This is a genomic window from Steroidobacter sp. (assembly GCF_036402275.1).
In the GTDB taxonomy this organism is placed as follows: Bacteria; Pseudomonadota; Gammaproteobacteria; order Steroidobacterales; family Steroidobacteraceae; genus Steroidobacter.
The window spans coordinates 1-47,020 of sequence record NZ_DASWTF010000031.1 but is presented as its reverse complement, the minus strand read 5'-3'; the positions used below and the strand labels follow the sequence as shown (position 1 = coordinate 47,020).

At 62.8% G+C, this 47,020-nt stretch carries 29 protein-coding genes, 1 tRNA gene and 1 pseudogene; 22 read left to right on the top strand and 9 right to left on the bottom strand.

The window, feature by feature from the left end; translation table 11 throughout:
- The 8 genes and pseudogenes from VGD45_RS15325 to VGD45_RS15290 form a co-directional block, all read left to right on the top strand.
- Window positions 1-192: pseudogene (locus VGD45_RS15325) on the top strand (hypothetical protein); the annotation flags it as partial.
- Window positions 193-217: 25 nt separating this feature from the next.
- Window positions 218-940, top strand: a complete 723-nt coding sequence (locus tag VGD45_RS15320) for a response regulator transcription factor (RefSeq protein ID WP_331156195.1) — start codon at window positions 218-220, stop codon at window positions 938-940.
- A gap of 24 nt (window positions 941-964) precedes the next feature.
- Window positions 965-3,364, top strand: coding sequence for a hybrid sensor histidine kinase/response regulator (locus VGD45_RS15315; protein ID WP_331156194.1), 2,400 nt, complete (start codon window positions 965-967; stop codon window positions 3,362-3,364).
- Window positions 3,354-4,529, top strand: coding sequence for an EAL domain-containing response regulator (locus VGD45_RS15310; RefSeq protein ID WP_331156193.1), 1,176 nt, complete (start codon window positions 3,354-3,356; stop codon window positions 4,527-4,529). The genes VGD45_RS15315 and VGD45_RS15310 overlap by 11 nt, the downstream gene beginning before the upstream one ends.
- Window positions 4,530-4,747: 218 nt before the next feature.
- Window positions 4,748-5,347 (top strand): RNA polymerase sigma factor, encoded by a 600-nt coding sequence (locus VGD45_RS15305; protein ID WP_331156192.1) that lies wholly within the window; start codon window positions 4,748-4,750, stop codon window positions 5,345-5,347.
- Window positions 5,340-5,963, top strand: coding sequence for a hypothetical protein (locus tag VGD45_RS15300; protein ID WP_331156191.1), 624 nt, complete (start codon window positions 5,340-5,342; stop codon window positions 5,961-5,963). The genes VGD45_RS15305 and VGD45_RS15300 overlap by 8 nt, the downstream gene beginning before the upstream one ends.
- Entirely contained in the window at window positions 5,960-6,859 is a 900-nt protein-coding gene (locus VGD45_RS15295) for a DUF4097 family beta strand repeat-containing protein (protein WP_331156190.1), read from the top strand. Before VGD45_RS15300 ends, VGD45_RS15295 begins: the two co-directional genes overlap by 4 nt.
- Before the next feature lie 220 nt (window positions 6,860-7,079).
- Complete coding sequence (locus VGD45_RS15290) at window positions 7,080-8,036, top strand: diguanylate cyclase (RefSeq protein ID WP_331156189.1); 957 nt, start codon at window positions 7,080-7,082, stop codon at window positions 8,034-8,036.
- A gap of 4 nt (window positions 8,037-8,040) precedes the next feature.
- On the opposite strand, the gene VGD45_RS15285 is transcribed toward VGD45_RS15290, so the two are convergent.
- Window positions 8,041-11,310: a hybrid sensor histidine kinase/response regulator gene (locus tag VGD45_RS15285; RefSeq protein WP_331156188.1), complete on the bottom strand. Its 3,270-nt coding sequence runs from the start codon at window positions 11,308-11,310 to the stop codon at window positions 8,041-8,043.
- A 248-nt stretch (window positions 11,311-11,558) separates the two neighbouring features.
- Here VGD45_RS15285 and VGD45_RS15280 point away from each other — a divergent pair, with 248 nt between their 5' ends.
- From VGD45_RS15280 to VGD45_RS15265, 4 genes are all read left to right on the top strand, one after another.
- Window positions 11,559-13,745 (top strand): AsmA family protein, encoded by a 2,187-nt coding sequence (locus tag VGD45_RS15280; protein WP_331156187.1) that lies wholly within the window; start codon window positions 11,559-11,561, stop codon window positions 13,743-13,745.
- An 89-nt stretch (window positions 13,746-13,834) separates the two neighbouring features.
- Window positions 13,835-14,407: a hypothetical protein gene (locus tag VGD45_RS15275; protein ID WP_331156186.1), complete on the top strand. Its 573-nt coding sequence runs from the start codon at window positions 13,835-13,837 to the stop codon at window positions 14,405-14,407.
- A gap of 52 nt (window positions 14,408-14,459) precedes the next feature.
- Window positions 14,460-15,596 (top strand): A/G-specific adenine glycosylase, encoded by a 1,137-nt coding sequence (gene mutY, locus VGD45_RS15270; protein WP_331156185.1) that lies wholly within the window; start codon window positions 14,460-14,462, stop codon window positions 15,594-15,596.
- Window positions 15,597-15,612: 16 nt separating this feature from the next.
- A complete protein-coding gene (locus tag VGD45_RS15265) occupies window positions 15,613-15,888 on the top strand; it encodes an oxidative damage protection protein (RefSeq protein WP_331156184.1) in 276 nt (91 codons plus the stop codon).
- Window positions 15,889-15,899: 11 nt separating this feature from the next.
- Here the strand turns inward: VGD45_RS15265 and VGD45_RS15260 are convergent, their stop codons facing one another.
- Window positions 15,900-19,709 carry a PAS domain-containing hybrid sensor histidine kinase/response regulator gene (locus tag VGD45_RS15260; RefSeq protein WP_331156183.1) on the bottom strand — a complete coding sequence of 1,270 codons (3,810 nt, stop codon included), beginning with the start codon at window positions 19,707-19,709 and terminating at the stop codon, window positions 15,900-15,902.
- A 417-nt stretch (window positions 19,710-20,126) separates the two neighbouring features.
- The gene (locus VGD45_RS15255; protein WP_331156182.1) at window positions 20,127-21,446 is read right to left on the bottom strand and encodes an amidohydrolase; all 1,320 of its coding nucleotides are present in this window, start codon (window positions 21,444-21,446) and stop codon (window positions 20,127-20,129) included.
- A gap of 63 nt (window positions 21,447-21,509) precedes the next feature.
- Here VGD45_RS15255 and VGD45_RS15250 point away from each other — a divergent pair, with 63 nt between their 5' ends.
- The gene (locus VGD45_RS15250) at window positions 21,510-22,631 is read left to right on the top strand and encodes an acetate/propionate family kinase (RefSeq protein WP_331156181.1); all 1,122 of its coding nucleotides are present in this window, start codon (window positions 21,510-21,512) and stop codon (window positions 22,629-22,631) included.
- A gap of 56 nt (window positions 22,632-22,687) precedes the next feature.
- On the opposite strand, the gene VGD45_RS15245 is transcribed toward VGD45_RS15250, so the two are convergent.
- The 4 genes from VGD45_RS15245 to egtB are packed head-to-tail and all read right to left on the bottom strand — an operon-like array spanning window position 22,688 to window position 26,907.
- Entirely contained in the window at window positions 22,688-23,827 is a 1,140-nt protein-coding gene (locus VGD45_RS15245) for a carboxylate-amine ligase (RefSeq protein WP_331156180.1), read from the bottom strand.
- Window positions 23,828-23,829: 2 nt separating this feature from the next.
- The gene (otsB, locus tag VGD45_RS15240) at window positions 23,830-24,588 is read right to left on the bottom strand and encodes a trehalose-phosphatase (RefSeq protein WP_331156179.1); all 759 of its coding nucleotides are present in this window, start codon (window positions 24,586-24,588) and stop codon (window positions 23,830-23,832) included.
- A gap of 48 nt (window positions 24,589-24,636) precedes the next feature.
- Window positions 24,637-25,608 carry an L-histidine N(alpha)-methyltransferase gene (gene egtD, locus VGD45_RS15235; protein ID WP_331156178.1) on the bottom strand — a complete coding sequence of 324 codons (972 nt, stop codon included), beginning with the start codon at window positions 25,606-25,608 and terminating at the stop codon, window positions 24,637-24,639.
- A gap of 15 nt (window positions 25,609-25,623) precedes the next feature.
- A complete protein-coding gene (gene egtB, locus VGD45_RS15230) occupies window positions 25,624-26,907 on the bottom strand; it encodes an ergothioneine biosynthesis protein EgtB (protein WP_331156177.1) in 1,284 nt (427 codons plus the stop codon).
- Between the two features lie 384 nt (window positions 26,908-27,291).
- Between egtB and VGD45_RS15225 the strand changes: the two genes are divergently transcribed.
- Window positions 27,292-27,367 (top strand) — tRNA-Phe (locus VGD45_RS15225).
- Between the two features lie 38 nt (window positions 27,368-27,405).
- On the opposite strand, the gene VGD45_RS15220 is transcribed toward VGD45_RS15225, so the two are convergent.
- Window positions 27,406-28,320, bottom strand: a complete 915-nt coding sequence (locus tag VGD45_RS15220; RefSeq protein ID WP_331156176.1) for a delta(1)-pyrroline-2-carboxylate reductase family protein — start codon at window positions 28,318-28,320, stop codon at window positions 27,406-27,408.
- 23 nt (window positions 28,321-28,343) lie between these two features.
- A complete protein-coding gene (locus tag VGD45_RS15215; protein WP_331156175.1) occupies window positions 28,344-29,588 on the bottom strand; it encodes an FAD-dependent oxidoreductase in 1,245 nt (414 codons plus the stop codon).
- Between the two features lie 299 nt (window positions 29,589-29,887).
- On the opposite strand from VGD45_RS15215, the gene VGD45_RS15210 reads away from it, so the two are divergent.
- From VGD45_RS15210 to VGD45_RS15175, 8 genes are all read left to right on the top strand, one after another.
- On the top strand, window positions 29,888-32,134 hold the full coding sequence (locus VGD45_RS15210; RefSeq protein ID WP_331156174.1) for a TonB-dependent receptor: 2,247 nt from the start codon (window positions 29,888-29,890) through the stop codon (window positions 32,132-32,134).
- Between the two features lie 27 nt (window positions 32,135-32,161).
- On the top strand, window positions 32,162-33,817 hold the full coding sequence (locus tag VGD45_RS15205; RefSeq protein ID WP_331156173.1) for a serine hydrolase domain-containing protein: 1,656 nt from the start codon (window positions 32,162-32,164) through the stop codon (window positions 33,815-33,817).
- Window positions 33,814-34,821, top strand: a complete 1,008-nt coding sequence (locus VGD45_RS15200) for a membrane dipeptidase (RefSeq protein ID WP_331156172.1) — start codon at window positions 33,814-33,816, stop codon at window positions 34,819-34,821. The genes VGD45_RS15205 and VGD45_RS15200 overlap by 4 nt, the downstream gene beginning before the upstream one ends.
- Before the next feature lies 1 nt (window position 34,822).
- On the top strand, window positions 34,823-36,127 hold the full coding sequence (locus tag VGD45_RS15195; protein ID WP_331156171.1) for an MFS transporter: 1,305 nt from the start codon (window positions 34,823-34,825) through the stop codon (window positions 36,125-36,127).
- Between the two features lie 5 nt (window positions 36,128-36,132).
- On the top strand, window positions 36,133-38,139 hold the full coding sequence (locus VGD45_RS15190; RefSeq protein WP_331156197.1) for a S9 family peptidase: 2,007 nt from the start codon (window positions 36,133-36,135) through the stop codon (window positions 38,137-38,139).
- On the top strand, window positions 38,136-40,124 hold the full coding sequence (locus VGD45_RS15185; RefSeq protein WP_331156170.1) for a S9 family peptidase: 1,989 nt from the start codon (window positions 38,136-38,138) through the stop codon (window positions 40,122-40,124). Before VGD45_RS15190 ends, VGD45_RS15185 begins: the two co-directional genes overlap by 4 nt.
- Window positions 40,125-40,415: 291 nt before the next feature.
- Window positions 40,416-45,530, top strand: a complete 5,115-nt coding sequence (locus VGD45_RS15180; protein ID WP_331156169.1) for an amino acid adenylation domain-containing protein — start codon at window positions 40,416-40,418, stop codon at window positions 45,528-45,530.
- Window positions 45,527-47,020: condensation domain-containing protein (locus VGD45_RS15175; RefSeq protein ID WP_331156168.1), on the top strand; the 1,494-nt coding region annotated here is incomplete at its 3' end. The genes VGD45_RS15180 and VGD45_RS15175, both read left to right, overlap by 4 nt.

Sequence of the window (47,020 nt, the reverse complement as noted above, 5' to 3'; positions counted from 1 at the left end):
GCACCGGGCCTGGGTTTGAAGATCATGCGCTACCGGGCGCGTATCCTCGGCGGCGAAGTTCGATTCGAGCGCGGCGCGCCGGAGCACCCGGCGGCAGAGGCCCGGCCCGGCACGCGTATCGTTTGTGAATGTCCGCTCGAACCCGCGGCCGACGTCGCCAAGGCGCGTCGCCCGCGCCGTCGTGCGAGCTGAAAAGTCTATTTGAGGAGTTGATGCAATGAGCGTTGGGCCTTCTTTGTTCAAGCCGGCACACAAGCCCGCGGGTGTGTCCAAGGACCAGAAGCGCCGCGTGCTGATCGTTGACGACCACCCCATCGTCCGACAGGGATTGCGGCGGCTGATCGAAGCGGAGTCGGATCTGGAAGTGTGCGGCGAGGCCGAAACGGCGCGCGAAGCCAAATCCATGATCCGCGAACAGGAACCGGATGCGGTCATCGTCGACGTATCGCTCAAGCAGGGTGACGGCCTGGAGCTGGTGAAAGACGCGCGCGCTCATTATCCGGCGCTGCCGCTGCTGGTGCTGTCGATGCACGACGAAGCGATCTACGCCGAGCGCATGCTGTCGGCGGGCGCAAACGGTTACATCATGAAACAGGCGGCGTCGGATCAGTTCCTGATCGCGCTCCGTCGCGTGCTCGACGGCGGCATCTACGTGAGCGAAGCGGTCGGCAACAGCATGATCGAGAAATTCGCTTCGGGTGGGGCGTATATCTCCTCCAACCCGGTCGACAGTCTCACCAATCGCGAGCTGCAGGTGTTGCACATGATCGGTAAAGGCCTGTCGACGCGGCAGACCGCCGAGGCGCTCAACTTGAGCGTCAAGACTGTCGAATCCCATCGCCAACGCATCAAGCGCAAGCTGTCGCTGCGCACTTCCGCGCAGCTGATGCAGTACGCGGTCAACTGGTATGCAGGGAGGGAGCCGGGCGCGAAGCCGTAACGCGGCCTCGACGCCACGCAGGCTATGAACTCACTGCAAGGACTGCTCAGCGGGAATCTCGTCACCCTGGCCGTGGGCTTCGCCCTCGGCCTGGTGCCGGCCATTCTTTCGCTGGTCCTGTTACAACAGCTGCGCAGCCGGTTGCGACGCCGGCACGCTCAGCTCACCGCCGCCAATCGACGCAATCAATCCATCGTCGAAGGCTCGGGTGAGGGCGTGCTCGAGCTCGACAACGTCGGCCACGTTCGCTACGCCAATCCAGCGGCGGCGAAGATGCTCGGCTACGAGACCGAAGAGCTCGCCGGGCTCGACTATCGAGTGCTCATCAATACGCAGGAAGACGGCGACTCGCGCACCGATCCGGTCCGTCGCGTGCGTTACACCACTGACATCATGCGCGGCGTCGGCGCGTTGCTCCGGAAAAAGAACGGCACGTTCCGCCCCGTCGAATACAAGATCCTGCCGGTCACCGAAGAAGGCGCCTCGGTCGGCACCGTGCTGGTGTTTCGTGATATCGGCGAGCGCGTGCGGCTCGACAACCTGCTCAAGGACATGCAGGCCACCGCCAAGATCGGCGGCTGGGAATACGACGTCAACAGCAAACAATTGCATTGGACCGAAGCGCTGTACGCGATTCACGATCTGCCGGTCGGTCATCTCATCGACATGGCGAGGCATCACGCCTTCTTCGATCCCGAAGATCGGGTGAAGCTGCAAGGCGCGGAACGCATGGCGCTGGAAGCGGGCCTGCCGTCCGATCTGCTGTTACGCATGACCAGCGCGCGCGGTCGGCAGCTCTGGGTAAGAAACATGATCAAGGCCGAGCGGCGCGGTGGGAATACCGTGCGTCTGCACGGCACGATTCAGGACGTGACGGATCTGGTCAGCGCGGAACGCAAGCTGCGCGAGACGCGCGACTTCTTCGAGCTGACGTTGAACGCCGTGCCGACGCCGGTGACCTACGTGAACTCCAACATGATCGTCACGTATGTGAACCGGGCGCTGGAGGAGTGGTATGCGCTGCCTGCCGACGCGGTGCTCGGACGGCCGCTTCGCGACAGCATCGGCAGCGAACGATTCGACGAGCTCGAGCCGCTCATCAAACGTGTCATGGGCGGCGAGTTCGTGCGCGTCACCCACAACGGTGTCCGCAACGGGCGGCCGCGTGAGTGGCAGAATCACTTCGTGCCGCAGCTCGGCCCGAACGGCGAAGTGCTGGGCTTCTTCTCCATTGTCTACGACCTCACCGAGCAGAAGCGCCTCGAAGCGCGCCTCATGCAGGCGCAGAAGATGGAAGCCATCGGCCAGCTCACCGGCGGCATCGCGCACGACTTCAACAATTTGCTCGGCGTGGTGATCGGCAACTTGCAGCTGCTCGATCGCAGCGTGGCCGAGACTCCGACGCTGGCAAGGAAAGTTCACACCGCCATGCGCGCCGCCGCGCGCGGCGCCGATCTGACGCGTCGTCTGCTCGCGTTCGCGCGTCGGCAGATCCTGGCGCCGGCAGTGCTCGACTTGAATCGTCAGCTGTCCGGCCTGAGCGAACTGGTCCAGCGTACGATCGGTGAGTCCATCGAAGTGCGTATGATCCAGGCGCATGATCTGTGGCACACCAGCGCCGATCCGGGCCAGTTCGAGAACGCGATCTTGAATCTCGCCATCAACGCGCGCGACGCCATGCCGCAGGGTGGCCGCCTCACGGTGCGCACTCAGAACGTCACACTCGACGCCAAGTTCTGCAACGACTATCCATCGATCGAGCCCGGCGATTTCGTCGCCATCAGCGTCAACGACAACGGCGTCGGCATGGACGCGGAAGTGTTGAAGCGCGTGTTCGAGCCGTTCTTCACCACCAAGGAATCCGGCAAGGGCAGCGGCCTGGGCCTGGCCATGGTGCACAGCTTCGCCGAGCAGGCGGGCGGCATTGCCACCATCGACAGCACGGTAGGCGCGGGCACGACGGTGACCATCTACCTGCCGCGTTCCAAAGAGGAACAATCGGAGCGCGAAGACACGATCGTCACGCGCGTCGCTCCGGGCGGCACCGAGACCATTCTGGTGGTCGAGGACGACGCGGATCTGCGCGACACCGTCGTGACTGCACTGAGCCAGCTTGGCTATCGCGCGCTGGCCGCCGCCAATGGCGCGGCAGCGGTGCGCATCCTTTCCGGACCGGAGCGCATCGATCTGCTGTTCACCGACGTGATGATGCCTGGCGGCATGCTCGGCCCGGCGCTGGCCAAGCGCGCGCGCGAATTGCGTCCGGACATCGATGTGCTCTTTACTACCGGCTATGCCGACAACGCCGTGCTCGCCGGCACCGCCGGACTCACGGCATCCGATGTAATCCATAAACCCTATCGCAACGAAGATCTGGCTATGCGTATCCGCCATGTCCTCGATAGGGAGGCCCGTGTCGCCTGAGCATTCCAACAAGCTGCTGGTCATCGACGATCAGCCCGACCTCTGCGAGTTCATCTCGGAGGCCGCCGCCGGTTTGGGTTTCGAGTCCAAGGGAGTGACCGATCCGGAGGCGTTCCGGCGCGCCGTGCAGGAATTTCAGCCCACGGTGGTGGTGCTCGATTTGCAGATGCCGGGCGCGGACGGCATCGAGCTGCTGCGGTACCTGGGCGAGCGCGGCAGCAAGGCGCAGATTCTGGTCGCGAGCGGCATGGATCAGCGCGTGCTGGCCACTGCTCAACAGATCGGCAAGGCGCATGGCTTGCAGATGCTCGGCGCGCTTCAGAAGCCGATCCTCCTCGCGGATCTCGAAGCGACGTTGCGCCAGACGTTGCGCAGTGACACGCCGATCAGCGCCGCGGCGCTGACGGCCGCGCTCGATAAGCGCGAGATCATCGTTCATTACCAGCCCAAGGCGACGCGGCTCGCGCCCAATCGATGGATCGTCGAAGGCGTGGAAGCGCTGGCCCGCTGGAATCATCCGACCTTGGGCTTTGTCTCGCCGGTGCGCTTCATTCCGCTGGCGGAGAAGAATGGGCTGATTCGTCGTTTGACGGAGCAGGTGCTGGAGACGGCGCTCTCCCAGTGCCGGGCGTGGGACGCCGTTGGCCTGCAACTGTCGGTGGCGATCAATCTTTCGCCGCAACTGTTGAACGATCTGGCGTTCCCCGACCAGGTTGCCCGCATGGCCGCGCAGGTCGGCGCGGATGCCCGTCGCATCATTTTCGAAGTGACCGAAAGCGCGGCCATGTTCGATCCGGGCACGACCATGGACGTGCTGACCCGCATGCGGGTGAAGAACTTCGGCCTGTCCATCGACGACTTCGGCACCGGCTACTCGTCCCTCAAGCAGCTGTACCTGATGCCTTTCAGCGAGTTGAAGATCGACACCTCGTTCGTGCGCGACGTGTTCGCTCACGAAGACGCCCGTACGATGGTGGAAACCATGGTGCTGCTCGCCCACAAGCTGCGCCTCACCGCCTGCGCCGAAGGCGTGGAGTCTCAGGAAGTTCTCGATTTCCTCGACTCGGTCGGCTGCGATCGAGCCCAGGGCTACTTCATCGGCCGCCCCATGGCCGGCACGGCTCTGGAGATCGCCGTGCGTGAGTGGAATAGTAAGCAGAAGTAAATTACGAAGACCCTCGGCTGGACCCGTTCAGGTCAACTGCCATCCTTAAACGTCCCTGCCCCACGCCGCTTCCTACATTCTGACAAAAATCTATTACTGTTAAGCCCTTATCGGGTCATCATTGACCCGCCCCCGGCTTTAAACCTTCTCCCGGGGGCCCGCATCGAACTCCACAAAGGCGGACGTAACAACGCGAACGGAGCGGAAGAGGGGCGAACTTGCAATACGGCGCTGGCGCCAATGACCCGGTCCCGGTAGCGGACCCTCTGCTCTCCGACGCGAGCCTGGTAACGGCTGCCCGGGGTGGCGATATGCGCGCGTTCGAGCGCCTGTATCGCACCCACAGCGGCAAGGTGATGGGCCTGTGCCTGCGGATGACGCGGCGGCGGGACGTGGCGGAGGATTGCGTGCAACAGACATTCATCAGAGCGTGGCGGAACCTGCAGGCCTTCGAGGGCCGCAGCGCCTTCGGCACCTGGCTGCATCGAATCGCAGTCAACGAGGTGCTGAGCCATGGTCGCAATCACGGCACGCGTTCCGAATCGAACGACGACGCCATCGAGAATGCTCTGGCCGAGCCTGGCGAGAGCAGCAAAGAACACGACGCCGGCGAAGTGATGGACGTGGAGCGTGCGCTCGCGACCTTGCCGGAGGGCGCACGTCACGTCGTGGTCCTGCAGGCCGTGTACGGTTACAGCCACGAAGAATGCGCCGAGATGCTCGGCATCGCAGTCGGAACCTGCAAGGCTCAACTGCATCGCGGACGACGTTTGCTCCGCGAACGCATGGGCCTCGAGGCGGAGGCGGACGATGAGTGACCAACGCCACAAAGACGATCCATTGAGCCAGATGCTGGCCTCGCTACCGCGCGAAGTGCCGCCGGAGCGCGATCTTTGGCAGGGCATTCAGGCCGAAATCACCAAGACCCCGATCGTCACCGACGCCGCGCCGGTCGTGCATTTCGCATCGACGCGCTGGTTTCAGATCGCCGCGGGGTTGCTTCTCGTGCTCGCGACATCTTTCACCACGTTTGTGGTTACGCGGCAGTCGATGGAAAAAGACGCCGCCATGCAAATGGCTCAACAGCAGCAGCAACAACAGCAGCAGGTGCCGATGGCGGCCCCGCCGTTGAATGCGATGCCGGCGAGCTTCGGGCCCGAAGCATTGGGCGCCGATTACATGAAGGCCCGTTCGGATCTGAATCAGCGCTTTCAGGAGCGCGTGAAAACGCTGCCGCCGTCGACCCGCGCCAAGCTGGAACGCAATCTCGCCGATCTGCGCCATGCCGCGGACGAGATTTCCAAGACGCTGTCCGAGAATCCTTCCGATCCGCTGCTGCAGGATCTGTTGATGTCCACTTATCAGCGAGAGCTGCAGCTGCTCGCCGACGTTAGCGAAATGCCGTTGAGCAATCCCGTGAGGACCGACCTATGAAAGCTCCTGTGTCAGCGGCCGTGCAGGCGGTCCTGTCGATGGCCGTGCTGATGACCACACAGCACGCCGGGGCCGAACAGATTTCCAAGACCCAGCCGGCGGATGCGCGCGGCGAAGTGGAAATCGTGAATGTCGCAGGCTCGGTCGAGGTCTCGACCTGGGACCGATCCGAAGTGCAGATCGACGCCGATCTCGGCAGCAACGTCGAGCGCCTCGATTTCCGCAAGGACGGCTCGCGAACGTACATCAAAGTTGTGCTGCCTCGAATGAGCTCAGGCGGCGGCGCCGCCGACCTGGTCGTGAAGATCCCACGCGACAGCGGTTTGATCGTCAACACGGTGAGCGCCGAGCAAATCATCAAGGGCGTGCGCGGCGCACAGCGGCTGCAGGCCGTGAGCGGCGGCATCGAAACCGAGTTCGGCCCCGGCGATCTCGAGTTGAAAACCGTCAGCGGCAGCGTCATCGCCCGTGGCCTGGACGGCAAGGGCCTGGTGCGCGCCACCACGGTCAGCGGCGATCTGGAAATCACCAAGGCTGGCCCCGAGCTGGATTTGAACACCGTGACCGGCGACATGAACGTGACGCTCGACCGGCTCGATCGAGGCCGCATCAAAACTACGAATGGCGATCTGGATCTGACCACCGCGCTCGGCGACGACGCGCGGCTGGAAGCCGAGGCCATCAACGGCGACCTGCGTTTTCATCTGCGGGGCGAGATCGACGCCGAGTTCGATATTGAAACTTTCAATGGCGACATCGACAACTGCTTCGGTCCCGAGCCCCGCCGCAGCCGCGAATACGGTCCGGGCAACGAGCTGCGTTTCTCGCAAGGCAAGGGCGGCGCGCGCGTTCATATCAAGACGCTCAATGGCACGGTGATGGTGTGTAAGCGTTAATCCTGCAACGCCCACGATGGCCCTCGATGGATTGTGACGCTGTTCGCACTGCCTCCGAGGCCGTTTCGGGCGCGATGATTCGGCAACAGTGATCGCGGTCTCGAATCGAAAGTAACAACGCGAACCCTCGTACATATCCGCTCGGGGGTCACCGCAAATGTGATTGAGTGCCGGCCTTGCGCTTTGCGGCTGAACCCCGCAGCGGGTACGATCCGACGCGATGTCCCCGACCCCTCCCGTCAACTCGCCCGCACAAGCCGCCTGGCGAATTTTGCTCGTGGACGATGAGCCCACGCAGCGGCTGATCATGGCGCGGCTGCTCAAGCGGGGCGGTTACGAGGTGGAGATGGCGGCCAACGGCCGCGAAGCGCTCGCCAAGCTCGAGCAGGGCGATTTCCCGCTGATGATCACCGATTGGGAAATGCCCGAAATGGACGGCGTGGCGCTGTGCCGGGCGCTGCGCCAGAAGGAGCAAGGGTACACCTACACCATCCTGCTCACATCGCGCGACGCCATCGAGCATCTGGTGGCCGGCCTGCAGTCGGGTGCCGACGATTACCTGATCAAACCGGTGGTCGAGCCCGAGCTGATCGCCCGGCTCAACACGGGCCGCCGCATCGTCACGCTGGAGCGCTCGCTGCGCGCCGCGAACGAAGAGAATCGCCGGCTGTCGATCACCGATCCGCTCACGGGCGTCCACAACCGACGCTATCTCATGGAACAGCTGCCACGCGAGATCGATCGCGCGGCCCGCTACGGGCGGCAGCTGGCGGCCATCATGTGCGACGTCGACTTCTTCAAGAAGATCAACGATACGCATGGGCACCTGACCGGCGACGAAGTGCTCAAATGGTTTGCCCAGGCGCTCAAGAGCGGCGTGCGCACCAGCGACTGGATCGCGCGCTATGGCGGCGAAGAATTTGTGATCGTGCTGCCGGAGACCAATGTCGGCAACGCCGCCACCGCAGCCGAACATTTACGCAGGCACATCATCGAGCAGCCGTTCAAGGCGGGCGACCAGGAGTTCAGGGTATCGGCCAGCTTCGGCGTTTCCGGATGGCGGGACAAAGTGCCGCAGGGGGCGACGCTCGACAGCCTGATGGCGCGCTGTGATTCCGGCGTCTACGCCAGTAAAGCCGGCGGCCGCAATCGCATCACCACCGAAAGCCTGGACTGATCGCTCAGCCGGCCTTCGCCGTCAGCGGCGGCGCGTACCGATTCAAGAAATCCTTCGCGCGTTCCAGCTCCATGGCCAGCTGCTCCACCATCTCGACGAGGCGGGGCTGATCCAGGCTCGACGCCTGCGCTTCCAACGAATGTGACAAATCGCGCAACGGCTCGGCGTGAATATTCGCGCTCGCGCCTTTCAGCTTGTGCGCGATCCGGCTCAGGCGGATGCGATCCAGCCCGTCCAGCGCGGCGCGTGCTTCCGCCATCACTTCTTCGCCGCTGGCGATGAAAGTCTCCACTAGCTCGCGGGTGAATTCCGGATCGCCCTCGGTGAGCTCGTTGAGCCGGGACAGATTCACCGGCACATTGTTCCCTTGACTCGAATGGATCATTTCTCCCTCTTCGGCGCGAATCCGCAGGCCGAACTTGGTCAGAATTTCGTGCAGCCGCGGAATCTCCAGCGGCTTGGTCAGAAATGCATCCATGCCCGCTTCCATGCAACGCTCCAGCTGGCTCGCCATCGCGTTCGCCGTCAGCGCGACGATGGGCACGTTGGCCCGGCCGTCGCCGGTTTCCCGCTCGCGAATGCGCAGCGCCGCCGTGAGGCCGTCCATCACCGGCATCTGCAGGTCCATCAACACCAGATCGAACGCTGTTTCTTCGCAGGCGCGCACCGCTTCGACGCCGTTGTCGGCGACGCGCACCGTGCAGCCCATGCGTTCCAGGAAGCGCACCGCGACCTTTTGATTGACGGGATTGTCCTCGACCAGCAGCACCGTGCCGCGATACGCCTTCGACAACTGCGTCGCGAGCGTGTTGCGAGTGACGATGGGCTGGCTTTGCATGTGCCACTGCTTCGAATCGTGAGCCAGAATGCAGTCCAGGCATTCGAGCAGCTCGCGCGCCCGAATTGGCTTTGTGAGATACGCCGCGAAGCCCAGCGACGCGAAACGATGAATGTCGCCGTGACCGTCCACCGAGGTGAGCATCACCAGGCGCGCTTGTGACAATTGCGGATCGGCGTTGACGCGTTCGCCCAAGGTCGCGCCGTCCATGTCGTGCATGCGATGGTCCGCGAGGACCACCTCAAAGGGATGCGCGTCGACCGCCGCCGTATGGAGCAGGCTCATCGCTTCGATGCCGCCGGAAGCCAGGCTGACTTCGAAACCGGCATGCATGAGCTGGCCCGCCAGGACGCGACGATTGGTTTCGTTGTCATCCACCACCAGCACGCGCCGGCCCACTCGATCGAGCTTTAGCGACGCAGCCGGTGTCGCGGCCTGCGCTGCCGCCGCGAGCGGCAAGGTGAACCAGAAGACCGAGCCCTTGTTGATCTCGCTCTGCGCGCCAACATCGCCACCCATCATCTGCACCAACCGGCGCACGATGGACAACCCAAGACCCGTGCCGCCGAAGTGACGTGTGGTCGAGGAATCCGCCTGCACGAAAGGTTGGAACAGGTTCTGCAGCGTACCGGGCGCGATGCCGATGCCGGTGTCGCGGATTTCAAAGCGCGAGCGCTGCGTGCCGTCGCGCAGGTTGGCGCTGCTGACTTCGATGACGATCTCGCCTTCCCGAGTGAACTTGATGGCGTTGCTCACCAGGTTGATCAGGCACTGGCGGATCCGCTGCGGGTCGCCTACGACGCGATCCGGCACGTCCGGATGGATGTGCACCACCAGCTCCAGATTCTTCGCGGCGGCCTGGAACGCCAGCATCACCGCGACTTCTTCCACGATGTTGCGCAGGTCCAGCTCGAGCGCTTCGATATCCAGCTTGCCGGCCTCGATCTTGGAAAAATCCAGGATGTCGTTGATCACGATCAGCAGCGAGTCGGCGCTGGAACGGATGGTTTCGGCGTAGTCGCGCTGGGTGCGGTTGAGCGGGCTTTCCATCAGCAGGCCCGTCATGCCGATGATGCCGTTCATCGGCGTGCGGATCTCGTGACTGACGTTGGCGAGAAACTCGCTCTTGGCGCGATTGGCGCTTTCCGCCGCTTCGGTGGCGCGCAACAGCGCTTCGCGCGCCGAGCGAGCTTCCGTGACATCTTGCAACGATCCGGACAAGCGCAACGGCCGACCTTGCGCATCGCGCTCCGCCGTCGCGCGGGCGCGATACCAACGATATTCGCCGGTGCGCGTGCGCAAACGAATTTCAACGTCGTACGGCAAACGTTCCTGGAAGTGCACACGCGTGGCCGCGGCCACCGCGCCGGCGTCGTCGGGATGCAGAAACTCCTTCAGGAAATTGCAGCCCGGCGGCAACTCGTCGTGCCGATAGCCCAACAGCTCCGCGACGCGCGGCGAGTGCCAGGATGCGCCATCGGCATCCATTTCCCACAGACCATCCTGGGTGCCGTGAATGGCGCGCTCCAGGCGCTGCTGAGTTAGTCTCAAGGCATCTTCGGCGAGCTTCTGTTCGTGCGCATCCTGAATGGAGCCCGCGACCGAGACCGCACGACCCTGCTCGTCGCGCTCGGCCATGCCGCGATGGCGGAACCAGCGATACTCGCCGCTCTTCATTCTGAGCCGGATCACGGTATCGAACGGCGTGTTCTCGTCGATGTGACGTTGTAACTTCTCGCGCGCCGCGACCAGGTCGTCCGGGTGCACGCGCTCGCCGCCAGAGCCTGGCCCCGTGGGCAGTTCGCCATCCTCATAGTCGAGCAGCGCGTGATAGCTCGACGAGTACCACATGCGCTCGGTCAGCAGGTCCTTTTCCCAATGACCTTCGGAGCTGGACAGCGAAGCGCGTTCCAGTCGCCGTTCCACATCGCGCAACATCTGCGCCTGCTGCTGTAAGCGCTCGGCCGCTTCGATCTCCTTGGTGATATCCCAGGAGACGCCGAGCAGGTGCACGTTGCCGTTCGCGCTTCGGAGCAGGCGTGCGTGGGTCTGCATGGTCAGCAGCCGACCGCTGACCCCTTGAATGCGATAGCGATAGGAGATGCGTTCCTCACCAGTCGCTCGCGCCTGATCGAAACGCGCCTGGATCATGGCGCGGTCGTCTGGCTGTAACTTTTCCAAATAGCTGGCGAGGGACGGGTTCGGTGTGTCGCCGAAGATCTCGCGATACGGATTGTCGATCCACACAAAGCGGCCCGCCTGCGTGTCGATTTCCCAGCAGCTGATGCCGGCAGCTTCGGTGGCAATGTTCAGAGCGCGCTCGAGCTCGCCTGGAGCCCGCGAGGAGCGGCGCGAACGCTCATAGGCCCACAACGCTCCGGCGCCCGAGAGGGCGCCAAGCGCGATGCTGGCCAGATGCGTCACGAGCTCAACCATCGATTACGCGCGTCCGATTGCCGTCCACACGAGCAGCAGAACATCACCTGTATCGGCAGGCGACAAGGAAGACTGCCTATCCCATCGGATTTTCAGGGATGGCCTTAAGAGCGGCGCGGCGTGGGCCGCCGCCACTGTGAACTGGTTCTCGTACTGCATGCGCCGGCCGTTTGGACTCGTTTCACGGTGCGGCTGTTAGAATCCGCGGCACGTGTGAAATCGCTCACAGTGCGAATCGAGGACCAGACATGCGGGCACTGAAAATCGCCGGGATCGTCGTAGGCAGCATCGTTGCGCTGATCGTGTTGGCGCTGCTGGCGGTGCTGTTGTTCGTCGACCCGAACGACTATCGCGACGACATCGAGCGCATCGTGGAGAGCAAGACCGGCCGGCAGCTGACGCTGAGCGGCGATTTGAATCTGACCGTGTTCCCGTGGCTGGCGCTCGAGGCGGGCCCGGCCAGCCTGGGCGAGGCGCCTGGCTTCGGCGACGAACCGTTCGTTTCCATTCAGGAAGCGCGGGTCGGGGTGCGCCTGTTGCCGTTGATCCGTGGCAAGGTCGAGGTTGGCGATGTTCGGCTGGCCGGCGCGCGCATTCGGCTCATCACCGATGAGTCCGGCCGTAACAATTGGGCCGATCTCGGCGAGCAGAAGGAAGAGACGCAGCCCGCGCCCGCGGACGAGAAGTCCATGGAAGTGCCCACCGTCGCCGGCCTGGAAATCGAAGATGCCGCGGTGACGATCGAGAATCGCCAGGAAAAGAGCCGGCAGGTGGTGCGTGACTTCAACCTGAAGACCGGCCGGTTGGCTTCCGGCGAGCCCTTCGAGTTGACCACCGACTTCGTGCTCGATCAGGAGCCGTCGCTGTCCGCGAAAGTGCGCCTTGCCACCACGGTCACTGCGGATCTCGAAGCCAATGCCCACCAGCTCGCCAAGCCCGAGATCGATATCACGCTGACCGGCCAGGGTTATCCGCAGGAAGGCATCCCCGTGGCGATCCGCGCCAACATGTTGACCGCCGATGTGGGCAAGGAGCTGTACCGGCTCGAAGCGTTGAATGTGAAGACCACGTGGAAGGGCGAAGGATTCCCGGCCGCCGGCGTGCCCGTGACGCTGCAAGCAAAAGACTTCAACGCCAATCTGGCTGCGCAGACCATGGAGCTGTCGGGCCTCGACATGGATCTGGCCGGCGGCCATCTCACTGGCGCGCTCACCGGCAAAGAGATCCTGGATGCGCCGGCGCTGACTGGTCCGCTGAAGCTCGATCAAGTGTCCCTGCGCGAGTGGGCGCCCAAGCTCGGCGTGGCCTTGCCTGCGACCACCGATCCGAAAGTGTTCGAGAAGCTCAGCTTCGCCGGCACCGTCGCCATGACCAAGACCTCCGCCGAGGTTGGCAACATCGTTCTGGTGTTCGATGACACGACGGCCAAGGGCATGCTCGGCGTGGCCGACTTCGACGCCAAGGCGCTGCGTTTCGATTTGAGCGTCGATCGCATCAACGCGGATCGTTATCTGCCCCCGCCGAGCGAGCAGCCGGCGGCTAAGCCCGCAGCCGACGAACCGCCGACACCGATTCCGGTGGAAACGTTGCGTAACTTGAATGCTCGCGGTCAGTTGCAGGTCGGTGAAGCGATCTTCGCCGGCATCAAGTTCACGAAGCTGCGCCTGGGCGTGAACGCCCGCGACGGCAAAGTGCGCTTCAATCCTTCGGAAGCGTCGATGTACGGCGGCAACTACAGCGGCGATATCGGCATCGACGCCACGACCGACGTGGCTCGCGTGACGCTCGACGAGCACATCAGCGGCGTCGACTTCGCGCCGCTGTTCAAGGACTTTTTCGAGACCGACCGCGTGTCCGGCAAGGGCAACGCCAACATCAAGCTGGCCGGCTCGGGCAAGAACACCGACGACATCGTGAAGACGCTCACCGGCAACATCGATTTCAAGGTGGCTGACGGTGCGTTGGAAGGCACCGACCTCTGGTATGAAATCCGCCGCGCCCGCGCTGTCTTGAAACAGCAGGCCGTGCCTGAGCGCAGCGTTCCTGTGCGCACGCCGTTCACCGCGTTGACCGGCACCGGTGTGATGAAGAACGGGGTGCTGTCGAACAACGACCTGAACGTGGCCATGCAATACCTGAAGGTCACCGGGCAGGGTACGGTCGATGTGCCGGCCAGCACGCTGGACTATAAGCTGCTGGCCACGGTGATGAAGATTCCGCGCGAGGGCGCCGACGCCGCCCAGGTGCAGGATCTGGTCGACGCCGAGATCCCGGTGAAGATCACCGGGGCGCTGACCGACCCGAAGGTGCGCCCGGACCTGGAGGGCTATCTGAAGAACGAGGTCAAGCAGCGCGTCGACAAGGAAAAGGACAAGCTGGAGGAGAAGGTCAAGGAGAAGCTCGGCGACAAGCTCAAGGATTTATTCAATCGCTGAGCGGGCAACGAAACCAAAGCCATCCGGCGGGCGACTAAGGAGTAGTGGATCCCTTGTCCCTCTTCATGCGCCGCCGGATGCCAGTTCCGATGTTCCATCAGCATGTCGTGCTCGCCGTGGCGGCGCTGTTATCGGCGCCGGCCGCGGGCGCCTTCACCATCGAGCACAGCGAAGCCCGCTATGCTGACAAGCACTTTCGTTACGAACTGGTGGTGACGCTCGACGCGCCCATCGATCGCGTCGACGAGGTGCTGCGCAATTACGCCGATTACCCCTCGCTCAACAGCCGCATTCTGAGCGCCAAAGTTCTGGAGCGGCCGGAGCCGGATGTCGTGACGCTGGAGACCACGGTCGAAGTTTGTTTCGGCTGGTTCTGCCGCGACGTGACCCGGGTCGAGCGGGTACAGGAGTCGAAGTACACGCTGCTGGCGGTCGCCGATCCCGAGCGCAGCGATGTGAGATTCAGCGAAACGCGCAGCGAGCTGAGCCCGGCGCACCACGGCGCCACCCGGGTGAAGTACGTGACCAACGTCGTGCCGGGTTTCTGGGTGCCGGCCGTCGGCGGCAGGCGCATGATGCTGAAGATGCTGGAGACCGAGACCAGCGATCTGTTCATGAGCGTGGAAGAGAAGGCGCAGCAGCCGAAGCCGACGCCGCCCTGATGCGGGGAAATCGCGTCCGGCGCTGTTTCCGCGGCCGTGGCATCATGTCGCCGTGGCGGCATCGATTACCAACCAATTAACTCTCACTGCGGCGGATGCCGCGCGTCCCGGCACTGGCACGTCTGCGTTCGCTGGCGAAAAGTTCGCCACCGCGCTGCTGGCCTGGTTCGATACTCACGGCCGCAAACATCTCCCTTGGCAGCAGCAGATCACGCCGTATCGGGTGTGGATCTCGGAAATCATGCTGCAACAGACGCAGGTGGCCACGGTCATTCCGTACTACGAGCGCTTCATGCAGCAGTTCCAAGATGTGCGCGCACTGGCCGCGGCCGAAGATGACGAAGTCCTGCATCTATGGACCGGCCTGGGTTATTACGCCCGTGCACGCAATCTGCTCAAAGCGGCGCGGCTCATTGTGTCCGAACACGGCGGAGAGTTTCCGGACAATATCGACGCCGTGCAGGAGCTGCCCGGCATCGGGCGCTCGACCGCGGGCGCCATCCTCGCCATCTCGAAGGCGCAGCGTCATCCCATTCTCGATGGCAACGTCAAACGGGTACTCACGCGATGTTTCGGTATCCAGGGCTTTCCTGGCGAGACGGCGATCGAGCGCGAGTTGTGGGCACTCGCGGACACATGCACGCCGGCGCAACGCGTCGCGCACTACACGCAAGCCATCATGGATTTAGGCGCGACGGTCTGCGTTCGATCGCGGCCGTTATGCGTGGTTTGTCCCATGCACGAGCATTGCGTCGCTCGACGCGAAGGCATGCAGGCCGTGCTGCCGACTCCCAAGCCGCGCAAGGACCGTCCGGAACGCACGGCTTACGCAGCGATCCTTCGACGAGCGGACGGCGCGGTGTTACTGGAGCGCCGACCGCCTGTGGGCATCTGGGGCGGACTGTGGACCTTTCCTCAGTTCGATGCCCATGACGATGCGCTGGCCTGGATGGAACAACACACGGGTGAGGCATCGCTGACAACCCAGCCGTTGCCGCCCTACTTACATTCGTTCACTCACTTCGATCTCACTCTGCAACCCATCCTGGTCCACAATGCGCACGACCGGTCGGCCATCGCGGACACCGACCGCTATTACTGGTACGACGTGAAGCAGCCGGCGAAGATCGGGTTGGCCAAGCCTGCCGTGGATCTGATCCGCAGCTTGGCCGATACTGCCTCGGATTGATTCAGTCGGAGTCCATATGGCGAGAATGGTGAAGTGCGTGTTGCTGGGAGTCGAAGCCGAAGGGCTCGACTACGCACCCTATCCCGGCGAGCTGGGGCAGCGCATTTACGAGAATGTTTCCAAGGAGGCGTGGCAGCGCTGGCTGAAACACCAGACCATGCTGCTCAACGAATATCGCCTCACACCCATCGAGCCCAAGGCGCGCAAGTTCCTGGTCGCCGAGATGGAAAAGTTCTTTTTCGGCGGCGGCTCGGACAAGCCGGCGGAGTTCGTGCCTGAAGAGCAGAAATGACCGGCTGCCGTTCAGCCCGCCTTGCGTTGCCACTGCGAGTCCAGCAACGCGCGCAAATGTTCCGACACGCGTTCGTACTCGGCCGAGATCATCTTCAGCTCTTCGCTCCAGTCGTTGCGGCCGCCGCCCCGGGCGCGGGTTTCCACGTCCGCCGACAGCAGCCCCAGCCGATCCACGTGCATGTTGTTCGCTGCGCCTTTGAGCTTGTGCGCGGCTCGGGCCAGTTGATCCAGATCGTGTCGGTGCGCGGCGGCGCGCATTTCCAGAATCGCTTCTTCCGCGCCCATGATGAATGCGCCCACCAGCTCGGCGGCGAACTCGGTGTCGTCGCCAGCAATGTCACGTAGCCGCGCCTTGACCGCGTTGTCCAGATCGCGGCCCATGGGCGCGACGACTGTCGGCTCCATGTCCGACGAGACGGCGCCCATGAATCGATCGAGCACATCCTGGAGTCGCGAGATGTCGAGCGGCTTGGTGAGATAGTCGTCCATGCCCGCTTCGAGGCAGCGCTCCAGCGTGCCCATCATGGCGTTGGCCGTCAGCGCGACGATGGGCGTGCGACGGCCTTCGCCTTCGATCTGGCGGATGCGCTGCGTGGCTTCCAGGCCGTCCATGACCGGCATCTGCATGTCCATGAGAATGAAGCCATAGCTGTTGCGCTCGTACGTTTCGACCGCCTGCTTGCCGTCGCCAACGACGTGCACTTCGCAGCCCAGGCGCTCCAGGAAACGACGGGCCACGCGCTGGTTGATGGCGTTGTCCTCCACCAGCAGCACCCGGCCCGAATAGATGCGTTTCACTTCGTTCGCGACCAGCGTGCCGCGCGTGATGATGGGCTGGCTGTGCATGTGCCAGTCCTCCGCCTCGCGTGACAGAGCGCGATTCAAACAATCGAGCAGCTCGCGGGTTCTCACTGGCTTGGTGAGATACGCAGAGAAACCGATGTCCGCGAAGCGCTGCATGTCGCCGGAGCGATCCAGCGAGGTGAGCAACATCAAGCGGGTCGGCGGAATGTCGCGCGCCTTCATGATCTGCTCGCCGAGCATGGCGCCGTCCATGTCGGGCATTTGATAGTCCAGCACGACTGCATCGAACGCGCCGCGGCCTGATCGCAGAACTCCGAGCGCTTCGTGCGCGTGGGACGCTGTCACCACTTCGTAGCCCGCGTGCACCATCTGGCTCGACAACACGCGACGATTCGTGTCGTTGTCGTCGACCAGCAGAATGCGACGGCCTTCGTGAGCAGCGTGCCGCCGCGGCTCGAAATCCAGCATGCCCGCCGGTTCTTCCACCGGCAGAGTGAACCAGAAGGTCGAGCCCTTGCCGACTTCGCTCTGCGCGCCGGTCTGGCCGCCCATCATTTCAACGAGCTTACGTACGATGGACAGGCCGAGGCCGGTGCCGCCGAAGCGACGCGTGGTCGAGGAGTCCGCCTGAATGAACGGCTGAAACAACTTGTCCAGCGATTCGCGTGGAATGCCGATGCCGGTGTCCCGCACTTCGAAGTGCAGCAGCGCGCGGCCGCTCTGGCGTCCGAGCAAACAAACTTCCAGCACGACTTCGCCGCTCTGAGTGAACTTGATCGCGTTGCCCACCAGGTTGAGCAGACATTGGCGGATGCGCTGCGGATCGCCGAGCACGCGCTCCGGCACTTCGGGTCTGACGTTGACCACCAGCTCCAGGCTCTTGGCTGCGGCCTGGAACGCCATGATGGAGCCCACGTCGTCGACGTTGGTGCGCAGGTCGAGCTCGATGTCCTCAATGTCCAGCTTGCCGGCTTCGATCTTGGAGAAGTCGAGGATGTCGTTGAGGATCGTCAGCAGGGAATCGGCGCTGGCGCGGATGGTTTCGGCGTAGTCCCGCTGCACGCGATCGAGACCAGTGTCCAGCAACAGGCCCGTCATGCCGATGATGCCGTTCATCGGCGTGCGGATTTCGTGGCTCATCGTGGCCAGGAACGTGCTCTTCGCGCGGCTCGCTTCTTCGGCTTCCGCCGTCGCGCGTTCCATCGCCACTCGCGCGGCGCGCTCCTGCGTGATGTCGTGAATCGAGCCAGCCAACCAGAGCGGACGATCGTCCTCGTCGCGCTCTGCCGTGGCGCGCGACCGCACCCATAACCAATCACCGTCCTTCTTGCGCAGGCGATACTCGATGTCGTACGGCACGCGCTTTTGCAAATGATCGCTCATCGCCTTGCCGACGATGGCGCCGTCGTCGGGATGCACGAAGGCCTCCGGGCGGCCCTCTTCGTTGCTCTCGGTGCCGTCGTAGCCGAGCATCAGGCGGAACTGCGGCGAATGCCAGATCTCGCCGGTCATCAGGTTGAATTCGAACAGCGCGTCCTGCGTGCCGGACACGGCGCGCTGGAAACGTTCCTGCCCTTCTTTGATCTCGGTGGCCTGGCGGGAAATTTCTTCCTTGGAGTGCTCTTCCTTGGTCACGTCCCAGTCGATGCCGAGCACGCTGATCGCGTATCCCTGTTGGTTGCGCAGAATGCTGGCGTGGAACTGGATGTGGCGGGTGTGGCCCTCGGCGTCGATCAAGCGATAGCGGTGCGCGAGTGAATTCTTGTCGCCGCGAATCGCCGCGCGAAACATTTCGTGCCAGGCGGCTTGCTCGTCCGGATGCACGAACTTGCGGGCGAACTCCGTGCCCTTGAGGATGCGTACGCCGCCGCAACGCCTGATCATTGGGCAGCCTTCGTCGATGACCAGCGAGTCTTCCGTGATGTTCCATTCCCACACCGACAGGCCGGCGGACTCGTTCGCCATGCGCATGCGGTCGATCATCCGACGATTGTTACTTTCAGCGGCTTCGGCGCGTTCCAGTGCGGTGCGCAGCTCGGCCGTCTCGTTGCGAGAGCGCATTGCTTCGGCGAGCGCCAATGTTTCAGCCTGAGATTTACGCAGGTTGGCCGCGCCGAAGAACGCGGTGACGAAGATTGCAAACACCGCGACTGCGTGGCTCTCGAGGTAAGCCCACCAGCCGCCGTGATAGGGCGAGATGATCGGCGACACGAGCAGGCACACCGCACTCACGAAACCGATGACGCTGACATGCCAGTGACGGCTCGAAGAGAGCGCCAGCATCACGGCCAGCACGTAGCCGATGCCGATGGCGGAATCCATTACATTGGCCAGGTCGGCCGCGAATACCACGGCGCAGATCGCGAACAGCCAGGGCAACCGATTGCGACGAGGCGGCGCGCCGTCGAGGCCCTTCATCAGGATGCGCCGGCGCTGATCTTCGGGTAGCGCGATCAGATTACGCAGGTAGAAGCGCAGACCGAACACGCCCAACAGCAACAACCCGACCAGGATGTAACCGAGAGCGCTGGACGACAGATACGACTGACCGAAGAAACGTTGAATGGTCGCCTGCTCGCGCTCCATGGTCAGATCGATCAACAGCGCGCCGCCGGCTCGATCCGGCACGCCGTAGAACAGATGCGGCGTTCCGGCCAGGTCCTGGAAATGAAGATACGGCTGCGCGGCGTTCTTGCGCAGGGCTGCGATTGCGTCAGCCGCAACAGCGTCGGCTGGTGCGGCCTGGCCCTTGCTCAATGCGCCAGGAAAATGACGGGCGTTGAACGCCGGGTTGAACGTATCCAGCGTCTGTCCCGGCGCGCGATGGGCCAGCAGGGCCTCGGTGAGCGCATAAGCCTTGGTGACGGCCACCTCGGCGCCAATGTTCTTCGCCACCACCTGCTTCTGCTGCAGGAACGGGGCGCCCGCGATCGACAGCACCAATACCAGCACCAGTATGGCGACGACCGAGCTCTGTCCTGCAATGACGGCGAGTAGGTTTCTCGATTGTTTCATCGCCACTCCAGGCGATCTTCCTCCCAAGGCGCGCAGTACATGCAGTGGGAACAATTGCGGCAAGTACGAACGTCGCGTTATGACCGACAGTCACATCCAGGATGTGGATTTGTGACGCGACTCGCACTCCACGCTGCCTCCGGCGAGACCCTTTCGGGCCAGAAGACCCACCCCCTAACCCCCTCCCGTGGCCGGGAGGGGGAACCAGATTTTTAATATTTGTGCTCGCCTGCGGCGAGCCGGCCGGGATATGCCACTCACGTTGATGCGTCGTTCGAGGTCACCTCGGACGGCGCGAACCACCGACGCGTCTTCCTCTGAAGCTCGCCGCAGGCGAAAAAAATAAAATTTGAAGTTCCCCTCCCGTGCACGGGAGGGGGTAGGGGGTGGGTCTTCAGGCCAAAACGGAGAGTCCGGTTACTTCGCCAGGAAATCCGTCGTGAGAGACAGCATGGCGCGAATGCCGGTCAGCATTCCTGACTCGTCCAGATAGAACAGCGGCGAGTGGTTGAAAGGCACGGCGGACGGGTCTTTGTCGGGCGGCGTGATGCCCACCCAGAAATACAGCGACGGCATCTGCGTGCCGAAAAACGAGAAATCGTCCGCCACCGTTTGCAGCCCGATCAATTTCACCTTCTCTTTACCCACCAGCTGCTCGAACAACGGCAGAGCGCGATTGGTGAGATCGGCATCGTTGATGACCGGCGGCAACGACACTTCCGGTCGCATCTTCAATTCGGCTTTCGCGCCGCTCGCTTCGGCGATGTTGCTGGCGGTGGTCTGCATGCGTTTGACGATGTCCTCTCGCATGCCGCGATCGAACGTGCGGATGGTGCCGATCATTTCCACCGAGTCTGGAATGATGTTGAAACGGATGCCGCCTTTGATCGCGCCCACGGTGATCACCGCTGGCACCTGAGTGATATCGATCTGACGCGAGACGATGGTCTGCAGTCCAGTGATGATCTGGCCCGACACCGTGATGGGATCGATGCCCGCCCACGGCCGCGAGCCGTGAGTTTGCGAGCCGGTGACGACGATCGAGAACGCGTCGGAGCCGGCCATCAGCGGACCGGGTTTGTAACCGATGACGCCGCTGTTCAACGAGGCCATGACGTGCAGGCCGATCATCGCGTCCGGCTTGGCGATATTGAACAGGCCTTGTTCCATCATCAGCAGTGCGCCGCCGCGCTCGCCGTCCGGCGGGCCTTCCTCGGCTGGTTGGAACACGAACAGCACCTGGCCGGCCAACGAGTCCTTCATCTTCACCAGCGCCTCGGCCACGCCCAGCAGAATCGCGACGTGCGCGTCATGGCCGCACGCGTGCATGACGCCGACTTTCTCGCCCCGGAACTCGGTGGTGACCTTGGACTTGAACGGCACATCGGTCTGCTCGGTGACCGGCAGCGCGTCCATGTCGGCGCGCAGCGCGAGGGTGCGGCCGGGCTTGCCGCCCTTCAGTAGTGCAGCGACGCCGGTGATACCGATGCCGGTCTTCACTTCCAGGCCCATCGCTTTCAATCGTTTCGCGATGAACTCCGCCGTTTTGGTTTCGCGATTGCTGAGCTCGGGATTGGCGTGGAGGTGGCGGCGCCATTCGATCACATGCGGCTCGACCGCCTTGGCCGCGGCGTCCACCGACGCCACGTCGGCATCGGCCAGCACGGGCATCGAGAGCGCCAGCGCGCCGCCGGCGAGAATGGATCGGATTTTTTTATTGCGGTCGGAACGATGCATGCGGACCTCCGTTGAGCTCGGAGCAGTGTACAAGCCCGGCCAGGAGGGTGGTATTTTTCCGGCATGCGCGTCCTTGCCCTCAATTGTGGCAGCTCTTCGGTCAAAAGCGCCCTGCTCGATACGTCGAGCGGCCGGCGCCTGCAAGAAGTGCACGCCGAGAATGTCGGGTCGGATCTAGATTCCGCGGTCGATCTTTTGCTCGCGCCCTACCGAGCGGATCAGGGTGCGATAGAAGCCGTCGCGCATCGCATCGTTCACGGTGGCGAGAAGTTCGTCGAGCCGGTGCGCCTGGACGATGCCGTGCTCGCCGAGATCGAGCAGCTGAGTCACCTGGCTCCTCTGCACAATCCACCCGCGCTGGCGGCCATTCAGCATGCACGGGCGGCGCTGCCGGGTCTTCCTCACTTCGCGGTGTTCGATACCGCCTTTCATTCGACGCTTCCGGATCATGCGCGCGAGTACGCACTGCCAGCCGACGTGCGGCGGCGTTATGGAATCCGGCGCTTCGGCTTTCATGGCATCAATCACAGCCACGTCGCTCGCAGTGTCGCGGCGCATCTGGAGATCGACCCGCAGAAGCTTCGCATCATCTCGTGCCATCTCGGCAATGGCGCGAGCGTGACGGCGATAGAGCAGGGCCGCAGCGTCGACACCAGCATGGGCATGACGCCGCTCGAAGGCTTGGTGATGGGCACGCGCGCCGGCGACGTCGATCCGGGCGTGCTCCTGCAGCTCCAGCGCTCCGATGATCTCGACGCTGATGAGCTGGACGATCTTCTTAACAAGCGTTCGGGTTTGAAGGGCCTGACGGGAACGAACGACATGCGCGAGATCGAGCAGCGCGCGAACGCGGGCGATCAGGATTGCGTGCTCGCCATCGACATGTATGTCCATCGCGTCCGGAAATACATCGGCGCGTACGCCGTCGCGATGGGCGGCGTCGACGTAATCGCATTCACGGCCGGCGTCGGCGAGCATAGCGCGCTGATACGCCGGCGTTGTCTGGAGCGACTCGAATTCATCTGCGCCGTGCTCGATCCGACACGCAACGATAGTGCGAAGCTCAGCACCGAACATCCGATAGCGAATCTCGGCGCACCCAGCTCGCGAGTTCACCTACTCGCCGTGCGCGCCGACGAAGAATTGGCAATGGCGCGCGCCGCTGCGAGCGCGCTCGGCAAATAATCAATTTCCTAACACGGCGCTCGCGTTGACGACGGCTTTTACGAGCTGCTGACTCGTTACGATGTGGCAGCTTCGCCCAGCGTCGTCGCCTTCAGCCAATCGATCACTCTGAGCAGCGCCTGCAAGCTCTCTTCGCCGGCGGCGCGGCTGTCGTTATAAATCTTCAGCTGCTGATGCGCGCTCGTGCCCTCGCTCAGGATCTTATCGATAGGCGCCAGCGCTTCGGCGCAATCGAACCGATCGATCTGCTCGGCGCAAGTGTTCATCAAATCGCGCACCACCTTCGCGACCGGCACGACTTCGTTCGTTGTTTCCAAAATGAACTCGGCCTTGACGCCATCGCGCTTCGCCCGCCAGCGGTTCTCGTCGATGAGCCGGCGCGTATGAGTGCTGCGCGCCTTGCCCATCTCTGGATTGGCCACTAACTTCGCCACCAAACAGCGATACAACGCCGCGATTGCAAGCGCATCCTCGAGCCGCGTGCACATATCGGCGATGCGCATTTCCAGTGTCGGAAAGCGCAGCGCCGGACGAATCGCCCACCACAGCTGACTGGAATCTCCAATCGCGCCGGCCGCCTGCATCCGATCCACGAAAGCCTGATAGTCCGCCTCATCGTGAAAGAAATCCGGAATACCGCTGCGTGGCCACTCGTCATAGAGCGCCTGGCGATAACTCAGCAGTCCGGTGACGCGGTGATTCCAGAACGGCGACGACGTGCTCAGCGCAAGAAACACGGGCAGCCAGTGCATCGCGCGGTTCATGACGTCAATGCGATCGATGGTTTCCGGAACGGCGACGTGAATGTGCAGCCCGCACACCAGATTGCGCTGAGTGACGATGCGAAAGTCCGCGATCAATCGGTCATATCGCCGCTTCTCCGTGATGAGCTGCTCCTGCCAGACACCCAGTGGGTGCGTGCTCGCGGCGACAAGCTGCAAGCCATGCCCAGCGACCACCTCGCTCAAAGAACGACGCGTGCGGGACATGATCTCGCGCGCTTCGTCATGGCTGCGCAGAATGGGTGACGCGATCTCGATCTGCGATTGCAGCAGCTCCGTAGTGACAACGTCGCCCAGCTTGCCGCGGGCGTCCTGCAGGAGCCGATCCAGCGCCGGCGAGCCGAGCGCTCCGGTAGTGGCATCGATCAGAAAGAATTCTTCTTCGATGCCGAACGAATGTTCGAACGAAGCCATGGCTACTGCGCAGGTAAGGGCGGGACCACGGGCGGCACGGTCTGCAGCCACCGTAGCACTTCGCTGACGCCGCCGAGTCGATGCTTCGCGCGAGTGGCGACCGCCTGCCCGACCCGAATCGACACGCCGCCCATGTCATTCACGACGGCGAACGCGTCTTCGTCGGTCACGTCGTCGCCGATGAACACCGGCTTGCGCCCGATGAAGGGCGGTTCCACCATGAACGACTCGATCGAGCTGCCCTTGGTCCACGCGCCAGGCCGCAGCTCGAGCACGCTCTTGCCGGCTTGCAGGGCGAAGGTGGGGCCGAGCTGTCTCAGCACGTCGTTCATGACGCGATAGACCTCGTCCTTCATTTCCGGTGCGCGTCGGAAGTGCATGGCGACCGCATAGTGCTTGTCTTCCAGCAGCAGGCCCTCGTGCCCGCGAACGAACTCGGCCAGCTGATTACGCACACGCGAGATGGTCGCCGCATCCACTTCGGGCCGCAGCACGTGGCCATCGGCGGTGCGACGCTCGCAGCCGTGAACGCCCGACGCTATGAACTGCAGCGGCGAGAACAGCTGATCGAGATTGGCCAGGCTACGGCCACTGACGAGCGCCAGCGCCCCATCGAGGCGCCAGCGGACATCTTCGAGTAATTGCTTGAGGGCGGGGGACACGTGCACTCCCTGCGGCGTCTCGGCAAGTTCCAGCAGCGTGCCGTCGACATCCAGGAATAGCGCCCACCCGTCCCTGCTGTGAAGGGCGGAATCCGGCATGAGTGGACCTTACGTGGCTTTGCCTTTCGGCTCAACTCGTCGCAAGTTTCACTGCAGGCGGGCGGGCTCCAGCAACTGCACGCTGAACTGCTTGTTCGGATCCATCCACACGCGCTTCACGGCCAGGCCGGCGGTCGCGGCCAGCTCGCTGAAGCTTTCCAGCGTGTACTTGTGGCAATACTCGGTGCGCAGATGCTCGCCCTGCCCGAAGCGCACCTTCTCGCCGCCCAGATGCACCACTTGATCGCGCTTGCTGACCAGGTGCATTTCGATGCGGCTCTGGTCCTCGACCCAGACCGCCAGATGATCGAAGGCGTCGAGATCGAAGTCCGCGCCCAACTCGCGATTCACGTGCCGGAGCGCGTTGAGATTGAACTCGGCGGTGACGCCCGCTGAATCGTCATAAGCCCGCTCCAGGATGCTCGGATCCTTACGCAGGTCGATGCCGATCAGGATCGCGCCGTTGGCGCCGACGAGCTCGCGCATGCGAGCCAGCAGTTCGCGTGCTTGCGGACGAGCGAAATTACCCAGCGTCGAGCCCGGGAAATAAACGATGCGACGCTGTGCCGCTCGGATGAATTGCGGCAGCTCGAAACTCTGAGTGAAGTCCGCGCACACCGGCACGATGTGCAGATTCGGATAGTCCTTCGCGAGCGCGCCGGCCGCCGTAAACAAGTGTTCGCGCGAAATATCTACCGGCACGTACGCGAGCGGACTCTCCAGGCGATCCAGCAGCAACCGTGTCTTGAGGCTGGTGCCGCTGCCGAATTCGATCACCGCCGCCTCCGGCCCGATGTGATGCGCCATCTCGACCGCGTGACCGTGCATGATCTGCAGCTCGGTGCGCGTGATGTAGTACTCCGGCAGCTCGCAGATGTTGTCGAACAGGAACGAGCCGAGCTCGTCGTAGAACCAGACCGGCGACAGTTCCTTGGGCTCTTTCTTCAGACCTTCCAGCACATCGTTGGTCAGCGTGTCTTCAGTGGATTTGGCGGGAGCCGTACTCGGATGCTTTGCCATCGTTCTTCCTTCAAATTACAGGTCACGCGCCAGGCGCACGCCCATGAACTGCCAACGCGCCTGGGGATAAAAGAAATTGCGGTACGTGGCGCGCACGTGATCCGCCGGCGTGACGCATGAGCCGCCGCGCAGGACCAGCTGATTGCACATGAACTTGCCGTTGTACTCGCCCAGCGCACCTGATACGGGGCGATAGCCCGGATAGGCGGCGTAGGGCGACGCTGTCCATTCCCAGACGTCACCAAACATTTGTTTCAATCCGTGCGTGTCGCCGGCGGGCAACGGCCTGAGCATCTCGCTCTTCAGCAGATTGCCGCGCACTGGCAGCGATTCGGCCGCCAGCTCCCACTCCGCTTCGGTCGGCAGGCGTGCATGCGCCCAGCGCGCGAACGCGTCCGCTTCGTAGTAACTCAAGTGACAGACCGGCGCGTCTTTGTCCAAAGATTGCAGCCCTCGCAGGGTGAACTCCGCGTCCAGCGTGGGCGTCCAGTAGAACGGCCGCGCCCAGCCTTCCTGATTCACCGTGCTCCAACCGTCCGACAGCCAGAACTCGGCGCGGCGATAGCCGCCGTCGCGGACGAATTCGAGAAACTCGCCATTCGTCACCAGGCGGTCGCCGAGCGCGTACGGTTCCACCAGAGTGCGATGACGTGGGGTCTCGTTGTCAAAACAAAAGTGCTTGCCGGTCGCGCCGATCTCCCGCACGCCGCCTTCGAACGTCAGGAACTGCATGGGCCCGGAGGTGCGCACCTCCGTCGCCGGCTGCGGCTTGCGGGTGTAGGCGGGCAGCAGCGGGTTGCGGGAGAGCAGGTGCTTGATGTCGGTGAACATCAACTCCTGATGCTGCTGCTCGTGGTTCATGCCCAGTTTCACCAGCGGGGCGAGTTGCTCGTCATCGTCGCTGCGCGCGTCGAGCAGCTTCAGCATGTGCTCGTCGACATGCCGGCGGTACGCGAACACTTCCTGGACCGTCGGCCGGGTCAGCAAGCCGCGCTCGGGCCGCTGATGCATGGGGCCGACGCTCTGGTAATACGAGTTGAACAGGTACTCGAAGCCGGCCTGGAACGGCTGATAGCCGGGCAACAGAGGCCGCAACAGGAACTGCTCGAAGAACCAACTGGTGTGCGCCAGGTGCCACTTGGCCGGGCTTGCGTCCGGCATGCTCTGGACCACGTAGTCCTCGACCTCGAGCGGACTGCAAATCGCCAGCGACGCCTCGCGGATGCGGGTGTAGCGACAGGCCAGGGGCTCGGGCGATCGATCGTTGACGGGAGTGGCTGCCGGGTATACCGCTGCCATGAGAACGGACTCCTTGATAGCTGTGGCCTAAGGTCGCGCGCCATCCTTGTCCCAAGGAGTCGCCCCAGGTAACGCCCGGCCGCACCGAAAAGTTGCAAACCCAAGCAAACCGTGGGGTTAGCCGCGCGTCAGGCAAGGACCCGGGAGTATAAGACCGCAAACCTGACAGGGCGCGCCGGCATTTTCGTGCGATTTTGTGGCCGTCGCGGCGCCGGGTTGTTCGGCCCCGGTTGGGATACAGGGGCCGCTCTCGCGACCCCCTTTCCCTTAAGCACCGGTTTTTCTTGACGCCTTGCCGACGCCCCGCTCTAATACGCGCCCGCTCCGGTGCATCCCGCCGGCGCACTTCTAAAGGCCCCGACCTCGTCCGGGCCACCCCTGCCTGGCCAGGTAGCTCAGTTGGTAGAGCAGCGGACTGAAAATCCGCGTGTCGATGGTTCGATTCCGTCCCTGGCCACCATTTCTTCCAAGCACTTACAGCTCGTACGCCGACCTGCTCTACAGGTGACGTAACGCGACTCTCGCCGCCGCGAGGTCCCAACTTGCGTGACCCACAGATTTGAACGCATACGAGCCTGACTGCGGAGCGACCTCACGCTCCAGCAGCTGCGACAGTTCAGTGACCTGGCTCCAATCAACGCCCGCCTGCAGCAGATCGCCTGCCTCGTGTTCAGCGCCTTTCAGATGATCGACCACGATGCGTCGCGTTCTCAGCAGTTCCTCTGGCAGCTCTGCCATCTCAGGTCGAAATGCTCCGACGCCGATTGCCAGCGTGCAGGCAGGCAGGTGCGGCGGGATCACGGGAGTTCGCGACGTCGTGAGCGCAATAACGACATCTGAGCCCACGCCCGTCGGGTCGAGGCTCGAGACCGCGACGGGAGTTGTCTCAACGTCGGGATGAGTGGCGCGCAGCTTCTCGCAAAAGCGGACGGCGGACATCAGTTCTCGACCTGCCACACAGAACGAGCGAATCTGGAAATATTCAAACAGCGCCTCGAGATGAGCCTCGGCCTGAACCCCGGTGCCGATGAGCAGAGCATTCCGCGGTGGCCGGGCTGCGAGTCGCTCGATTGCGAGCAGCGTGACCGCGGCGGTTCGTCGGGCCGTCACTGTGGGACCGTCGAGCATCATGAGTCGGCGGCCTGTGGCCACGTCGAACACGATTACTTCGCCTTGTATTCCCGGCAACCCAGCCCTGGCGTTCTGTTGATGTACCGTGATGATTTTGGTGATGCCGATGTCAGGAGCCACGGCGGGCATGCAAAGAAGCGAAGCGTTATTGCCAAGTGGCACCACGAGTCGCTCCGGCGCGCTCACGGCGCCTGATGCGGATTGACGCGCTACCCTCGCGATCTCGGCGACGAGCTCGGAGTACGGTAGTTTGCGTGCGGTTTCTGCGGCATCCAGTCTCATGAAAGTCTCGCTTCCATACAGGATCAGCGGAACCGGGCGGGCGACAATGCCGCCAGCTCGCCCTGGTGGCGATCATCGACGATGAGATCCGACACGACGCGCGCGGTCTCGGCCGCGAGCGTCACGCCGAGATGACCGTGCCCAAATGCGTAGATGACATTGCGAGCGCGCGGCGAGCGTCCGATCACCGGCAGTGAGTCAGGCAGCGATGGCCGAAATCCCAGCCAGTGCGATCGTGCCTCCGGCAAGCCAGCGAACAGGCGACGGGTCGATTGTTCGATCAGTCTCAGGCGGCGCGGGTTCGCCGCCCGGTGAATCCGCGACAATTCTACCGTACCGGCGGCTCGCAGACGACCGGCCATGGGAGTGAGATAGAACCCGAGGTCGACGGGACACACCGGACGCGTCAGCAACGGTTTGCTCATCGGGAACTCGACGTGATAACCGCGTTCTGTTTCGAGTGGAATGCGATCGCCGAGCTGCCGGCACAAAGACGCGGACCACGCGCCCGAAGAGACGACGGCGGTCCGGGCGCGAACTCGAAAATCCTCACCGCTCACTGCGATCATATTCTTGTCATGGCGCAGAGTGGTGATCTCGGCGCGGACCATCCTGCCCCCTTTCGCAACGAAAGCATGCTTCAGCCTCTGCATCAGCTCGAACGGATCGGTGAGGTGGGCCGCCTCGGGAAACAATATTCCCCTGGTGTATTCGGCGGGCAGCGCGGGCTCCAGCGACTCGAGCTCGCCTCTGTCGAGAAGCTCTTGTCGAATCCCCAATTCGTGGCGCAGCTCCCGGTGCCATGCGGCGTCTTCGACGTCGCGCTGGCGACGAAACAGATGTAAGGCGCCGTCGCGACGAAGCAGCGAGTGAGCGTTCGCCAAATCGATGAGCGGTGCATAGGCGGAGAGACTGTTTCCGAGCAGGGCCGCCAAGGTCACGGCATGCTGGTGTGCGCGGCCCCCAAGGCTCTCGCGAGCAAATCGCAGCAGCCATGGGGCCAGTTGCGGAAGCGCGGTCACCGAGATCGATAACGGACTCTTGGCGTCGAACAACAACCTGGGCAGCGCCTTCAGCACACTTGGAGTGCCCAGCGGCACGCATTCATAGTTCGCCAGCACACCGGCATTGCCGCGCGAGGCGCCAGATCCGGCTTCGTCACGATCGACGAGCAGAACCTCTCGTCCTTCCGCGCGCAGCCGTAGCGCCGTGCACAGGCCGATAGCGCCGGCGCCGATGATCACGATGTCGGCACATTCAGGAGGCATGAAACGTTCAGAATTCTCTCGATGGGAACTGAAAATCTCTGCGGCTTATGTCATTCGCGCTGCACGCGATACGCAGTCTCAGACGCCGACCTACCATAGACCGGCGGTGCGCCGTCGTTCAGCCCCGTGCGTGAACGCGTCATTACTGACCTCGCGAACGCAGCCTCGTGCTCGCCGCAGACAAAATTTCCAAACCGAGTTTTCGGGGCAAGGGGATGTGAAGCGCGCGACAGGCAGTCATCTAACTAGGACGACGTAAATATCAACTGCCCGAATACAGGCGCAGTGGGGAGCCCAACATGAGGACTACTTACAATATGCTCGCCTGCCGAGTGCTTGCTCTGTTCAGTGTCGCCGCCTACGCCCAACTGCTGAGCGGGGTCGCGCTGGCCGCGGCCGAGGCGACGCGCCAGACAACGCCGGCGCGCGCGCACCAGCGCCCAGGCATTGCTGAAGAGGACGGCTCGAAGCCGGTGGAAGAAGTCATCGTCACCGCGCAAAAGCGTAGCGAGCGGCTCATCGATACGCCGCTGTCCGTGACGGCGTTATCTTCCGACAATCTGGCCAAGATCGGCGCCACCCAATTCCGCGATTTCGCCGATACGGTGCCGGGTCTGAGCTTTCAAACATCGGGACCTGGATACACGCAGATCTCAATGCGCGGCGTGACCGTAGGTCAGGACGCGGGCGCAACGGTCGGCATCTATGTCGACGAAGTGCCGTACGGTTCGAGCACGTCGTACGCACGAGGCGGGCAGGTCACGCTGGATGTCGGGCTGTTCGATCTGGATCGCGTGGAAGTCTTGCGCGGTCCGCAAGGAACCCTGTACGGCGCAAGCTCCATGGGCGGCGTGATCAAGTACGTCACCCGGCAGCCGGACACCTCTCGCTTCGGCATGGATGTGCAGACTGGTGTGTCGAGCACGCACGACGGCGGCGTGGGTTACAACGGCGCGGTCGCGGTCAACGCGCCGCTCGCCGCCGACAAGGCGGCACTGCGCGTCAGCAGTTTCTATTCGCACGAAGCCGGCTACGTCGACAACATTCTTCGCAACGAAGAAGACGTGAACAAATCCAACGTCTATGGCGGCCGCGCCGATCTGTTGTTGATGCCGACCGACGCGGTGAACATCCGGATCAGCGGCTTCGCACAGGATATCGATCGCGACGGCGCGCCGTTCGCCGACTATCGTCTGAACGGCGAACCCGTCGATGGCAGTCTCACTCAGAGGCGGGTGTTCGAGGAGCCGTTCGACCAGAGCTTCCGTCTGCTGAGCGGCACGGTGACCTATGACGCCGGCCCGGTCACGGTCACCTCGGTCTCGAGCTATCAGACGAGCGAGACCGACTTCTGGCTCGACAACACCATCAGCTTTGCCTCCGCGGCGCGCGCGAGCGGTGCTCCGACGGCCGTGGCCACGGGCATCGACGATCACAGCTCCACGGACAAGTTCACTCAGGAAGTGCGAGTCGCTTCGGCGTCGTCGACTTCTTTCGAATGGCTGATCGGCGGGTTCTATACCAACGAGGAATCCGAGTTCACGCAAGATCTGATGATGCTCAACGCGGCCGGGCAGCCGCTGCCCAACAACGTGTTCACGTTCTCGACGCCGACGATTTATGAAGAGTCTGCTGTGTTCGGCGATATCACCTGGTATCTGACTTCCAAGTTGGACGTCACCGCCGGCGTGCGCTATGCGAAGAATCGCAACCGGTTCGAGCAGATCGGCACGGGCACACTCGGGCGCACCTCCCCGCGCTTTTACGCAAGCGACGAGGTGTTCACCTATCTGGGCAATGTTCGGTATCGCGTCAGCGACCACGCGACCGCGTACATCCGTTATGCAACAGGTTATCGGCCCGGCGGTCCCAACGTCGTCTCCGTCGCCACCGACCGACCGACGTTCGAGCCCGACACGCTGAAGAACTACGAGATCGGCTTCAAGATGGAGAGCGAGGATCGACGTTTCGCAGCCGAGGTAGCAGCGTATTACATCGACTGGAACAACATCATCGTCACGTTCACCCAAAGCGGCTTCGCGGCCAAGACCAACGTGCCGGGCGGAGCGGATATTCGCGGCGGCGAGTTGACCTTGTCGGCACGGCCCTTCGATGGTTTGTCGATCACCACGGGTGTCGGTTATCAGGATGCGCAGCTTTCCGAGGCAAACATCCGGCTGCGCGCGGCCAAGGGTGAGCGGCTGCCCACCGTGCCTCGTTACAACGCGAACCTCAACATCGATTGGGAGCTGCCGTGGACCAGCCTGCAGCCATTGGTTGGCGCAACCGCGCGGTTCGTCGACGACCGCACCTCGAGCTACAACGCCAGCACATCCATTCCGCAATACGAGTTGCCTTCGTACACGACGATCGATTTGCGCGCCGGCGTCACACTGGGCTCGGTGTTCACACAGTTCTACGTGCGTAACCTTTTCGACGAGCGTGCGCAGCTCATGCCGCGGCTCACCTCGCCACTCGCCGGGCCGATGCTGCTGTCTATATCGCAGCCACGGACCATGGGCTTGACGGCGTCGGTCAAGTTCTAACGCTCGAAGCCAGGGCTGGTAATCAACGTGACGAAGACTTTCCCGAAGGACCCAGACGTGTCGGAACGCAAGTTCGGTATCGAGTTCGACGAGGCTAAGGTAGAGGCGATTTTCAAGGAGTTCGACCAATGCCAGCTGCCGGGCGTTGCTGTCGGTATCGCGATCCGCGGCAGGCCCGTGTACCGCAAGGGATTCGGCCTTGCCAACATGGAATTGCCGGTCGTGCTGTCGCCCACCATGCGCATGCGCATCGGCTCCGCCAGCAAGCACTTCGCCGCACTTGCTTACGTTCTGTTGTGCGAGGAGCGTCGCGCCGGCCTCGACGATCCGATCGGCAAGTATCTGCCGGAGCTGCACAGTGTGGCGCAGCACGTGACCATGCGTCAGCTGATGTGCAATGTCAGCGGGCTACGGGACGTGTTCGATATCACCTGGCAATTCAGTGGCACGCGCCGTCACATTTCCAGCGCCGAGCTGCTGGCAATGTATCGTGAGATCGACGATGCGAACCGGCCGGCCGGCAAGAATTGGATTTATAACAATGGCGGCTTCCTGATGCTGAGCGTCGCCATCGAACGGATCTCCGGGCAGTCCCTGGAGGACTTTCTGCGTGAGCGCATCTTCGAGCCGGTGCAGATGTACTCGACCCTGTTGCGCCGTTCGGAAACAGGCTTCGTCGCCAACAGCGCGGGTCTGCATATAAAGAACTCGGCTGGCGTCTACGAAAGATCTCCGTTCTATGGAACGGCGTTCGCCGGCGAGGGTGGCATCGTCTCAACCGTCGATGACATGTTGCGTTGGCTGATTCATATGGATGCGCCGGTCGTGGGCAGCGCCGCCACCTGGAAGTTGATGCAAACGCCTCACAAACTCGCCAATGGATGCTCCAGCGGGTACGGCTTCGGCTTACTTCTGGACCAGTATCGCGGCGTTCCCATCATTCATCACCCCGGCGGAGGTATGGGGGCCAATGCACAGATACTGAAAGTGCCCGCAGTGGGCCTCGACGTGGTCGTGATGGTCAACCGGGACGAATCCGGCATGCTGATGGCAGATCGGATCATGGACGTGTGCATCCGAGGGCTGGACCCCGTCCACAGCGCCGCACCGGCGGTCTTTGCAACGGGGACTTTCTATTCGCCCAAGACTGGCCGAGTGGTCCAGATGTTTGCCCAGGACGACAAACAATTTGCCTCCATCGACGGCAAGGACACGTTGATGGAGCCCGATGCCCAGGGCGTTCTCTGGCCGGGCGGCACGTCGCGTTACGCCAAGCAGGCCATGACGTTGGTCGGCGATCCGCAAGCACCGTCCGCGATTCGCCTCAGTGACTTCGGCAACGTCGACGAACTGGTGCGGCAGAGGCCGCCACAGCATTCCGATGTTGCGTCGATCGCGGGACGGTATCGCTCGATCGGCACGCGCACGGATGCGGTCATCGAAAGTGTCAACGGCGTTCCCACGCTCACCACCACCGGACTCTTCGGGACCTGCGTGTACCCGCTCGAGTGCATCGCAGACGGTATCTGGCGAGCGAAGCGCACGCAGGTCTCACCGCCGACCGGCGGAATATTGGTGTTCGACCGTGACGGCGGTTCGTTCCGTTATTCGAGCTATCGGACCTTGGGTCTGGTGTTCACCGCCGAGCGAAGCCGGCGACTCGATAGAGCCGTGGTTGCATGAGCGCCGTCGCAGCCCATCAGGATGTCCATGCCCAAAGCATAGTCATCGACGCGGTTTGTCCGCTGCTGCGCAGGCCGGAATTCCTCGGCTGGTACAAAGAAGGCGGCGTAACGGTCGCTGCCCCCACGGCGGCGGGAACGGTCGACGCCCGAACGGCGATGAGTCGCATCGCCGTCTGGCATCGGTTGCTCCGCGAACGTGACGACTTGATGTGGATCCGGCAGGCCAGCGATGTCGAGCTCGCTAAGCGTAGCGGCCGTCTAGGCATCTATTTGCATTTTCAGGGCACGGACTCGATCGAGCAGGACCTGGATCTGATCGATCTCTATAAATTTTTGGGCGTGGGCATGGTGCAGCTGACGTACAACGTCAGGAACCTGGTCGGGGATGGCTGCGAGGAACGGACCGATGCCGGGCTCAGCCGTTTCGGCATCAAGCTGGTCCAGCGCCTGAACGCAGCGCGCATCATTGTCGATTGCAGCCACACTGGAGTGCGCACTTCCCTGGAAGCCGTCGAGCATTCCACTGCTCCCGTGGTCCTGTCGCATTCGAATGTCAGTCACGTGCATTCATGTCCGCGCAATGTTCCCGATGAGTTGATCGACGCCATCGCGCGATCGGGCGGCGTCGTGGGAGTGGCGGGTTTTCCAGGGATGCTCGGCGGAGACACCAGGCCGTCGCTGCAACAGTTCATCGCTCACATCGATGCGATCGTGCAGCGGGTGGGCATCGATCATGTCGGCTTGGGGATCGATTACTACTCCGGCCAGGCTGGCGTCGCATCGGACGAACAAGCCCGAGTCACTTACGACGAAGCCGTTCGCAGCGGCATGTGGAGCGCGTCGTATCCGCCGCCACCGCACCACTATCCGACTGGCATCGAAACGCCGCGGACCTTGCCGGCTCTGACTCGAGCCCTGATCGAGCTCGGTTACCAGGTAGCGGATGTGAGGAAAATCCTTGGCGGCAACTGGCTCAGGATCATGCGAGCAGTGTGGGGCTAGCTTGAAGCCGGTCGCGTACAAGAATTATCTGCTCGTCCTGCTGGTGCTGACTCTGGCGTCCAACTATGTGGACCGTTTCGTGCTGGGCTTGCTGCTGCAGGATATCAAAGTCGATCTGTCCTTGAGCGACACGCAGTTGGGACTGTTGAGCGGTATCGCGTTCGCGTTGTTCTATTCGGTGATGGGCATTCCAATCGCGCGGTGGGCCGACCGTGGCAATCGCGTCACGATCATTACACTGGCGACGGCGACGTGGAGTGTGGCGGTCGCACTCTGCGGCCTGGCCGGAAACTTCATTCATCTGCTGTTGATCCGCGTATTCGTCGGCGTGGGCGAAGCTGGCTTTGTTCCACCGGCGCATTCGCTAATGGCCGACTATTTCAACCGCGCTGAGCGCCCGAGAGCCGTTGCCATATTCAAGCTAGGTACGCCGTTGAGCCTGGTCATCGGCTACATGTGCGCCGGCTGGCTCGCCGAGATGTATGGTTGGCGTGCCACATTCATGATGCTGGGCTTGCCCGGGCTGGCTCTGGCCGCGGTGACTTGGCTGACGATGAAGGAACCGCGCATTCAGCGGTGGGTCCCTAACAGTCTCAGCGCCGCCGCTGTCATCAACGTGAACGGTAAGCAGGCGCTCGTGGCGACGGTGCAGCCCAGCTTTCGGGAAGTTTGCGCGGCGCTGTGGGCGAATGTGACTTTTCGTCACCTGCTGTTTGCGTACTCGCTGGTATCGCTGTTCGGTACCGGCATCAGCAAGTGGCAGCCGGCCTTCTTCATCCGCAGCTATGGGCTGTCGACCGGCGAGCTTGGCACGTGGCTGGCCGTCGTCGCCGGCGGCGGCGCCCTGCTGGGCACGTATCTGGGAGGAGCGCTGGCTACCCGGTATGCCGCGCATGACGAGCGCTTGCAATTGCGGTCGATGGCCTTGGCTTACACGGGTTTCGGCATCGTGTACCTAGGCATCTTCTTCGCGCCGAATTTGTACTCGGCATTCGCGCTCATGGGCTTGGCCATGATCGGCGGCAATCTGGTGGTGGGGCCGTTGTTCGGGATGATTCAAACGATCGTGCCGGAGCGCATGCGCGCCATGTCCATCGCCCTGGTATTTTTGTTCGCGAATCTCATTGGCATGGGGATTGGCCCATTGGCGACCGGCGCGCTCAGCGATCTGTTGCGGCCCGCGTTCGGAGAAGAGTCGCTGCGCTATGCCTTGGCGGCGCTGTGTCCTGGCTATGCCTGGTGCGGGTGGCATGCCTGGCGAGCGAGCAGAACTGTGGTGCGTGATCTGGAGAGCGCGCAACGTTGAATGCGATGCAAAGGGATATTCGTCAAACACCGAACTACCTCGAGGTCGAGGCTCTGTATCGGGCATTGCTGACCCCCGGGACCGGCCAGATCGGCGATGCAGCCGATATCGACGCAGTTCCGGGTGGCGCGGACATCGTGTTTTCCGGAACTGTGATGGAGCGGCTCGAAGGCACGGCCCCGACTCGGGTCTGTACGACGGAACTGGCCACAGGCCGCACCCGGGTGCTCACGTCAGGGCCGAACAGCGATCGTCAGCCGAGATATTCCCCAGATGCGCGGCATATCGCGTTCATGTCGGATCGTTCCGCGGCGGGTGATTTTCAACTTTATTTGCTCGACTGCGAGACCGGAGCGATACGGCCCGCGAAGCCGGTCGACGGATGGACCGAATATGCTCACTGGTCGCCCGACGGGCGACGCATCCTGCTCGGAGTCGCGGGGCATGGAGCGGATGTTGCGGGCAGCCAAGGCGCCGCAAGCAGCAAACGTTTGCATCAGGAACGCCAAGGTTGGGAACCGAGCGTCGAGACAGGCGAGGAGAGTTTCCGTTGGCGTCGCGTCTGGATATACGACCTGACGACCGACACTGTCGCGCCAGTCGGCGATCCGCAGCGGAACGTTTGGGAAGCGGTTTGGTGCGGCAACGACGCGATCGCGGCCGTGGTGTCACCGGGCCCGGAAGAGGGATTGTGGTACAGCGCCACCTTGCACATCATGGACGCGCGCAGCGGCGTCAGCCGCGAGATCTATCGACCCAGCGATCAGATCGGACTTCCGGCCAGCTCACCGGACGGATCGCTGGTGGCGTTCGTCGAGGCCGTCTGCAGCGATCGTGGCGTGGTCGCCGGCAATCTTCGGGTGCTCGATGTCGCTTCAGGCAAGTTGAGGTCAGTCGATACGCACTCGGTTGATGTGACGTGTACGGTGTGGGCCTCGCAAGATAAGTTGCTCGTCGCCGGGCACCGCAGGTTCGAGACTGTGACGTGCATGTACGATGCGAGGAACGGCTCGACCACGGAGCTGTGGTGCAGCCAGGAGATCTCCAGCGCAGGTCGTTACGTGAGCGTGGCAGCGCTCAACGATGCCGGCGATTGCGCTTTGATCGGTGAGAGCTATACGCGTGCACCGGAAGTCGCTGTGATACAGCGTGGCGCCTACCGCACCATCAAATCTCTCGATCTCGGCTACGCCGATCATGCGAAGGCCATCGCGTCCGTGCGGCCGATGACGTGGGCGGCGCCCGATGGTCTGGAGATCGATGGATGGCTGCTCTTGCCGAGCAGAGGCCGACCCCCGTATCCGCTGGTAATGAATCTCCACGGCGGCCCGGTCTCGCACTGGCGGCCGGCGTGGCTGGGGCGATCCAAAGGTCTCCCGAGTCTCATGTTGCTGAAGCGTGGTTATGCGATCTTCCTTCCAAATCCCAGAGGTAGCGCCGGCCGCGGCGCGGCTTTTGCCCGTCTCGTCGTTGGCGACATGGGCGGCGCCGACACCTACGATTGTCTCAGCGGGCTCGACCATCTGACCACGCTAGGTCTGGTAGATCCCGCGCGACTCGGCGTCATGGGCGGAAGCTATGGCGGCTACATGACTGCGTGGCTCGTCACTCAGGATCGTCGCTTTGCGGCGGCTGTGGCTTCTTCTCCCGTCACGAACCACGTGAGCGAGCACCTAACATCCAACATTCCTCACTTCCAGCGAATGTTCCTTGCGGATAGTTACCGGAATGCGAGCGGCAAGTACTTCACGCGCAGCCCCATAATGTATGCGCACCGGGCTCGTACGCCTACGCTCAATAGCTGTGGTGCGCTCGATCGTTGCACTCCGCCCTGGGAAGCGTTGCAGTTTCATAACGCGCTGCTGGAGAGCGGCGTGACATCGGTGCTGCTCACCTATCCCGGCGAAGGGCACGGGATTCGGAAGTTCCCCGCGGCCATCGACTACGCCGCGCGCGTAGTGGGATGGTTCGAAGAGCACATGCCTGCCGCGGTCAAGGATGACAAACGATGATATCGAGCGCAGCAGACGACGCACGCCTGCAATCTCTTTATCGGCGTGCGCAGACGCTCTACGAGCGGATTCATCGCACCGGCGCTGGCAACGTCAGTGACGTCGCCGAGGTGCATGTTTCAGCGGACGGTGGCCACGTCGTATTCACCGGCTCCATGATGTCGAGCTTGTCGGAGGCTCCTCTCACGCGCGTCTGTTCGATCGATCTGCATTCAGCGCAGATGCGAGTCTTGACGTCCGGGCCGAGGACGGATCGATCTCCCAAGCTCTCACCCGACGGTCGCGATCTTGCATTTCTCTCGGATCGTCATCGAGCTGCGGACTTTCAGTTGTATCTGCGCCAAATGTCCAGCGGTGCGGTCAAGCGCACGATGCCGGTGGAAGGCTGGGTCGAATATCTGAGCTGGTCGCCGGATGGAAGACGAATATTGCTCGGTGTCGCGGGGTACGGAGCTGACACAGCGAGCACCAAGGGCGCGGTGGTCAGCGAATTGGCCGAGCGCGACCTTCCCAGTTGGATGCCCACCGTGAGTACCGGTCGCGAGGCGCACCGGTGGCGACACGTGTGGATATACGATTTGGCCAGCGACAGCGTGCGCCGGGTTTCTGGGGACGGAATGAATATCTGGGAGGCGGCGTGGTGCGGCAACGACAGTGTCGTGGTCAGCGCTTCACCGGATCCCGGCGAGGGCGCATGGTACTCCGCCTGTCTGTATTCGATCCGCGTCGACGGCAACCAGCATGAGAAAATATACACGCCGGAAGATCAGCTCGGCGGTCTGAGCGGCTCGCCTGGTGGGGCGCATCTGGCTTTCATCGAAGCGGTATGCAGCGATCGGATGCTGGTCTTCGGTGAGCTGCGCATCGTGGACAGAGCAACAGGCTCGGTCCGGAGAATCGATACCGACGGCGTCAACGTCAGCACGACGCAATGGCGTTCTGACAAACGGCTGTTGCTCGCCGGTCTGCGAGGCTTCGAAACTGTCGTGGGGATCTACGACACGAGCTCCGGTAAGTTCGAGGAGACCTGGCGCAGCTCGCAAATCTCATCCGCGGGGTCCTACATCTGTGTAGCGGGTATGGGGAGCACGGGCGATTGCGTGATCTTGAGCGAGGGATTCGATCGATCGCCGGAAATCGGAGCGATCCGCGACGGCGAGTACCGCACGATCAAGTCGTTCGATTCAGGTTACTCGGACGAAGCCCGCTGCATAGCGGGCCTGGACCGTCTGACGTGGGAGGCGCCCGATGCGCTGGAAATTCAGGGATGGTTATTGCGTCCGCGTGGCGATGCGCCCCATGCGACGGTAATGGCGGTGCACGGCGGTCCAGTGTCGAACTGGCGCCCCGCCTGGCTGGGGCGTCCCAGAACGCTGCCGTTCTTGATGTTGTTGCAGCTGGGCTATGCGGTGTTTCTGCCCAATCCTCGTGGTAGCTCCGGCCGCGGTCAAGATTTCGCACGCCGCGTGCGCGGCGATATGGGTGGCGCCGACACACACGATTTGTTGAGCGGAGTCGATCACATCGTCGCGCGAGGCTTCGCCGACGCGAACCGTCTCGGTGTGACCGGCATCAGCTACGGCGGATTCATGACCGCGTGGCTGATCACTCACAGCGATCGATTCAAGGCCGCCGTGCCGGTTGCGATGGTGGCCAATCGCGTCAGCCAGCGTCTGACGTGTACACACACACGCTTCATCGATCTTTTTCTCGAGGATACTTATAACAACGCGCAAGGAAAATATTATGGACGCAGCCCGATCATGTACGCACATCGGGCCGGGACGCCCACGCTGAACGTGTGTGGCGCTCTGGACAAGTGCACGCCGCCGGCCGAGGCGCTGCAGTTTCACAACGCCCTGTTGGAAGCGGGCGTCAGATCGGCCTTGGTCACCTATCCCCAGGAAGGTCACGGAGTTCGCGGGTTCCCGGCGTCCATCGACTATGCCGCACGGCTGGCGGGCTGGTTCGTCGCGCATCTGTAAACATCGGCGCACCGATATTTTACACAAGGCCATTCCGGCGCTCTGTCGTTTCCTAAATACTCCAGTTTTCCATGACTGGAACTCGGTGTTGCCGAGCGCTTCAGATCGCCCTCAGACGCATAGCTATCAAGCAATTCCCGAAGCCCCGGCCGCGGGCTCCGGAGGATTCGAGCTGCCCAGCGTCAAATTGCGCTGCTAGATAGCGCGATACGCCGGAGCGCCAAGGACCCCTGTTCCTTACACAGGGTTGCTCCGAGCCTACCACGAGGCAACAACCACGGATGTGGAACCATGCAATGGAATGCGACGAGCAACGAAGCCAGGGAACTCGTGTCGAGCCGGCACGATGAGCAGGTGAGCAACAGCGCTGAGAGCAGATTGATTCATGAGCTGTTCGAAATACAAGCGGACGCCGCGCCGAATCGCTGCGCGGTGAGTTGCGCCGGCCAGTCGCTGAGCTACGGCCAGCTCAATGCACGGGCCAACCAGCTGGCGCACTACCTGTGTGGCGCCGTCAGATCGGGGGCTCTGGTCGGACTGTGCGTCGAGCGCGGGCTCGACATGGTCGTCGCCCTGCTGGGAATCATGAAGGCAGGTGCTGCGTATATTCCGTTGGACCCCAACTATCCCGCTGACCGGTTGCGTCACATGCTGGAGGATGCATCGCCGGCTGTATTGCTCACACAGTCGGCGCTGCGATCGCTGATTCCGGAATGCGCGGCACGGGTAGTGGAGCTGGATCGCGAGCAGTGGCAGATCGCCAGACGGCCAATTGGGAATCCGTCAGCGTCGCACGTCGGAGTGTCCACCGCGGATCTGGTGTACGTCATATATACATCGGGGTCCACCGGCAGACCGAAGGGCACGGCGATGCCCCACGGCGCCGTGTGGAATCTCATCCAATGGCAGCGACGGACGTTGCCGCTGACCAGCGGGCAGCGCGTGCTGCAGTTTGCAGCGCTCAGCTTCGATGTCGCGTTCCAAGAGATCTTCGGTGCGCTCTGTGACGGCGGCACGCTGGTGCTGTTGAACGAGAAGGTGCGCAGGGATGCGCAGGCTCTGCTGGAGCTACTGGTGAATGAGCGCGTGGAGCGGATGTTCATGCCGCCCTTGATGCTGCAAGCCCTGGCGGCGCAGTTCGTACAATCGGAGCGCACTCCGCAGTTGTCCCTGACGGATGTCATCACTGCCGGAGAGCAGCTGCGCATCAGCGTGGAGATCAGGGAGATGTTCCGGCGGCTGCGTGGATGCCGCCTTCACAATCACTATGGTCCGACGGAAACACACGTGGTCACAGCGCTCACTCTGTCGGATGAGTTGGACGAGTGGCCGCAGTTGCCGAGCATCGGCTACCCGATCGACAACGCCGACGTCCACGTTCTCGACGCTTCGCTGCGACCCGTGCCGCCCGGAGTCACGGGAGAGATATACATAGGCGGCATCGCTGTCGCGCGAGGATATCTCGATCGGCCCGCGCTTACGATGCAGAGATTCATAGCGGATCCATCCAAGGCGCCGGGGAGCCGCATGTACCGGACCGGCGATGTCGGGCGTCGGCTAGCCGATGGCAGTCTGGAATATCTCGGCCGCAACGACGACCAGGTGAAGATTCGCGGCCATCGCGTGGAGCTCGGCGAGGTCGAGGCGCTGCTCGCCCGCCATCCGCAGGTGAGAGAAGCGGCCGTCGTGGCGCGAGAGGAATCCCCAGCGACAAAAACGCTGGTCGCCTATGTCACCAAGCGAGGACGAGGAGACATTCGCGTCTCGGAACTGCGCAGTCACGCCAAAGCCTCGTTGCCCGACTATATGGTGCCCAGCGCGATTGTCGTTCTGGAGCGATTTCCACTGACTCCCAACGGCAAACTCGACCGGCGCAGCCTGCCAGCGCCGGATTTCGACGCCTACGAGGTTCGCGAGTATGAGCCGCCCCAGGGGTGGGTGGAGGATCGTCTGGCGGTTGTGTGGCGAGAGCTGCTGAAGGTGCCTCTGGTGGGGCGCAACGACGATTTTTTCGCGCTGGGCGGACACTCACTGCTACTGGTGCAGATGACCGGGATGCTGCGTCGAGCGGATTTGCCGACCGATGCAAGCTGCGTGTTTCAACATTCGACGCTGGCCGGGATGGCGCAGGCACTGACGGCGGGCACGCGCGAGCAGTTCAGTGCGCCGCCAAATCGCATTCCGGAGAATTGCGCCAGAATCGCTCCGGACATGCTGCCCCTGGTCGAGCTCGATCAGCGTTGCATAGACCTGATCGCCCAAAGCGTGCCAGGTGGCGCAAGGAACGTTCAGGACATTTATCCACTCACGGCGCTGCAGGAGGGTGTCCTGTTCCATCATCGGCTCGATAGCAGCGAGGGGGACATCTATGTTCTGCCGATCCTGCTTACGCTTGCCTCGCGCAGCAAGCTCGATGACTTCGTCTCGGCTTTGCAGAGAGTCGTCGATCGTCACGACGCCTTGCGCACGCTCATCCTGTGGGAGCAGTTGCCTCATCCGGTACAGGTGGTTTGCCGGCGCGCCGAGGTGCAAGTAGAAACGTTCGAGCTGCAAACGGACCGCGACGCACTGGAGCAACTGAACGAGCGCATGGATCCTCGTCGTCAGCGGCTGGATCTGGGGCGCGCTCCTTTGTTGCATGTGGCTGTGGCAGCGGACCCCGCGGGTGCGAACTGGTACGCATTACTTCAGCTGCATCATGTGATCTGCGATCACGACTCGCTCGAAACCATGATGGTCGAGCTGGGCGCGCTCATCGACGGCAAAGTCACCGAGCTGGCCGAGCCGGGCCCGTTTCGAGATCACGTGGCGTACACGCGGGCGCATGCGAACGCGACCGAGGTCGAGCGGTTCTTTCGCGAGAAGCTTGGCGATGTCGACGAGCCTTCGGCGCCTTTCGGTCTGCTCGACGTGCGAGACGGTGCAGAGCGGATCGAGTCGGCCCGACTGGGCATGGATCCGTTATTGGCGGATCGGGTACGCCTGCTGGCGCGCCGGCTGGGCATGAGTGCCGCCATCTTGTTTCATGCGGCGTGGGCGCTCGTTGTGAGCAGAACCGGCGGCCGGGACGAAGCTATTTTCGGAACCGTGTTGCAGGGGCGGCTGCGAGGCGGCTCCGAGGGTAAATTGGGGCTGGGCCTGTTCATGAACACGCTGCCTGTGCGCTTGCACCTGCATGGCATGAGCGCGAGGCAGTTCGTCGAGCACGCGCACAGCGAGGTTCTGGCTCTGCTGGAGCATGAGCATGCGTCATTGGCGGTTGCGCAGCGGTGTAGTGGAGTCAACGGCGCCGTGCCGCTGTTCAGTACGCTGCTGAACTATCTGCACAGCTCCATGCACGTCGAGACCGAACAGCCGCACCTCGCGCCCGGCGTGCAAGTGTTGGCGTTGCGCGAGTGGACCAACTATCCGCTCTCGATCACGGTCGACGATCAAGCCGACAAGATCGTCATGACCGTGCAGGCCAGCAACAGCATCGATCCGCACCGCGTGCTTGGCTATCTGTCCACGGCCATGAGCTCACTCGCGGATGCATTGGAGAATGCCGCGGCGATGCCCGTCACCGAACTATCGATCCTGCCCGAGAACGAGCGGCTACAGGTGTTGCAATCTTTCAACTCGAGTGACGCAAAGTATCCGACGGACCGGCTGGCCCACCAGCTGTTCGAAGAGCAGGTCAGACGCGATCCGCGGGCCGTGGCAGTGACTTGCGGCGCGAGAGAGCTGACCTATGCGCAGCTCAATCGTCGCGCCAATCAACTGGCCCGATATCTGAGAAAGTGCGGCGTCATGCCCGATCAGCGGGTGGCGATATTCCTGGATCGCGGCATCGACATGATCGTCGCGCTGCTCGGGGTCCTGAAGTCAGGCGCGGGTTATGTGCCACTGGACGTGAGTTATCCAAAGGAACGTCTTGCCAATACAGTTGCAGACAGCGCGCCGACGGTCGTGTTGACTCAGCGGCGTGTCCGCGAGCTGCCGTTCGCGGTCGAGCAGGCAGTAGTGGATCTGGACCAGCCGGAAATAGCGCTGCAGTCGGGTGACGATCTCGATAGCGCCCTCGTCGGCCTGAGACCCGAACATCTGGCCTATGTCATTCACACGTCGGGCTCGACCGGCGTTCCCAAGGGAGTGATGGTCGAGCACCGCAGCCTGGTGAACCTGATTCACTGGCACTGTTCGGCTTTCAACCTGACTCGGGAAAGCCGCAGCTGCGCTTTAGCGGCTGCTGGATTCGACGCCGCGGTGTGGGAGATCTGGCCGCCGCTGAGTGTCGGCGCAACTCTCGTCGTGGCGTCTCCAGACGTAGCTCGGGATGTGGATACGATGCTCCACTGGTGGGCACGTCAGCCGCTGGATATCACGTTCCTGACGACGCCGGTGGCGGAGTGGGCCTTCAACGAAGGCGTTCATAACTCAGGCATGCGCACGTTGCTGGTCGGGGGCGACCGACTGCGATCCCAGCCGCGACCGAGGTCGTTCCGACTCGTAAACAATTATGGTCCCACCGAGGCGACCGTCGTCGCGACCTCCGGTGAGGTGTGTGAAGAGAATGCTCTGCCCGACATAGGACGTCCGATCGCCAACACGCGCATTTACATCCTGGACAGGCATGGCCAGGTCGTTCCCATAGGCGTGACCGGCGAGATCTACATCGGCGGTGCGGGCGTCGCGCGCGGCTATCTGAACAAACCCGCCCTGTGCGCGGAGCGGTTCGTCGCCGATCCCTTCGGCGGAAAATCCGGGCAGCGCATGTATCGAACCGGAGACCTGGCTCGATGGCGCCCGGACGGGCGCATCGACTACGTGGGCCGCAACGATCATCAAGTGAAGATTCGTGGCTTCCGCATCGAGTTGGGCGAGATCGAGGCAGCGCTGCTGAAGCAGCCTGAGATCAAGGACGCCGTTGTCGGAGCTCGCGAGCAGCGTGCAGGAGAGAAACATCTCGTCGCATACATGGTCGCTGCCGCGCCAGGCAAGCTGGATGTCCAGAAGTTGCGCGACAGATTGAAAACGATTCTGCCGCAGCACATGGTGCCTGCCGCGTTCGTGCTCATGGACGCGCTGCCACTGACCGCCAACGGCAAGGTCAATAGAAACGCATTGCCGGCGCCCGATCTGTCCGGGTTCGGCACGCAGCAGTTCGAGCCGCCCATGGGCGAGCTCGAGCAATTGATCGCGAGCATCTGGCAGGAGGTGTTGCGCGTCGAGCGCGTCGGCCGCTCCGACAATTTCTTCGATCTTGGCGGACATTCCTTGCTCGCCACCAGGGTGGTGGCGCGCATCAGCGAGGCGCTGGATTTCGAGGTGCCGGTTCGCTCGTTATTCGAAGCGCCGACCGTGCAGACCCTGGGCGCCCGCATCGTGGAGGAGGCGACGGCGCTGGAGCCGCTCGCAGAGGCATGAAGGAGCATCAGCAGATGGCGTATTCGCAGGAGCAGTCCGTCCAATTGAGCCTGGAGCAGATCAGACAGTTGCGCAGGCAATCCGGTGGTCGCGCACGCGGAGCTCGCATTCCCGCGCTGGCGCCGCAGGAGCGCGGCGAGCGGTCGCCGATGTCACATGCCCAGGAACGATTGTGGTTCTTGGAACAGCTGGGGCTGGTGGGCGGCGCGTACAACATTTCGATGGTGCGAAGCCTGCGCGGCAGACTGCAGATCCAGGCATTGGAGCGCAGTCTCGGCGAGCTCGTGCGCCGGCACGAGAGCCTGCGAACGCGCTTCGTGTCAATGCACGGCACTGCTGTGCAAGCGATCGATCCTCCCGGAGGCGTGACTCTCGAGATTCGCGACCTGTCCGGCATCGACGAGAGTCTGAGGATGCGCAAAGTGCGCGATATCGGCCGCGAGGAAGTGAATCGACCGTTCGATCTGGAACGCGGTCCGTTGCTGCGGGCCTTCCTGTTGCGATTGAGCGAGCAGGAGCACGTGCTGCTGCTGGTCTTGCATCACATTGTGTCGGACGGCTGGTCGCTCGGTGTGTTGAACCGCGAGCTCGGGGCGATCTACAACGCGTACGTCCGTGGCGAGGAGTCGCCTCTGCCGGAGCTGATCGTGCAGTACGCCGACTATGCGCTCTGGCAGCGCAAGTGGCTGGAGAAGGAAGTCATCGACGAGCAGTTGCGGTACTGGAAGCAGCAGTTGCAGGGCGCGCCGCCCTATCTGCAGTTGCCTGCCGATCGGCCACGCCCGGCGGTGGAGAGTTTCAACGGAGCGTTGTTTGCATTCGCATTGCCTGCCGGGCTGACCGAAGCGTTGCGCAACCTCGCACGTCGCGAAGGCGCCACGCTGTTCATGGTATTGCTGGCGGGTTATCAGGCGCTGTTGTCGCGCTGGACCGGTCAGGAGGACATCGTGATCGGAGCGCCGATCGCGGGGAGGACTCATCCGCTGATCGAGCAGCTGATCGGCTTCTTCGTCAACATGCTGGCGCTGCGCTCGGATCTTTCCGGCAATCCGAGCTTTCGCAGTCTGCTGGCACAGGTGAAGGAAACGACGCTCGGCGCGTACGCGCACCAGGATTTGCCGTTCGAGCTGCTGGTGAAGGAGCTGCGGCCGGAGCGGGATCTGGGTCGCCAATCGCTCATCCAGATGACCTTGGCCTTGCAGAATTTCCCACAGGAGGATCTGCAGCTCGAGGGACTCACCTGGAAAGCCATCGATGCCGAGCATCTGACGACTCGCTTCGACGTCACCTTGAACTTCTTCGAGGGGGCGGGTGAGCTGCAAGGCCTGTTCGAGTATGCAACGGATCTATTCGAGGAGCAGACGATCCGTCGTCTCTCGGAACAGCTGTGCATGTTGTTACAAGGGGCGGTGAGCGATCCGGACTGCGCGATCGAGCAGTTGCCGCTGTTGCCGGACCAGGAACGAGAGCAGCTGCTGAGACAGTGGCGG

Bases quoted from the DNA above. Each gene is read 5' to 3' on its own strand.
- VGD45_RS15315 (WP_331156194.1), top strand. From the start codon at position 965: ATGAACTCACTGCAAGGACTGCTCAGCGGGAATCTCGTCACCCTGGCC.
- otsB (WP_331156179.1), bottom strand. From the start codon at position 24,588: ATGCCGGATTCCGCCCTTCACAGCAGGGACGGGTGGGCGCTATTCCTG.
- VGD45_RS15185 (WP_331156170.1), top strand. From the start codon at position 38,136: ATGATATCGAGCGCAGCAGACGACGCACGCCTGCAATCTCTTTATCGG.
- VGD45_RS15200 (WP_331156172.1), top strand. From the start codon at position 33,814: ATGAGCGCCGTCGCAGCCCATCAGGATGTCCATGCCCAAAGCATAGTC.
- egtD (WP_331156178.1), bottom strand. From the start codon at position 25,608: ATGGCAAAGCATCCGAGTACGGCTCCCGCCAAATCCACTGAAGACACG.
- VGD45_RS15215 (WP_331156175.1), bottom strand. From the start codon at position 29,588: ATGCCTCCTGAATGTGCCGACATCGTGATCATCGGCGCCGGCGCTATC.
- VGD45_RS15285 (WP_331156188.1), bottom strand. From the start codon at position 11,310: ATGGTTGAGCTCGTGACGCATCTGGCCAGCATCGCGCTTGGCGCCCTC.
- VGD45_RS15300 (WP_331156191.1), top strand. From the start codon at position 5,340: ATGAGTGACCAACGCCACAAAGACGATCCATTGAGCCAGATGCTGGCC.
- VGD45_RS15295 (WP_331156190.1), top strand. From the start codon at position 5,960: ATGAAAGCTCCTGTGTCAGCGGCCGTGCAGGCGGTCCTGTCGATGGCC.
- VGD45_RS15220 (WP_331156176.1), bottom strand. From the start codon at position 28,320: ATGAGACTGGATGCCGCAGAAACCGCACGCAAACTACCGTACTCCGAG.
- VGD45_RS15275 (WP_331156186.1), top strand. From the start codon at position 13,835: ATGTTCCATCAGCATGTCGTGCTCGCCGTGGCGGCGCTGTTATCGGCG.
- egtB (WP_331156177.1), bottom strand. From the start codon at position 26,907: ATGGCAGCGGTATACCCGGCAGCCACTCCCGTCAACGATCGATCGCCC.
- VGD45_RS15180 (WP_331156169.1), top strand. From the start codon at position 40,416: ATGCAATGGAATGCGACGAGCAACGAAGCCAGGGAACTCGTGTCGAGC.
- VGD45_RS15320 (WP_331156195.1), top strand. From the start codon at position 218: ATGAGCGTTGGGCCTTCTTTGTTCAAGCCGGCACACAAGCCCGCGGGT.
- VGD45_RS15265 (WP_331156184.1), top strand. From the start codon at position 15,613: ATGGCGAGAATGGTGAAGTGCGTGTTGCTGGGAGTCGAAGCCGAAGGG.
- VGD45_RS15255 (WP_331156182.1), bottom strand. From the start codon at position 21,446: ATGCATCGTTCCGACCGCAATAAAAAAATCCGATCCATTCTCGCCGGC.
- VGD45_RS15260 (WP_331156183.1), bottom strand. From the start codon at position 19,709: ATGAAACAATCGAGAAACCTACTCGCCGTCATTGCAGGACAGAGCTCG.
- VGD45_RS15210 (WP_331156174.1), top strand. From the start codon at position 29,888: ATGAGGACTACTTACAATATGCTCGCCTGCCGAGTGCTTGCTCTGTTC.
- VGD45_RS15280 (WP_331156187.1), top strand. From the start codon at position 11,559: ATGCGGGCACTGAAAATCGCCGGGATCGTCGTAGGCAGCATCGTTGCG.
- VGD45_RS15245 (WP_331156180.1), bottom strand. From the start codon at position 23,827: ATGGCTTCGTTCGAACATTCGTTCGGCATCGAAGAAGAATTCTTTCTG.
- VGD45_RS15250 (WP_331156181.1), top strand. From the start codon at position 21,510: ATGCGCGTCCTTGCCCTCAATTGTGGCAGCTCTTCGGTCAAAAGCGCC.
- VGD45_RS15290 (WP_331156189.1), top strand. From the start codon at position 7,080: ATGTCCCCGACCCCTCCCGTCAACTCGCCCGCACAAGCCGCCTGGCGA.
- VGD45_RS15190 (WP_331156197.1), top strand. From the start codon at position 36,133: ATGCAAAGGGATATTCGTCAAACACCGAACTACCTCGAGGTCGAGGCT.